Raw genomic sequence first — 57,671 nt, 5'->3', positions numbered from 1 at the left:
TCAGCTGACGGTCAACAGTAGCTAAAACACCAATGCCAACGCCTAGAAGCTTTTCCTTAGGGACGCCTTTCTCTTGGCACATATCATTGATTGCCATTGTCATAAAATCCATTACCATTTGCGGCTCACTATAATCATCAATTCGCAAACGTCGGAAACACTTCACCTCTAGTTTTAAATCAAGTAAAATAATTTTAGCAAAAAGATGACTAATTTCTGCCCCAATAATATACCGAAGTTCTGGATTAATTCGATATACTTTTGGCTTCCGTCCCCCACTAGAGAGTCCAACCTCACTGTCATCAATCAAATTCTTCTCAACTAACTCATCTAATAAACGGACAACTGTCCCGTGTTTGTACCCAGTGGCCTCTTTTAATGCACTAATATCACTGGTTCCCATCTGTCTGATAAGTCGATAAAGCTCTTTGACTTTCAGGTCTTTTGCACTGGTTAAATTAATAAATTCTTCTAGCATTTTTTAGCCATCCTTTATCTTCAATTAATCACGACAGGAAATCATATGACTTTCCACTTCTTACTCATCATAACTTATTTCCATAAAAGTTAAAAGTATTAAAAAATAAACTTCTGGCTATCGTAAAAAATAATTTCTCCTAATTCGTTATTTTATTAACCATCCCTACAATCTCTCTCACTCTCAAATTTGCGCTATCCCAATTCTTCTCTCATATATTTTTAACTGTTCATTGTTTGGATAAGCTTTCTTCGTCTCAACAAACTTATTTTTTTTATACAGGTAATTCGCTTGACTATTTTTATCATGGCACGCTAGTTTTATCAAATTAACAGTTCCTAAAGGAAACGTTTTAATAAATTTGAGAACTTCTTCAAAAGCTCTCTTCCCATACCCTTTGCCTTGATAACTTATATCAATTATAAACGCATCGATAAAATAACTATCCTCCAAAAAAAAATGCGGCTCAGTCTTTGCAGGCATAAACACAATTTTAGTAAATCCTATAATTTTTTTATCAAGGCTTATCCCTAAACAAGCGTCAGGATACCCAGACTTTAAATTAACATATCCCTGAGATAAGAATAGTGCTACTGACGGCACGTAGCTTTCTTGTTCGTTACTTATTTTTATATTGACTGTTTCCCAAAAGTTATCCCATGTAATTTCAACTAATTCAATCATCACTCATCCTCATCTTTTTTTCACTTAATTGGCTAACATATCTACTCGCAATACACTAACTTTAAGTAATAATAACTAATAAGTCAATCCAGCGTAAAAAAATAACCTAGTGAACATCCCTTTTTCTAGCTAGTCATAAGTCACTCGAAGTACTGCCTTACGCCTATTAGCTATGTCTCTCATCAATCGATAGAAAAATCAAGAGCCTAAAAGGAGTGATTTAGATGCTTTTACAAAAATAAAAATATGTAATAATAAACAAAAACTATCATTTAACAAAACATTCTCAATAAAGTTTGTGTAGCCCAGCTGAAATAACATATCATTAGTCATTTTATCTCTTTTCTCGCAGTTAGTTAGCATAAAGTGATGCTGCATATTTACAAGCAGCTCCATTCAAAAACTTTTCTATATCAAAAAATTGAGTACTATCTCCATAAAATAAACCTTCTCTTCTTTGTCCATATGGATTAGAATCTAACAAGAAGCACTCACTTTTCTATTGTTGATTTTCCACAATAATACTAACTAATCCCTTCCCAGAAAGAAAAGGCTTGCACAATACCATAAAGTCTCGTATAATTCAAAATTGAACCGGTTCAATTTTCGTTTAAAAAGGAGACTACTATGAAAACTATTGACAAAGTATCAGAAAAATTACTTCCTGTTGTTTCAAAAATTAATGATCAACGACATTTATTGGCTATTCGTGATAGTTTTATTATGACAATGCCACTAGTTATGGCGGCCTCATTCATGATTTTGCTTAATGCCTTAATTTTTTCAAACACGACTATTCAAAAAGTGGTGGATCTTAGTTTTATGTCAGATTTGGCTGTCATTGTAAACAATGGAACAATGGGCATTCTATCACTTATTGTTTGCTATAACATTGGCGTAAACTTAGCTAACTATTACATCAAAAACAAGCTAATTAAGGACCCTTCATTTAGCTCAGTTCATGCTGGTATTCTAAGCTTAGCAACCATGTTCATCTTAATGCCAGTAAATAGTGTGGTCACTCTTGCAGATGGCAAAACTACCGAAATAGGTGGCGTCTATTTACAAAGCTTAACTTCTTCAGCCGGACTTGCAACAGCGATGATTTGTGGTCTTTTAAGCACAGAACTATTTGTGCGATTGACTAAATTTAAAAAGTTAAAGATCAAAATGCCCGATGGCGTTCCACCAGCAGTCGCGACCTCTTTTAATTCTTTAGTTCCCGAAGTTATTGTTATTTTAACCTTTGGTATTTTTGTTTTCGCTCTTGATAAACTTGCTGGACTCAATTTCCCTGAGCTAATCAACTTGATTATTCAAACACCATTAAAAGGTTTTGTATTATCAGTTCCTGGTATTTTACTTCTACAATTTTTCTCTGATTTCCTTTGGGTATTTGGTATGCACGGTTCTAGTATTTTAGCACCTATCAGACAAGCACCATTACTTCAAGCGATTGAAGAAAACATGGCTGCCTTCGGACAAGGTAAAGACATCCCTAATATTATTACAGAGCCTTTTGTGAATGCATTCGGCTTGATAGGTGGAGGGGGTTGTATTTTACCACTAATAATTGCCATCATTTGGGCTTCTAAAAGAAGTGATCAACGTCAAATTGCAAAACTTGGTTTAACAACCAGCTTCTTTAATATTACTGAACCTGTGATGTTTGGTTTACCAGTTGTAATGAACCCATTATTTATGATTCCGTGTGCGCTTATTCCTTCAATTAACTTAATTATTGCTTATTTCGCAACAAGTATTGGATTAATAGGAAAAACTGTTGCAGCGGCGCCATGGATTACGCCACCCGTTATCCAATCATTTATTTCAACTGGTGGTAATGCAATGGCTGCTGTACTGACCGTATTTCTTATTATTCTAGATGTTTTTCTATTCTTACCATTTGTAATAGCAAGTAACAAGGCAGCAATACTGAAAGGGGAATAAAAAAAATTGACGAATCATCCATATAAAAATCCATATCTAACCATTCGACAACGGACAGAGGACCTACTTTCTCGAATGAATACTCAAGAAAAAATAGCCCAAGTAAATCAACACCTCTACGGCTGGGAATGTTATACATCGACTACTGATGGGATCACATTAACAGAGAAATTTAAAGAACATGTAAAATGGGGCGGTGGCTTGGGAGCCTTATATGGTCTTTTCCGAGCTGATCCTTGGTCAAAAGTTGATTTTAGTAATGGAACACCTTTGGAAGATTGTTGGAAAGTTGCAAATAACGTACAAAAATATGTTATTGAACAATCAAGATGGGGCATTCCAGCTTTATTTGTAGAAGAGTGTCCCCATGGTCACCAAGGTTTGGAGGGCATTTCCTATCCGACAAACCTTGGGCGTGGCAATTCTTTCAATTCAGATTTAATAAAAAAAAGTAGTCAATTGATGGCAAAAGAACTTGCTTATAAAGGAATTCACCTAGCATTAGTCTCAACCTTAGATTTGGCAAAAGATCCACGTTGGGGACGATCAGAAGAGTGTTTTGGTGAAGATCCTATTCTGGCAGCAAAAATGAGTGAAGCTGTAATTAGTGGCTTTCAAGGCAATATAATTAACCAAGAGACAAACTTTTTAGATCAAAATGTCTTTGAAATTAATAAAAAACCAGAAGAAATCGGTGTCGTGTTAAAGCATTGTATCGGACAAGGCGAAGCCTTAGGTGGGCATAATTCTGGAACGGTCACAATCGGTCCAAGAGAATTTTCAGATATCTACTTGCCACTGCTTAGGAGTGTTAAGAATGCTGTAGGACTTATGGCTGCGTACAATGATATTGATGGTGTTCCTTGCCATATGAATAAGCAGCTATTTAATGTTTTATTACGCAAGGAAAATAATTATCAAGGCCTTATAATGGCAGATGGTATAGCTCTAGATCGTTTGACTGATGTCTTTGATTCAACATCCAAAGCAGCGGCAGCAGCGCTTTCTGCTGGCATCGACTTAAGTTTATGGGATGAAACATACACTAAAATCACCGACAGTCTTAAAGAGAACTTAGTTAGTGAGGACATACTGGACCAAGCAGTGTTTAGAGTACTATCGATCAAATTTTTATTAGGTCTTTTTGAAAATCCCTATATTTCAGATCCAAAAGAAATGCTTCAAAATGTCATTGATGACTCTAAAAAAATGAATTTAACAGTTGCTGAAGAAAGTATGACTTTGGTAAAAAATGAGAATATTTTGCCCTTACAGGATACCTATAAAAAGATTTCAGTAATTGGGCCAAACGCAGATGACTTATATAATTTATTGGGCGATTATACGGCTCCACAAAATAAGACTCTATTAAATCAAACAATCTATAGGAAGTTAAAAACCGAATTAAAACATGCAGATGTTCAATTTGCCCAAGGTTGTGAGGTTCGTAATAGCGAGAATCAACAACCACTTCTCGACGAGGCCGTAGACTTAGCAAAAGAATCCGAACTCATTATTACGGTCTTAGGCGGATCTAGTGCTCGAAATTTTGATATGGCATTTTTAAGAAATGGCGCAGTCTCATCAAAAGGAATTAACATGGATTCCGGTGAAAATGTAGATGTTGCCTCTCTTTCTCTTGGTGGTATGCAGTTAACGCTATTACGAAAACTAAAAGAGTTGAACAAACCGATTATTACTATAATGGTTCAGGGGCGTCCCTATGATATTTCTGAAGTCGAAGAGCTCTCTAACGCTGTTTTAGTAGCATGGTTCCCTGGGCAAGAAGGTGCTGAGGCAATCACTAATACACTAGTTGGGAAAAATAATCCCAGTGGAAAATTAAGTATTTCTTACGCTAGAAACAGTCAACAATTACCTGTCTATTACTATCAAAGAGATGCTAGCAAACAAGACGATTACTATGATGAAAGCGGAGCACCCTTGCATCCGTTTGGTAGTGGTCTAAGCTATACTAAATTTGCCTATCGTGATTTATCTATAAAACAATCAATTGACAGTATCGTTGTATCTGTTAAAGTTAAAAATATAGGTAAATTTACTGGAAAAGAAGCACTATTACTTTTTGTCAGATTAAAAGGCGGCTCTGTTATTCAGCGGAATAAATTATTAAAAGCGTTCTGTAAAGAAACGCTTGATGCTGGCGAAGAAAAGGAAGTTTCTTTTATACTATCAACCGAAGATTTTACCTATATGGATGTTGACTACCAGCTAAGAAAAGCTGATAGTGCAACTATTATACTTGATACTTGTGAAAAAGAACTATCATTGACTATATAGGAGTGGAATAAAATGTCATCAATTAGAGAAGTAGCGAAATTAGCTGGAGTATCCGTTGGTAGTGTTTCACGTTATCTAAATGGACAACGTTTAAAAGAATCTAATATGCAAAAGATTTCAAATGCCATAGAAGCTCTTGACTATAAAGAGAATATCATTGCCAAGGGATTGAAAAACAACCAAAGTTTTTCTATTGGTTTATTAATGAGTAGTATTTCAAGTCGTTTTGGTGCTGAGGTTGTTTCGAGCATTTCAGAAATTATGGAGTCCAATGGATATAGTATACTGCTTAGCGGATACAATGGTGACCCAACTCTAATTGATAAAAAGATTAACTATTTAATGAATCACTCTGTAGATGGCTTAATTGTGTTTTTAGCTGATGAAGAATGGACAGGGATGGAAAAACTTGCCCAATTAACAATCCCTGTCATCTCTATCAATAGTCCAAATCAGTTAGACAATGTCGATACAATCTTAACAAATGATCAAGCTTGTGTAAAAGAGGTTATAACGGAGATCATCTCTCATGGTCATAAAAAAATCGGTGTGATTGCTGCCCCACAAACTGATTATGTGGCTCAAGAGCGGCTAGCAGGAGTAAAAAAAGCTACAGAATATTTAACAGATATAGACGTTGAAGTAATTATTGGCGACTACTCTCGCTTAAGCGGCTATCAAGCAACTGAGAAACTTTTATCTCAGGGAGTGACAGCTCTTTTTGTAAGCAATTATAATATGGCGCTCGGGTCAATAGAGTGTCTCAATCAAAAAGGGCTAGTTCTTGGGAAAGATATATTATTTAGTAATTACGACTATTATGATGAACTCAATGTCACTCAATCTTCTCGAATAACTATTCAACCACCCACAGAAGAAATAGGACAGGTTTGCGCTGAGATATTACTGAAACGAATGAAAAATGAAAGTGTGTCCGAGGGCAAAACTGTTATTGTGAATAATCGACGAACTAAGTTAAATTAAGAATTAAATGCAAAACAAGTGAAGTTTGGGATGTTTGCTTCCCCCTCCACTTGTTTTTTTATAACTATCTGCAAACCTACACCCAGCCGCTTAAATAATAGATGCCTATTACCACAATAACACCTGATGTTTTAAGAAGAGTGATACCAAATATATCCTTATAGGCCTGCTTATGAGTTAATCCTGTCACAGATAATAAGGTAATAATCGCACCATTATGAGGCAATGTGTCCATTCCACCAGAAGCCATCGCAACAACGCGATGCATCACTTCCAAAGGAATTCCCGCATTATTAGCATTTTGAATAAATTTATCCCCCATAGCACTCAAGGCGATACTCATCCCACCAGAGGCAGAACCTGTGATGCCTGCTAAGACGTTTGTACTGACCGCACCATTGACTAACGGGTTAGTAAACGCTGTTCCAAGTCCAGTCTGAATTAATGCAAAGCCCGGTAGCGTCGCAATAATTCCACCAAAACCATATTCCGACCCTGTATTCATAGCAGCCAGTAAAGCACCACCAATGCTTTGATTTACGCCCTCTTTGATCTCTTTTATAATTCTTGGATTATACAGTATTGTTGCGATAATACCTAATAATAGTGCTAGAATAACAGACCAAACCCCCAGAACATTCCCAATTTCAATCACGCCAAATTGTTCTAAGCCAACAGCGGAAAAATCAAAACCATTTGGATACCACTTTGGTAATAAGCTCGTGAAACCTTTATTCGCTACACCTACCAGTACCAAAGGGATAAAGGCAGCAACCCGTCGTCCAGTTGATTCAGACATAACCTCATCTGCTGATTGAATGCCCTTAGCTTTTTCAGCTTCATTGCGCTCACTGTCAAAATAACCTTCACCTTTCTTTTTATACGTCTTTACGCGCCATTCTAGATAAAGCATGCCAACTGTTAAGACATAGAGGGAACCAATCAATCCTAAAATTGGGGCGGCATATAACGTCGTGTTAAAGTAGGTCGTGGGAATGACGTTTTGAATTTGAGGGGTACCTGGTAAAGCATCCATTGTAAATGAGATAGCTCCCAAGGTAATAGTTCCCGGAATTAAACGCTTTGGAATATCTGCTACCATAAACAGTTTTTTGGCAAATGGATACACTGCAAAAGAAACAACAAATAAACTGACACCACTATAAGTTAAGATGGCACACAATAGCACAATTGTTAAGATCGTGCGCTTTGCGCCAATAACTTTGATTAACGTATTAGCAATTGATTCAGCTACACCAGTCATTTCCACTAACTTACCAAAAATTGCTCCCAGTAAAAATACTGGGAAGTAATTTTTAATAAATTCAACCATCTTTACCATAAAAATATTGGAAAAGAATGGAAGAATTTGCGCGGGTGAAATAAGGGCAACTGCCAACAGAGCACAAAGAGGGGCAAAAATAATCACCGAATGACCTTTGTACGCTGCAAACATTAGTAAACCGAGGGCTAATAAAATAATTAGAATCTCCATGTTCTTTTCACCTCAATTAGTTTAGTACATCGCTGTAACCATCTTCTTACGAGTATAAAAATTAACTCCATCTTTACCATTAGCATGTAAATCACCATAAAATGATTTTTTGTAACCAGAGAATGGGAAGAACGCCATTGGCGCAGGTACGCCTAGATTGATCCCAAGCATGCCTGAATCCATTTTGGTTCTAAATGTACGAACTGCTGCGGCACTGTCGGTATATAGACCAGCTCCGTTAGCAAAGTCTGACTTATTAGCCACCTCAATCCCCTCTTCAAGTGAGTCTACTCGAACAACGGATAGAACTGGTGCAAAAATCTCATCATTCCAAATCTTCATACCCGGCTTCACGTTATCAAAGATGGTGCCACCTAAAAAATATCCCTTTCCTTTCGTCGCCTTGTCTTGTCGTCCATCTCGTACAAGTGTCGCGCCTTCTGCAATACCACTTTCAATGTAGCCAATCGTTTTTTCTTTGTGAGCTTCACGAATCACAGGTCCCAGGAATACATCCTTATCTAAGCCATTCCCTACAATCATCTCATCTGCTGCAAGTTTCAAGCGCTCAACTAGCTCATCTGCAATCTCACCAACTGCTACCACAACAGCCGCAGCCATGCATCGCTCGCCAGCGGATCCAAAGGCTGCCGCTGTAATGTTTTTAACTGTTAAATCCATATCAGCATCTGGCATTACGATCGAGTGATTTTTTGCACCAGCTAAGGCTTGAACACGCTTGTCATGAGCCGCCGCCGTGTGGTACACATACTCGGCAACAGGTTGTGATCCCACAAAAGAAACAGCTTTTATTTTTTCATGTGTTAAAATGCCATTTACAACATCGTGAGCACCGTGAACAATATTAAAAACACCTGCTGGAAAACCCGCTTCTTCAATCAATTCAGCTAAACGATTAGCTAACAAAGGGGTTCTTTCCGAGGGTTTCAAGATAAAGGTATTTCCTGTTGCAATAGCCAACGGGAACATCCAACAAGGGACCATCATCGGAAAGTTGAACGGCGTAATCCCACCGACAACACCAATTGGGTAACGATACATAGCCGACTCAACTCCATTGGCAATATCTGGTAATAATTCGCCCATCATTAAACTTGGTGCCCCCGCCGCAAATTCCACATTTTCAATACCACGTTGAACTTCACCTTTGGCCTCAGATAGACTTTTGCCATTTTCCTTTGTAATAATTTCCGCTAATTCATCCCAGTGCGCCACCAATAATTGTTGGTATTTAAACAATAAGCGTGCACGGCGAGGAACTGGCGTATTACTCCACTCCTCAAACGCATTATCTGCAGCTTCAACAGCTGTTTCAAAATCTGCTTGATTCGAGAGTGGGACACGTGCCATCACTTCTCCTGTGGCGGGATTTGGTACCTCTTGTGTGTCAGTTGCAGTTGCAGCAACCCATTGACCATTAATATAATTTTTAACAATTTCTACCATGTTATGTCGTCTCCTTTAATTTTTATCTTTAGTTTGAAAAATCATAGTCGTAACATATTTTATATAGTTTCACGATTTCAGCATGTGTTGGAACACGAGGATTATTGCCTGGACTACCACTTGCAAGAGCATCTGTTGCCATTTTATCAATTGCAGCTTCAAACGCTTCCCGCTCTATACCCCATCCAGCTAAATTGGGAATCTCTAAATCAGCACATAGCTCTTTAACTGTCTTAATCAATTCTTCTGTTAATTCTGTTTCTGATTTGCCGGCAGTATTCTCCAAAATTAATAAGGCTAATTCCGCTAAATCTGTCATTGCTGCTTCCTTGGTAAACTCTAAAATGGCTGGTAGTAGCATCGCATTGGACACGCCATGTGGAACGTGGAATAACGCCCCTACTGGACGACTCATCCCATGAACCAAAGTAACCGAAGCGTTTGAAAATGCTACCCCTGCTTCTAAAGCCGCTATGGATAATTTCTCCCGTGCCGCAACATCATCACCGTGATTATAAACATGTTTAAGATTTTGAATAATGGTTTGAATCGCACTTTTTGAAAAAATTCGTGTCATCGGTTGCGCTTTTTTAGAAATATACGACTCCATAGCATGACATAGGGCGTCAATTCCCGTGGCAGCAGTCACATGTTTGGGTGCGGACATTGTCAACAATGGATCAACAATCGCTACTTTTGGTAAAAAGGCGTGTTGCTTAATCATCATTTTTATATCTGCCGTTGTATTCGTAATAACCGTAACATCCGTTGCTTCTGAACCAGTTCCTGCAGTAGTTGGAATAGCGATCAAGGGAATTGGCAAGACCTTTGCCAGAGTTTTCCCACCCATATAGTCACCAATATAACCACCGTTTGTTGCAACTACAGAGACAGCTTTAGCCGTATCAATACAGCTTCCCCCACCAATTGTCACTATCACATCAGCACTGAATTTTTGACAAATTTCTAACGCATCGGCAACGAAGGTATCCGTCGGCTCAGTATTGGCATCTAAATAAAAGGCACTTTCAATCCCATGAGCCTCTAACAACGTAACACATTGCTCTACATAACCTATTTTTTCCATAATTCGATCACTGACAATTAGGGCTTTTTTGCCAAACCTAGCTGTGATTTCGCCCAATTGCTTTAAAGAGTCTGCACCGTAGATAACGTGATTCGGCATTTCAAAAGTTGAAACATTAGTCATTTGATTTTCCTCCTATATACATATGTGACTCATTGCCACTCTATAATTGATCAAATTAAACTCTGCAGAGATTTACTTGTCATACTCTTAGAAGCAATTAGCGTGCCAACTTTTAACCCCCACTTACTAAAGGCTTTTTAGTTAGATACAGACTAATCAAAAATAAAAAAGCGTCCAATTTCTGGACACTTTCCAAATCATACGCCCAACTTTCGGACATTTTCTAAGCAAGTTGGTACTTCTTTATTTTTTCATATAGCGTTGAGCGGGAAATAGCTAATTTTTTTGCCGTCGCAGTTTTATTACCTTGAAATTGACTGAGTGCCTTAGCAATCGTTTCTTTTTCTTGCTGCTCAATCTGACTTAGCTGAACGTGCACTAATAGCTCTCCATTAGCCCTCTGTTCTGACATTATTCTACTAGGCAAATCTTTTACCTCTATAATTTGACCACTTGTTAAAGCAACTGCCGCCTCACAAAAGTTCAACAGCTCCCTAACATTACCTGGCCAAGAATAGCTAGTTAAAATCTGTAAAGCCGCGCTTGAAAGCTGCTTTTCCGTCACGCCTGCATACTCTGAAAATTTACGTATTCCCTTAACTAAAAATAATTCGATATCTTCTTGTCGTTCCTTCAAATCCGGCAGGTATAAGGGAATGACGTGAATACGGTAATACAAATCCTCACGGAATTTCCCCTCCTTGACTAGCTGTTCCAAATTTCGATGTGTAGCAGTGATGATTCGAACATTGACTTGCTTCTCTTCCGTAGAACCAACCCGTTCAATAGTTCGCTCTTGCAACACTCTTAATATTTTAGCTTGTAAGGTAAATGGCATATCACCAATTTCATCTAAAAAAATCGTACCGTCTTGTGCTAATTCAAACTTCCCTAATTTTCCACCACGCTTTGCATCTGTAAAGGCTCCTTCTTCATAACCGAATAACTCTGACTCCAACAAATTTTCAGGAATGGCCGAACAATTGACCGACACAAACTTCCCCTTAGAAAAAGCACTCATATCATGAATTGCTTTAGCAAAAACTTCTTTTCCAGTGCCGCTATTCCCACGAATCATCACATTAGACGCACAGGCAGCTGCCTTAACAGCTCGCTCTTTTGCAACCATCATTAAGGTCGATGTGCCTGTAATATTTTTTAGAATACTTTCCTGCTCTTTCTCTATATGCTGAGGCCCCACTAAATTTCGTTGTTTTTTGAGATTTAATCGCTGATAGATTTCTTGCATTTCAGAAATATTTTTAAAAACTAACATGCCAATCGCACCAACAACTTCCTGTTTTTTTACAATTGGAATCCGATGGACAACTAAGTCAAAACCCGCAATCCGTTGAACATAGCCCCGTTCCTCAATACCTGTTTTAGCTATGATGTGAAGTCGTGTATTTTCAATAACATCCACAACACGTCTCCCTAAAAGCTCCTCACGAGAGCGACTAATCAGACGACAATAAGTATCATTAATTTCTTGAATATAGCCTTGACCATTTACAACAACAATCCCCTCATACGCTGAATTTAGAACTAATTTTAGCGTTTCAGCATAATCTACTTGTTCTTTGATTCTATCAAGTCGTGAAGCGTTAGCACGAATAATATCTGTCCGAGTCATAATTCCAACTAAGAGACCTTTTTCGTTCACAACAGGTAAACAGCCCCCTTCTAATTGTGACGCTTCATCAATAGAAGCTTGAGGGCTGATAGTCTCACAGTCTTTCATCATGATTTCAGAAACAGGCAACGTAAAAACATCAGAATTAGAAATAAAATTCATAATCACTGTTTTAGAAATTAACCCTAAAAAATGTTGATTATCATCCACAACCGGAATACCAAAGATCGTATGATTATCTAAAATATCAATTGCTTGACTTACTAAAGCATTATCGCTAACAAAAATTACCTCTTTAGTCATCCAATTTGAAACAGGTTCGCTTCTTTTAAACGCTTCCATTTTTGTCATTTCCAAATTAAGCTCCTCCTTCTATATCGTGGCCACTCACACCTATATACAACTACTGCTTTTAGTGTCATTGGTTTCATCCTAACATAATAAGTTAGAGAATTGAATAGGAAAGAATGTGCCGATTGGTTAAATACAATGACAGAAAGTAAACAGTCCTTGTCGCTAGATCGGAAGAATCACGTAACACGCTTTTCGATATTAAAACTAGTGATAAAAATGGCCGATTATTTTTTCTCTTTTTAACAATAGAAGAAAGTTTCATCTAATCTAGAGCAAAAAAATACCCACTCAATTGAGTGGGTTAAAACACTGATAAATCAATGTTAATTTAATTATTTAGCTAATGCATCTTTAGCTTGGTCAGCTAATGCAGCAAATGCAGGAGCGTCGCTAATAGCTAATTCTGATAACATTTTGCGGTTGATGTCGATTTCAGCTAATTTCAAACCGTGCATCATTTTGCTGTAGCTTAAGCCGTTCATACGAGCAGCTGCATTGATACGTGCAATCCATAATTTACGGAAATCACGTTTCTTTTGACGACGATCTCTATAAGCATAGCTATAAGATTTCATCACTTGTTCTTTTGCTGTTTTGAATAATGTATGTTTTGAGCCGTAATAGCCTTTCGCTAACTTAAGCACCTTTTTACGACGTTGACGGGTTGTTGAACCACCTTTAACACGTGCCATGATAAATTCCTCCTTGAGTTCTGTTCATCATTTCGGAGTCTTCCTACGAAATGTTCTAATTGTAACGTTGTCTCACGTTAAAGCGAGAATCGATTTCAAATCTAACTACTATTTCAAGTAAGCTAACATTTGGCGTACGCGTTTGTAATCGCCTTTTGAAACCATGCTTGGTCGACGTAATTGACGACGTTGTTTCTTAGTTTTTCCGTGGAAACGGTGACTTGTAAATGCGCGGTATCGTTTTAATCCGCCACCACCTGTACGTTTGACACGTTTAGCTAGTCCGCGGTGTGTTTTTTGTTTTGGCATCTTAATTTCCTCCTCAGATCATCTTACTTATTACTTACTTTCGTTTTTTGGTGCTAACATTAGAAACATGCTTCTACCATCCATTTTTGGACGTTGCTCGATATCTGCGATATCTTTTGTTTCATCTGCAAATCTCATTAAGACATCCTGACCAATTTGTTTATGAGTAATTGCCCGGCCTCTGAAGCGGATTGACGCTTTAACTTTGTCACCTTTTTCAAGAAACTTACGTGCATGACGCAATTTTGTATTAAAATCGTTATCGTCAATTGTTGGACTTAATCTTACCTCTTTAACACTGATCACTTTTTGATTCTTGCGAGCTTCACGAGTTTTCTTTTGTTGCTCAAAACGATGCTTTCCGTAGTCCATAATACGAGCTACTGGTGGTTTAGCCGTCGGCGCAACCACTACTAAATCCAATTGAGCATCTTCGGCAATTTTCAACGCTTCCGCCTTAGATTTAACACCTAATTGTTCGCCTGTTTCTGAGATTAATCGTAGTTCACGTGCACGAATACCGTCGTTTACCATCATATCCTTTGCTATGGTCATTCACCTCTCTGTATGTATTACGAGTATTAAGACAGAAAAAAGAGTCTTTGTTTTCAAAGACCCCGCAAAATTTTTCAAAAAAATAGCCTAGCTACTTTCACAAAAATATCTGGCCCAGAGACATCGTCTGCTAAGGCGAGAAGCGGGTGCTTCTGCTTAATTCTCAACTTCACTAGTATAGCAAGTTTCATACTCGCTGTCAAATTATTTTTCAGCCGTTTTATAATAGCTCATAATAAAACGACTACTCTCGCCACTAAAAATCGATTGCACTTAGTCGTTCATTTATCTCGGCTAAAGAAGAATGACCTAACTCACCGCTCATTCGTGAATCTTCTAGTGGTGCATCATTAACTGTTTTTACACAATAGGATAAAAAGGCCATCGCCGAGCTCTTTTCAAACACTTCCTCAAGTAGAATTTTATGAATCCAGTCGTCACCAAAATCATAAATATAGGTTAATTTTTCTAAATATTTTTCAGGTAATTCTCTTAGTAGAACTTGCTCATTACTTAGTTCACCGTATTGAGTTCGAAAAAGATGTAAGTGCTCATCTTCCCACTCAAAAAGAGCCTGAATAACATGATGGAATGTCTCGAGCGTACTATTGCTAGGTACAATAACTCTACGCCAAATAGGCGGTTTAAATCCCTCTAGATCAATTCTAAATTGAAAATAGCTAACTTCTGGTTCTACTGATATTTTTTGTACTCTTGGCATTTGAATCACATTATTTTTCATTTTATTTTTAGCAACAGGTTCCGGTACATCTTGATTTAAAAATAAATCTTCGATCATCCCTGAGAAATCCATATCATTTGAGTCCGCCGACTTGGCCAACTTCTTAAAAAAGGTAAACATATTCACTTGGAAAAATAATAACATGTCAACATACTCATCCTTTGTTAAAACCTTCTCTGTATATAAAAAGTTGTAATACGATAATAAAGACACATAAATTTCTGAACCAAAATCCGGCTGTAATGAAAAGACCTCAGGAAAGATATCTAACAGAACACTTTTGATCACTTGCTTTTGCGTAAAATTAATAGTCTTACCATTACTAATATCAAACAAAATTTCATTTAAACTACAAACAACTTCTCGATGACAATCCTCATCTAAAATCATTAGCTCATCAATCACTCGATTTAGTTTTGTTTTAAAATATTTTTGCTCAAAACGCTTCAATTCGTTACCATTCATCATTTCCCCACCCGTCTCTCTCTAATGACTTCAGTATAGCACTTAAAAAACGTTAGCAATAGTCACTTTTACGAAAAAATAAGATATTCCCAAACTTATGCCCTACTATGATAAACTTATCTTATTAGCTCGAAACGAGGTGTGTAAATGAAAAAAATGAAGAAACCAATCCAACCCAAAATATCCGTTAACCACTTGGATCCTTTTTCAGGCTTTCTGGAAAATGATGAATTAATTATTAACAAACTAATTACCGAAGAAGATTTCTCCTATCAAGAGGCCTCTGCTGCAGGATTTCAAGGGTGTCTAATCACTAAAACAAACTTCAGTGGTTGCCAACTACAAGGTTTCGAAACTCAAGACATTGTATTCGAACATTGCGATTTTTCAAACGCCGTTATCATCGGTGGCTCTTTCCATCGAGTCCTCTTTAAAAACTGTAAATTAACGGGAACGAATTTTGCTGAATCCTTGCTTAAAGATTGTCAATTTATTGAATGTGTTAATGATTTTTCCTCCTATAGCTATGGTAGTTTAAAAATAGTTAGCTTTGAAAACTCTTCCCTCAAAGATAGTGATTTCCATGAAGTAAAATGGCAACATCTGCAAATTACGACTTGCAATTTAAGTGGCTCTAGTTGGTTTAATACTGAACTAACAAGCCTTAACTTTGCTAGCTGTTACTTTGACAAAATTGCGCTGTCCCAAGAGCTATTAAAAGGACTAACCGTTAACCAAGAACAGGCCTTAACCATCGCCTTAAGCCTTGGTTTAATCATAGACGAACCTCTTTAACGAAAAAAGCAACAAGTGTGAGAATTTACACACTTGTTGCTTTTTCAGTTAAGGACATGTATTTACATATTAGCGATTAATAAGTCAGCAAAACCAGAACACCTTACTTTTTCCGCACCATCCATCAAACGGGCAAAATCATAAGTAACGGTTTTATTCTCAATGGTCTTCTCAAGAGAGTTTACAATTAAATCAGCCGCTTCTTGCCAACCAATGTGCTCTAACATCAACGTTCCCGATAAAATCACTGAAGAAGGGTTCACCTTATCCTGTCCAGCATATTTCGGTGCCGTTCCATGAGTTGCTTCAAAAATAGCATGACCTGTTTGATAATTAATATTAGCGCCTGGTGCAATCCCGATTCCACCAACTTGAGCAGCCAGAGCATCCGAAATATAGTCGCCATTCAAGTTCATTGTAGCAACAACATCAAATTCATCTGGACGAGTCAAAATTTGTTGCAGAAAGATATCCGCAATTGACTCCTTAATGATTATTTTCCCAGCTTTCTCTGCTGCAGATTGCGCCTCATTAGCAGCCTCAATCCCTAACTCGTCTTTCAAGCGATCATACTGATTCCAAGTAAACACTTGCTCACCAAACTCGCGCTCGGCCAACTCATAGCCCCAATTTTTAAAAGCCCCTTCTGTATACTTCATGATATTTCCCTTATGAACCAATGTGACCGTTGCCTTATCATGAACAATTGCGTACTCAATTGCTGAGCGAACCAGACGTTCCGTGCCTTCTTTTGACACTGGCTTAACCCCAATACCACTCGTTTCTGGAAAACGAATACTCGTAACCCCGAGCTCATTTTGTAAAAATTGAATAAGCTTAGTTGCCTCTGCACTCCCTTCAGCAAATTCGATACCAGCATAAATATCTTCTGTATTTTCTCTAAAAATTACCATATCCGTTTTTTCAGGATGTTTAACTGGTGAAGGCACCCCTGTAAAATAACGAACTGGACGCAGACACACATAAAGATCCAATTCTTGCCGTAACGCCACATTCAATGAACGAATCCCACCACCAATCGGCGTTGTTAAAGGCCCCTTAATGCCGATCAGATACTCAGAAATAGTATCCAGTGTTTCCTTAGGCAACCATTCCCCAGTAGCTTCAAAGGCTTTCTCTCCAGCCAATACTTCTAGCCACTCAACCTGTCGTTGTCCGCCATACGCTTTTTCAATAGCAGCATCAAATACTCGTTGAGCTGCTTGCCAAATATCTGGTCCAATCCCATCTCCTTCAATAAAAGGAATAACAGGTGTATCTGGTGTTACAACCTTGCCATCTACCATCGTAATTTTACTTTCTGTCACTTAAACAACCTCCCGAGTCTCTTGTCGTTCTTCAATAGGTACATAAATCAATCCTAGTTCTCCCACATAATTAGAACGTGGACGAATTAACCGACTATTATTTTTTTGTTCATAGGTATGAGCTAACCATCCCGATACTCGACTCATCGCAAATATCATTGTAAAGAGATCCGAATCAATCCCCAAACAGTGATAAACTGTAGCCGAATAAAAATCCACATTGGGAATTAATCCTTTTTTTTCGCGAATAAAGGTTTCTACCTCAACTGAGATAGTGTACCACTTCTCTTTCTCTGTTCCAGCTGTCAGCTCTTTTGCCATAGTTTTCAAATATTTTTGACGAGGATCAACTGTCGTATAGACTCGATGACCAAATCCCATTATCTTTTCTTTCGAATCCAATTTCCCTTGTAGGTACTCTTCTGTGTCACCATGCTCATCAATGGCTTTCAGCATCTCAAAAACACGCTCATTAGCTCCACCATGAAGAGAGCCTTTAAGAGTCCCAATTGCTGTCGTAATGGTAGAATACACATCCGTTAAGGTTGAAGCGCAAACCCGCGCCGCGAATGTCGATGCATTCAGTTCATGATCCGCATGAAGAACTAACGCCCTATCCAATATTTTAATCTCAGTTTCTGTCGGCTCATGACCATCTAACATATACAAAAAATTAGCAGTGAAAGATAAATCACTACGAGGATGAATCGGATCAAGCCCTTGGCGTAGACGTGAAAAAGCTGCCACAATAGTAGGCATTTTTGCTTGCAATTTAATATTTTGAGCATAAGTACTTTCATTATCTGTTAACTCGGCATCCTTATCAAAAACGCCTAGTAATGAAACTGTACTTCGTAAAACACTCATCGGATGTAAATTTTCCCGACATTGAATTCTTAAACATGTTTCAACCGCCGCACCAATTTCCATATTACTTCTTAAATCAACAGAAAAATCAGTCAGTTCCGTTACCGTCGGCAAACGCAAATGCCAAAGTAAAAAAATCACTTCTTCAAACGAGGCCTCATTATCAACCAATTCCTTAATTGTATAACCAGCATAGGACAACGTTTCATCAATGATAGAACTTATCCTAGTCTCACAAGCAATTGTCCCTTCTAATCCCTCTTTGACTTCCATACGCTACCTCCTTCTTCTAAATAAATCCGAATACATTACGATGTTCGGATAAAGCTCTATCATTATCAGCCTCTTTTATGCTACTACATAAAAGAGGCTGATATAAAGCAGACTGCTATCTTAACTAAACTAATAACCGCTCTTCATTTTTATTGTGTCGCTTGTAACTTCTTGCGAATGACCATCGGTAAGATCCCTTGGTGTTTGTAATACCTAATATCTGCCTCAGCATCAAAACGAACAATCGCTTTAAACTCCGTTATAGTCCCATCATCACTAGTTGCCCGAACTGTCACTAGCTCTTTGATTCCTGCCTCTTTTGGTAGTTCTATCGCAATAGTTTCTGATCCAGTGAGCCCTAGACTATCCGCATCTTCACCTGACTGAAACTGCAAAGGCAAGATCCCCATCATTACCAGATTAGAACGATGAATTCGCTCATAACTCTTGGCAATCACCGCTTTTACGCCGAGTAATCGAGCACCTTTTGCTGCCCAATCACGAGACGATCCCATGCCGTAATCGTTTCCCGCTAAAATAACTGAACCAGTTTTATCCGCTTGGTATCCCATCGCCGCTTCATAAATCGATTGAACTTCCCCAGTCGGCCAATACGTTGTATAACCACCTTCTGTTCCTGCTGCAATTTGATTTCTAATCCTAATATTGCCAAAGGTCCCTCGCATCATCACCTCATGATTACCACGCCGTGAACCATAGGAATTAAAATCTTTTGGCGCTACACCCTGCTCTTGCAAATAACTTCCCGCTGGCGATCGCATAGCAATCGCTCCTGCTGGCGAAATATGGTCCGTCGTCACAGAATCACCAAATTTCGCTAAAACTCGTAAATCGGCCAAATCATCTAATTCGCCAGCTAATTCACTCATCTCTTCAAAAAACGGCGGATTAGCAATATATGTTGAATTAGGTTGCCAATTATAGCTCGCTTCAGTTGTCGTTTCAATGTCATTCCATTCCTCATTTGAACTAAAAACACCGGCATAGTACTCTTTGAAAAGCTCTGGGGTAACAAACTTCTTAATATAAGCCTTAACCTCATCATCTTCTGGCCAGATATCCTTCAGAAATACTGGTTGACCATCTTTACCTATCCCTAAAGGTTCGTTGACCAAATCAACCATTATATTACCAGCTAAAGCATATGCTACAACCAAAGGAGGCGAAGCCAAATAGTTAGCTTTAACTAATGGATGAATCCGCCCTTCAAAGTTACGATTACCACTTAAAACAGACCCAACTAATAAATCATTTTCCGTAATGGCATCCGAAATCTCTTGTTTAAAAGGTCCTGAATTTCCGATACAGGTCGTACAACCGTAACCAACGACATCAAAGCCTAACTTGGCTAAATCTGGCAACAAACCAGCATCCGCTAGATAGCCTGTCACAACCTTGGAGCCTGGCGCTAAAGAAGTCTTAACTGTTGGCTTAACAGTCAGTCCTAATTTAACTGCATTTCGTGCTAATAACCCCGCCGATAACATCACGAAAGGATTAGACGTATTAGTACAACTGGTGATTGCCGCAATAGTTACATCTCCTGTGCCAAGATCTGTTTCCTTCCCCTCAATAGTCAGCGACACACGCTTATCTAACTCCGTACTCGCTAAGCCAAAGCCTTGATTCCCTTCTGGCGCTACAACAGCTGCTTTAAAACTTTCTTTCATTTCTGACAAAGGTATCAAGTCTTGCGGGCGTTTTGGCCCTGCCAAATTGGACTCTACTTCACTTAAATCTAACTCGATAACAGTCGTATAATCCGCCTCAAGTTCTATATTATAAAATAAATCATTAGCTTTTAAGTAAGCTTCGGTTAAACTAATTAGCTCTGGTGAACGACCTGTTAAACTCATGTAGTTTAGGGTTTCTTGGTCCACCGGAAAAAAGCCACAGGTAGCACCATATTCTGGCGCCATATTAGCAATTGTTGCACGATCGGCCAAAGTCAATTCTTGAATTCCTTCGCCAAAAAATTCGACGAACTTCCCTACTACTTTCGCTTCCCGTAACACCTGTGTGACTTTTAAAGCCAAATCTGTCGCAGTTGCTCCCAATTGTAAATGGTTAGTTAACCGTACACCAATCACTTCTGGCGTTGGAAAATACGACGGCTCTCCCAACATACTAGCCTCAGCCTCAATACCACCAACACCCCAACCAAGAACTCCTAATCCATTAATCATGGTTGTATGCGAGTCTGTCCCAACCAAACTATCTGGATAAAGTTGTGTTCCCTCTGCTGTTTCTTTTGTTAATACAACATCAGACAAATATTCAATGTTCACCTGATGAACAATACCAGTAGCCGGTGGCACTACTCGGTAGTTATCGAAGGCGTGTTGTGCCCATTTCAAAAATTCATAACGTTCATTGTTACGTTCAAACTCTATTTTCATGTTAGCTTCCAACGCTTCTGGACTGCCGTAACGATCCACCTGAACAGAGTGATCAATAACCAGATCGACAGGAATTTCAGGGTTAATCTGTTCTGCTTTTCCTCCAAGCTTAACCACTGCTTCTCTCATCGAGGCCAAATCAACGACTGCTGGAACACCTGTAAAATCTTGCAGAATAACTCGTGATGGCTTAAAAGGAATCTCCCCCTCACTCTGACTTGGATTCCAGTTTGCCAATGATCGAATGTGCTCTTCTGTAATGTCAATCTGATCTTCCTGACGCAGTAATGACTCCAACAAAATCCGGATAGTGTAAGGGATCTTGTCTAAAGCGATGCCTAGCTCCTCAGCAACCGTTGCTAAATGGAAATAAGTGTAGGGCTGTTGATTAATGATAATCCCCTTTTGACTTTTTTCACGAAATGTTTTCATTTCTTCTCACCACTCCTTTCAAAATTTAAGCACTCCTCCTGATATTGGAGTCTAATAGAATTAGTATACACTTTTTATTTCTAATTGTAAATTAATGGTTTTCTCATCTTTTTCATTAAACACTCATAAACAAAAAAAGTAGCAAAAGTTTTTCAACTTCGCTACTTTTTTGACATTTTCTTACTTTTCTATTCAAAAAGGGACTGTGACATAAGTCACGCCCCATTTTTGATTCACATATATTGCGCGATAAACGCGTTCCAAAAAGTCTGCTCTCTTGATCTATCGCCTATTTAGTTTCGCCAGTTTTTTCGTCTTTCAACATCGCTTTGCGAGAGGCGTTTACACGGCCCATTTTATCAATTTCAGTTACTTTAACTAAAACTTCATCGCCTAGTTTAACTACATCTTCGACATTATTAACACGTTCATTAGCTAATTGAGAAATATGCACTAATGCATCTTTACCTTTAATTAGGTTAACAAATGCCCCAAATTTTTCAACACGGACAACTTTCCCTAAGTAAACTTCGCCAACAACAACTTCTTTTGTTAATTCTTCAATGATTGAGATAGCTTTCTTAATCATCGCCGCATCTGCAGACGCAATACTGACATTACCATCTTGATCGATATCAATTTTAACACCTGTTTCATCGATGATCCCATTGATTGTGTCGCCACCTTTACCAATAACATCTTTGATTTTTTCAGGTTTGATTTGAATCATTTCAATCTTCGGAGCGTATTGACTTAATTCTTCGCGAGGCTCTGCAATTGTAGCCGTTAAGACATCTAAGATCTCCATCCGCGCTTTTTTAGCTTGCGTCAATGCTTCTGTTAAGATTTGTTCAGTGATACCTTCGATTTTAATATCCATTTGTAAAGCAGTAATCCCATCTTTTGTACCAGCAACCTTAAAGTCCATATCACCTAAATGGTCTTCTAACCCTTGAATATCGGTTAAAATAGTATAGTTATCGCCATCCATAACAAGTCCCATTGCAATCCCAGCAACTGGAGCTTTAATTGGCACACCAGCATCCATTAAAGCTAAAATACCACCACAGATACTTGCTTGAGAAGACGAACCGTTAGATTCAAGTACTTCTGATACTACTCGAATCATATACGGGAAATCCTCTTCCGACGGAATAACTTGCGCCATCGCTCTTTCACCTAAGGCACCATGACCAATTTCACGACGACCAGGGCCACGTGATGGACCCGTAGATCCCACTGAGAATTGTGGGAAATTATAATGATGAATAAATCGTTTGCTCTCTTCAATTCCTAAGCCATCAATAATTTGATGCTCACCCAGAGGCGCTAGCGTCACAACTGATAAAGCTTGAGTTTGACCACGAGTAAACAAACCAGATCCATGAACACGCGGTAAAATTCCTACCTCGCCTTCTAAAGGACGAATTTCATCCACTTTACGACCATCAGGACGCACCTTATCAATGGTGATTAAACGACGAACTTCGTTTTTCTCCATGTCTTCTAAAATTTGGCGTACTTCTTTTAATTTTTTAGCCGAGTCTGCCTCATTAGCTAATTTTTCTTCATATAGTGCATAAATTTCAGCCTTAAGCGCTTCAATGTTCTCTTCACGCGCTAATTTTTCTTCCGTTTGAATCGCAGCAATCATCTGATTTTTGTACGCAGCATTGATTTCTGTTTCCAACTCTTCAGAAACTTGTAGCAAAATGATTTCCATTTTTTCTTTGCCGATTTCAGCGGCAATTTTCTCTTGGAAAGCCACTAATTCTTTAACTGCCGCATGACCAAATAACAGCGCACCAAGCATGTCTTCCTCTGATACTTCTTTCGCACCACTCTCAACCATGTTGATCGCATCTTTTGTACCAGCAACAGTTAATTCAATATCAGATAATTCTGCTTGCTCAACCGTTGGATTTAGCACATACTCACCATTCACGCGACCAACGTTAACTCCTGCAATTGGGCCGTTAAATGGGATGTCTGAAATTGACAATGCTAATGAAGACCCAAGCATTGCAGACATTTCTGGCGTGCAATCCTGTTCAACACTCATCACGACGTTAGTAATTTGGACATCATTACGGAACCCTTCCGCAAACATCGGGCGGATAGGACGGTCAATTAGGCGAGCTGTTAAAGTCGCACGTTCACTTGGACGTGCCTCACGCTTGATAAATCCACCTGGAATTTTACCAACCGCATACATTTTTTCATCATAGTTAACTGTTAGTGGAAAAAAATCCACATCTTTCGGCGCTTTTGAACCAACAGCAGCACTTAATACAACCGTGTCTCCATAACGTACTAATACTGAGCCATTTGCTTGCTTAGCTAAATGACCAACTTCAACTGATAGCGGACGTCCGCCCCAGTCCATTGAGAATACTTTTTTTTCTGAACTCATCTTTTGCTCCTTTTCTTTTCGAAAAGCGTGAGTGGGCTACTAAACAAATGTCAACACCCAACAACGGCTTTGTTGACAGCTCTCATTTGCATAGTAGTATCACTAAACACGATTTCGAAAATTTGATTTTTTACATAAATACTAAAAGAAAGCAAGATCCATAACGAACCTCACTTTCTTAATTATGTCCGATTTGATTAACGACGTAATCCTAGACGTTGGATTAATTCGCGGTAACGAGCGACATCGTTGTTACGTAGGTAAGCTAACAAATTACGACGGTGTCCAACTTTTTTCATTAGTCCACGATAAGAATGGTGATCTTTTTTGTGAACCTTAGAATGCTCATTTAAGTGATTAATTTCAGCAGTTAATACCGCAATTTGCACTTCTGGAGAACCAGTATCTCCTTCATGACGAGCATACTCTTTAATGATTTCGTTTTTCATTTCTTTTGACATTGCCATCTTTTCCACCTCTTTCTGATAAATTCGTCCCATAACTGAGTAGGCCGTAGGTGACTCGACTAACCAAGTAATAGGCGGTACAATCTATTAATCGTACAGTATTACTTTACATGAATCGGATAATAAAAGCAAGCAGTTTCTACCTCTCTTTTACGGAAAATCACTAATAGCTAATCTATCTTTTTCCGTTCCCCATGTGGTATAATGTAGTGATGAAAACGCACAAGGAGTGAGAGTTTAATGATTACAATGGACAATATCATTCGTGAAGGTCATCCTACTTTACGAAAAATTGCCGATGACATCACCCTTCCTCTAACAGAAGAAGAACGTGAACTCGGTAATGAGATGTTAACTTTTTTAAAAAATAGTCAAGATCCTGAAATTGCTGAAAAATATGATTTAAGAGGTGGAGTAGGCTTAGCCGCGCCACAATTAGATGTATCAAAACGCCTGATTGCGTTGCATGTACCTAGCACTGATCCAGATGTATCAGCCCCATCATTAAGTACTGTTATGGTGAACCCTAAAATCATCAGTCATTCGGTTCAAGATGCATGCTTAAAAGACGGTGAAGGCTGCCTATCTGTTGACCGTGATGTGCCTGGTTATGTTGTTCGCCACTTAAGAATTACGGTTTCCTACTTTGATATGGATGGGATTCAACATAAAATTAAACTAAAAAACTACGAAGCAATCGTTCTTCAACATGAAATCGACCATATAAACGGGGTTATGTTCTTCGATCATATTAACGAAGCCAATCCTTATGCAGTTAAAAACGACGTAGTCATCATTGAATAAACGAGTAAAAAAGTGTTTTGGTTTAATCCAAAACACTTTTTTATCAAATCAGCTTTAATTTCTTGGCTGCGTGCCAAATACCGTGGTCATCATGACTTTTAGTCACAAAATTCGCGTACCCTTTGACGTAATCAGTCGCATTTGCCATTACAACCCCTGTACCAGCAAATTGAACCATCTCAATATCATTTTCGCCATCACCAAACACGATAACATCCTCTGACGAAAAACCTTCCTTCTCTGCTATTAATTGCAAAGTGACTGCCTTAGAACTGTTACTCGGCACAGCATCCATCGCAGCGTCTCCCCAGCGAGTAAAACGAAGCGATTCAAATTCCCCTCGAAACATCCGCTCTTCTTCTCTATCACAAAAAAGAATAGCCTGATAAATTGCTTCTTCTGCCTCGATATCAAAATCGTAAGAAGGCCTATTTTTATTAAAAGCTTCTTGCATCTCCGCATTACGCTCATGAATAAACGGTCCCTGTTGCTTCACCTCATGCATTGTCTGATACAGCAAATCAATTCGCTTCTCATTTGCTAAGTTGACCAATTCTTTCAGCTCACCCTTATCCAGCGGATTACTGTGAATCTGCTGATGGTCTAAAAACGCATAGCCACCATTACATAATAAATAGTTTGATAAACCAACCTGTTCTATCACCTCTTTAGCAGTTGCTAAGCTACGTCCTGTCGCTATTGTTACCAGATGACCAGCCTCTTTCAAGGCTTCTATTACTTCTTGAGTGCTATCTAACACCTCATGCTGAGAAGTCAATAATGTGCCATCAATATCAAACGCAATTAATTTTCTTGTCAAAAAACTTCCCCCTTAATTCAAATGCTTTGATGCCTCACGTACTGCTAAAGGGCTCAGTTGATGCTTAGCCAAAAACGCTTTAACCCAATTAGGGTCTGTTTTACTATACTGGCGCAGAGTCCAACCAATCGCTTTTTGAATAAAAAATTCATCCGTCTCCCGATCTTTTAAAATCGCCTTTTCTACCAACATTAAATCTGTGTTTTCCTTCTGCATCAATTGCAAATTGATTGCCACACGCCGCATCCAAAAATCCTCACTACTGTGGAAATGATGATAAATTTCTTGTAACTCCTCTGGAAATAATTTAATCCGTAAACCAAATACTTTACGCCATGCATCCACACTGTCCCACCACGCTTTTTGCGAGACGTATTCTGCCAGTTCACTCATCTCAGTCTTGCTAAAGCGGCTAACGTTAGTAACAGCTAAATCAATCGCTATGTATTGATACTCACGCTCAGGTAACCCATAATAATCACTGATTGCTGACATAACTTCCGAGGTAGGTACTTTTTTACTTTCTTTCATTACTTCTTTACAAGCAGCTTTCCTTTGTGGCGCTTGTAATCCTAAAAAAGGATAACGATTTTTCATATAAGCAGCCATCTGCTCTTGATTATCGAGATTAACTGGCAAAGTAATTAATTCCATCTAAAATCATCCTCTCTACCTATTATATATGCCTAAAGTAAGCCACTAAATACTTGCATCACTAAAGGAGCAACAAATACTGTCACTAATCCAGTCACACCAATCGCTAGACCAGACATTGCGCCCTCAACTTGGCCTAATTCCATCGCTTTTGATGTACCAATCGCATGAGCAGAGGTCCCTAAAGCAATACCTTTAGCCACAGGTTCTTCTATTTTGCTCCATTTTAGCACAGTTGGCCCAAACATTGCGCCAATAATCCCCGTGATAATTACCACAATAATCGTCACTGTTGTAATCCCACCCATTTTGGCTGAAATCTCAATGGCAATTGCCGTTGTCACTGATTTAGGTAATATAGATGCCATCAACTCTTGATTGTAATGAAAAAGAACAGATAAACAAGCAGTCGTCAATGTGCTAACCACTGTTCCTGCAATAATCCCCACTAAAATAGACCGAGCATGATGTTTTAGTAAATGAAACGATTGATATAATGGAATCGCCAGTGCTACCGTCGCTGGTGCGATTAACATATTAAGCATTCCGCCCCCAACGTAATAGTCCTCATAAGTAATCCCTGTCATTTTCAAAAAGAAAATAACTACAATAATCGAAATAATTAAGGGATTTAAGATTGGTAGCTTGAATCTAACTGCCAAACGGCGGGCAGCGAGAAAAACAGTAATAGATAGAATCAGCCCAAATAAAGGATTACTCGTCAATTCTTGTAACATGTCCAGCTTCCTCCTCTTCATCTAATTCAACCAAATCACCTTCAAATTTTCGCTTAACCGCTTGAACGATACGTCCTACTACTACCATCGTTAAAAGTGTCACAATAAATGTTGCTAATAGAAGCGTCCACCACGTATCACGTATCACTGGGAAAAAGACCATAATCCCCACACCTGCTGGCAAAAATAGAATACTTAAATTATCTAATAAAAAAACACCTACAGTCTCGACATCATCCACTTTAACTACCTTAAAATACAAAGCAGCGAATAATAGTAACATCCCAATCACGCTACCTGGCACAGGCAAATGAAACATTTTTGATACAATCTCACCTGCATAGGTAAAACTTATTATTAATAGAAACTGTTTAAATAACTTCATTTGACGATTCCTCCAAACTCTTCCCATCCATTATATAGCAGAACCCTCATAATAAAAATGAAAATATCATTATTTTTCACTTTTATTTCATTATTTTAATTAAGGCATTTTTTATAAAAAATACGGCTAACTCATTCTAAAAATCATCAGCTTAGTAATTCAAGCTACTGATAATCCCTTGACCTAACCTATCATTATGAGGTATACTAGACTTTGTGTAAAATAAGCAGCTAGAAGATAAGTAACTCGTCAACAGTTTAACGCCCTATTGGGTTCAATTGCGTAACCACGGCTGCAAGGGGTGAAGATTGAAGGTTGAACTGAACGAATACTAAATTTTCAGAAATTATTTTACTCCAAAAAAACCATTATTGGAGGAATTTTAAATGTCACGTTATACTGGACCAAGTTGGAAAGTTTCACGTCGCCTAGGTATTTCATTATCAGGTACTGGTAAAGAATTAGCTCGTCGTCCTTATGCACCAGGTCAACACGGACCTAACAGCCGCGGAAAGAAATCTGAATACGGCTTACAAATGGCTGAGAAACAAAAATTACGTAACATGTACGGCATGAACGAACGTCAATTCGTTAATACATTTATTAAAGCTGGTAAAATCAAAGAAGGTAAACACGGTGTTAACTTCATGATCTTACTAGAGCAACGCTTAGATAACGTTGTTTACCAATTAGGGTTAGCGACTACTCGTCGTCAATCTCGCCAATTAGTAAACCATGGCCATATCTTAGTTGATGGCAAACGTGTAGATATCCCTTCATACCATGTTGAAGTTGGTCAAGTGATTTCTGTTCGTGAAAAATCTAAAAACTTAGTCATCGTTAAAGGAGCAGTTGAATCTGCTTTGGGCCGTCCTGGCTACATCACTTTCGATGAAGAAAAATTAGAAGGTGGCTTAAGCCGCTTACCTGAACGTGAAGAGCTAACTCAAGAAGTTGATGAAGCTTACATCGTTGAATTCTACAACAAAAAACTATAAGATCTGTTCTTACGAATCTATCAAACATCTTTTCTCATTTTTGGGAAAAGATGTTTTTTTGTAAAAAAATAAGCAGTCTGACGACTGCTCATCTTCATTTCCCCAATTTAACTGTTTCTTTATAGGTCATCCCCGAATCCAAGGTTACCTGTAGTACAATTATTTGATTTTTAACAGTGTAAGAAACATTTCCAATATTATAATAGTACTCACCTGTTAAGAGGTTTCCCTCTTCATAACGTTTCTTCACCCTTGCCAATGTCATCGCTTCTAACGTTTTCCCCTGATAAAAATGTTTCGTTTGCTGATATAAACGCATCTCATTGCGATAGCTCTTTAACTTCTGACTAAACACCAAAGTAAAAATTAATAGCAACACCAAAACAGAAGGGAGTATCCCCCCTGCCCACTTATTTTGCCTGCCACTGAGGGAAAATCGCTTGATATTCTTTTTTATCACTAAAAACCACATTCATACTAACCCCCATATCCCCATCAGTATAAATAACACTCTCAACATTTTCTAAAAGTAACTCTGTTCCGCCCGCTTTTCGCTTACGAATTTTCTTCTGTTTATGGTCAATCATAATAACCTGATTACTAGCCAGCTCTGTAAATAAAAGAGTGCCATTCTCACTCCTGATAAATTCCCATTCTCGAGAAACATTCTCCATATTCATAACAAATAAATGCCACCCAAGAGACGAATCTAATCCCTTACGTTGATTAGCAGTTAATGCCCCTTCTATTTGTATCAACCAACTAAATGACAGTAAAATCAATGCCATAATCAGTAGAGAAACTAGACACTCAATTAGAGTAAAGCCACCATGCCAACTACTACTTATCCGTCTGCGAAAGTAGTTCAATCTCAACTACCTCCCCCTCCAACTCTAAGATGATTTTAGTCAATTCCCCTTTAATAAACTGTCCTTTCGCCGAAATTATTTGGCCGTAGCTCCGCTTATCAATAAAGTCCACTCGCCCGTTAAGGTAATAACTCATAGCCAGTTCATTGGCGTAGCGATAAACTTCCATCTTTTTTCGATTCTCTTGCTTTTTCATTTCAACAAAAATCATCAAAGGGATCAATTGTAACAGAATCATTGATACCACCGCTAATGCTAAAATGCTTTCAAATAAGACATATCCCCTATATTTTCCCCGTTTTAATCGTATATCGACCACTTCCTATCTGATAAACATACTCAACAAATCGCGTATTATTCAGTTCAAAACGAAATGTATGGGCTTGCTTGACATTACCTGTTCGGCCTGAAAAACTTAAGCTTGTTTGTCTCTGCACACTAATCCCTTTTGGTACTATAACCGTTTCATTTAACCTCATACCATTTTCTTGAAAAAACTCAAACTCAATCAACCGAGTTTTTTCTTTACTCAATACTCGCGTTTCTTTTTGATAGACAATGGCTGATTGTTGGGTTTGGATTAAGCGCTGCTCAAATTCTTCAAAAAAGGCTTGATAACTCACTCGCTCTTGCCATTTCATCACTTGAAGCATAGGCAAACTAACCACAATTGTCACAATCAACAACACCAAAAGCGACTCAATTAAAGTAAACCCCTGATAACGCTCACTTCGATCTAAGATTTTGTTCTTCCTCATAACCTAACTTCGCTTTGGCTTCCGTTACTTGTTTCCCAGTTAAATATTTCTTTTCTTTCAATAAATTAAGTGTAATTTTTCCTCCTACCGCTACTTCTTCATTCAATTCATACATTTCAACTTGAGTCTCAACCACTTTTGCAAATGCCACATTCCCATCTTTTTTAATTTGGGTACTCTTTCCTGCTAAACTTGGGACAAACAACAACACCAAAACAGCAATAACAAGCAACACAACTAACATTTCTACTAAAGTAAAGCCTGCATATTTCTTTTTCTTCTTTATCATAAACTATCTCCCATCTCCTCATAAATTGGTAATAATAAGGCGCCATAGACCGCCACAATTAATAACGCTACAAAAATGAAAATCAACGGCTGTAACCATGCCATTAATCGTTCAATTTTTCGCGATAATTGCTCCCAAAGACGATTACTATAAATAATTAATTCATCTCCCAGCTTTCCTTTGGCCTCCCCTTGTTGGATAATTCCTGACAATTCTTGCAGAAAAAAAGGCCAACGACCAACCTGTATATGAATCGCATTTCCTCCCTTCAATTCTCGACTCAATTGATTAGCCACTTCTCCCATTAATCTAGTGCTATCCTCTCCTCTCATGATAGTCAAAATTTGCTTCATCTCTAAGCCTAAATTCAATAATTTACCTAACTCCCCAGCAAAAAATGACGTATAGTAATAGCGAAAAAGTCGACCAAAAATCGGTAGTCTCATTAAAAAAGTACTTCGACTAATAGCCGATCTACGCTTAAAATAGAACCTAATTCCAGTAAACATCGCCCCTCCTAACACAAGTAGCCCCAATACAATCGTTGGACCATACTCAATAACAAGAAAGCCAACATTAGTCGATGAATCTTTGTCGCTATAAGTCCCCAGTTGTGGTAATAATAACCACTTCATCATTAAAATAACACCTAGTAAAAATATCACTAACATCAAAGGATAAGCTAGCACCTTAACACCTTGTTGTCGTTGTTTCTCACGATCACTTAGTTGCCTCCCAATCTGAATTAGCGTCCCACTTAAATCACCGTGAACCTCTGCTAGACGTAATTGTGTGACATAAGCATTTGGAAAATGTAATTCTTTAAAGCTTTGATATAACAAATTTCCTTTAGCTAATCGATGTTCAATTAGCTGAACTGACGGTCGCTCTTTTGGCACTATCTGCCCCATAAAACGCAAGCTTTCTTGCAATGTAAAGCCATTAACTAATAAATCGCCTAACAATAACACAAATTCGCGTTTACGTTGATTTGATAATTTGATAGCCCTTTCAGCTTTCTTTTTCATAGGTTTCTTGCGAAATATAGCCCAAAACCCACGCTTTTTGAAGGCTTTTTTGCCACGTTTTTGAGACATTGCGTGGCCATCTTCCCTTTTCCGCGAAAATGACATCAAACATCACCCCACTTCCACCACTTTGACAATAGGGTGAACAACCGCCCACACAATACGGGCAAACCATCGGCAATAATCGCTGATAAACAATCCCTTTTAAGCACTGTCTCATCTCCTCCTTAGCCACTCCCAACTCTAGTAAACGTGGTACAATACTTTCTTTATTTAATCCATGAATAGTAGAAAAAATAGTATGACCAGTCAGGGCTCCACGTATTACTGCCTGAGCAGTTTCATGGTCACGAATCTCACCGACAATCAAAATATCTGGGCGATGACGCAAACACACCTTAACTAACTTCTCATAGCTGAGCTTTATTTTTTTATTCACCTGCAGTTGCAAAAAGTCTGAATCCTTAATTTCAACTGGATCCTCAATTGTAATAATCTGTTTATTCTGTGTCCCCAATTGCTTTGCCAACCGATACATCGAGGTTGTCTTACCTGAACCTGTCGAGCCTGAAAATAAAAATAAACCAGTTTTTTTGACAGCTTCTTCAATCACCGGTAAGTCTCTTGGAAAAAAGACAACATACTCTTTTTCACTTGTAAAATCATGCAAGAGGCGGATGACAAGACTTTCTCTATTTTGAAAATCCCCAACAGTTGAAAAACGTAGTCGTCTTACTTTCGACAAAACAACCTTACTCCCCGCCCCAACCTGACTGCGCCGTTTTTCAGCCACATCCATATCTGCCATATACTTAAAATACAGAATTAGTTTTTCACCATTTTCCTGAGATAATTTTCCATAATTGACTTTGCCATGATGATGCCGAAATGCAACATCATATCCTACCTCAATTGGAAATATATAAATATCACTGGCCTTATGACTAAATCCAACACCCAATAAGCGCTTGCCATACCTACTAATATTCATGCCTCTCACCTCTCTTTAATCTATTTCGATAAAAAAACACTTTTTTGTTAAATTTTAAAAAAAAAGAACCGATTCTCCCGTATGGACAATCGGTTACTCTTATTAATCTGTCATTAAATCAGCAATTTTATCTGGAATCATCACCACATTTGTTTGTAACAAGGCCTCACCGTACTCGGGATCGATACACGCATCCCAGTATTTTAGATGCTGCTTATCCACATCAAATTCTGACTCAGTAACGCTTATCTCATCTTCACCTTGAACTGAAAACCAGTAAAGATAGGTAACGCCTGCAATCGTTTCTTGAAAAATAGCTTCCACGTACATCTTCTCTTGTTCTAAAGTAAGCAAAACCTCTGATAGATGTTGCTCCAAAAAAGCCATCCATTCATCGACTAATGCTTCTTTATCAGGTAACACACGATAACGACTCAATTCTGTTGTTGCCATCCTTTATTCCTACATTTCTGCCGAAGTAAATACATTTGAAACATCGTCGTCATCTTCCAATGCGTCAATCAATCTTTGTATTTTTTCAGCCGTCTCTTCGTCCACCTCAATCAATGTTTGCGGCACCATTGTTAACTCAGCCTGAGCTAACTGATATCCTTCCGCAGTCAAAGCATCCCGAACACTTGGAAATTCACTTGGCTCAGTGTAAATCTCAAAAACCTCAGCTGAAGTTTCTAACTCTTCTCCGCCGGCCTCCAAAACACTCATCATCATAGTGTCTTCATCGACATCTAAGCCCTCACGGTCAATGGCAATGTACCCTTTACGGTCAAACATATAATTAACAGAGCCCGTTTCACCCAGTGAACCACCATTTTTATTAAACGCTACTCGTACATTTGTCGCAGTTCGATTACGGTTATCTGTTAATGTGTAAACTAAGATAGCGACCCCTTCTGGCCCATACCCTTCATAAATAACCTCATCATAATTTTCACCTTCACCAGCAGCGCTCGCTTTCTTTATAGCCCGCTGAATATTATCATTTGGCATATTTGCCGCTTTAGCCTTATCAAGAACCATCCTTAAAGACGGGTTTGAGTCTGGATCAGGCCCACCACTTTTTGCTGCCATATACAATTCTCGAGACAACTTTTGAAAAATCTTGCCACGCTTTGCATCCTGAGCATTTTTTCTACCTTGAATATTCTTCCACTTAGAATGTCCTGCCATTCCTTACACCCTCTTTCACTTAATGTAGGCTACGCCTATTAGTACCTCTTCTATTTTAACAAAGATGCAGACTTACGGCAAAGGCTTTCAGTCTGTCATAAAAAAAGAACGCTAGGCATCGCCTACCGCTTCTTTTTTCTTTTTTTGAACTGACTGATCGCTATCACGATCAAACAACAAACAATTGCCGTTAAAGCTCCCATGCTATCTAACATCACATCTTGAAACAATGGTGTCCGACCACCTGTCAACATTTGATGAAATTCATCCAAACCAGCATACCCTGTTGCCGCTAACCAGCTCACTAAAGCCGTAATACCACTATTTTTTATCCGTGGCTGTAAGCCCAAAAACCATGAACCACCAAGAATAAAATAGGTCCCAAAATGAGCGCCCTTACGAATAAAAAACTCAACAAAGCCAAAATAACCGCTCTCCTTAATGCTTACCGGGCTATCTGCATAACTAAAGCTAATCTTACTTAAGCTTTCTTTAAAGGGCTGATTCTTTAATAATTTTTCCAATAAGGACAATTGAGACTGCTGCTCATAGGTTTGAGATGAGCTAATAAAAAGGACAATCATCATCACAATTGCCACCCCTATATAGATATTACCATTTTTAAACTGTTTACTTTTTGCCACATCCATCATCTCCTTGCCCTCTTTAATCCTACAAAAAATTCGAATAATTAGCAATTGATTTCTGCTTATTCTTTTCCCATTATGACTTTTTTAGCTTATAATAGGAAGTAATTTGAAAGGAGCGACATTTATGACGAACTATTCACTTACTTGGGATTTAGACTCAATTTTTCCTGGCGGCAGCAGTTCACCTGAACTACAAGCCCGTTTAGATTTATTAAAAGACCAAATCACTGCTTATGGCACTAATGTAACGGATTGGGAGCCCGAAAAAGATTCCCCTGCCTTTAATTTATTTACAAAATTAATTGCTGAATCAGATACCATTCAAAAAGGATTCTCCGAAACAAGCAGCTTTATTAATGCTATCCAATCGGCTGATGTCCACGATAAAAAAACCAATACATTATTTGGTATCCTACACACATTAGGTACAAATTTTAGCAATGCCGAATTAATTTTTGTAAAAAAACTTACTGCTATTTCAGATGACCAATGGGCACTACTGCTTCAAACTGACCTAGCTCAAAAACAAGGCGTCACTTTTAATTTGGAGGAAACGCGCCGTGAAGGTAAAAAACTTCTGAGTGAAGCCGAAGAAAATATCATTAACCACCTATCCGTTGATGGTTTCAATGCTTGGAGTTCTCATTATGACACTATTGTCGGATCAATTGAGATTACTTATAATGGGGAGAAGCTCTCAGCTGGCCAAGCTTTTAATAAAATGATGGGCGATCCTGATGCAGCAGTTCGCAAGGAGTTATTCGACCTTTGGGAAGCTACTTGGGCTGAGAAAGCGCCTATCTTTGCTGACACTCTTAATCATTTAGATGGATTCCGAATCACTAATAATCAGCTGCATGGCATTGAAGATCACTTAGAAAAACCGCTTCAGTACAACCGAATGAAAAAGGAAACATTAGATGCTATGTGGGGTGCGATCGGTGATAATAAGTCATTCTTTACTGAATTCTTAACGCGAAAAGCACAGCTATTCGGCAAAGAAAAAATGGAATGGCAAGATCAAGATGCGCCTATTATTTTAGGCAATCTAAAAGAGAAACGCTACTCATTTGACGAAGCTGCCGCCTTTATTATCCAAAATTTTGAAAAATTCAGTCCAAAAATGGCAACGTTCGCTAAAAAAGCTTTTGAAAATAGTTGGATCGAAGCTGAAGACCGTCCAGGAAAACGACCAGGTGGCTATTGTACAGGTCTAGGTGAAAGCCAAGAATCACGTATTTTCATGACTTATGGTGAGTCAATTAATGAGGTTGCTACATTAGCTCATGAATTAGGTCATGCCTTCCATTCAGAAGTGATGTGGGACATGCCATTGATGAGCCAAGATTACGCTATGAACGTCGCTGAAACAGCCAGTACCTTTGCTGAATTGATTGTTGCAGATGCTACTCTAAAGGAAGCTGAAACTAAAGAAGAAAAAATTAATTTATTAGATACTAAGCTGCAAAATGCTACTGCTATGTTTATGAATATCCACGCGCGTTTTATTTTTGAAAATAATTTCTATCGTGCGCGTAAAGACAATGTGTTAACTGATGAAGACATTACTAACTTGATGCTTGATGCTCAAAAGGAATCATATCAAGATTCTCTAGCGTCTTACCATCCCCATTTTTGGGCAAGTAAACTACATTTCTTTATTGATGATGTGCCATTTTATAACTTCCCATATACATTCGGCTACTTATTTAGTAACGGAATTTATGCCTTTGCCCAAAAATCAGAGGGGAATTTCGAAGATAAGTACATCGCCTTATTACGAGACACAGCGTCAATGACAACTGAAGAATTAGCCATGAAACACTTAAATGTTGACCTAACAAAACCTGATTTTTGGCAAGCGGGTATCGACATTGTCAAACAAGATATTGCTGAATTTATGGCATTAACAGACGACTATATTTAAAAAGAGGCTGAAGCAAAAAGTGGTATGCACTTTTGCTTCAGCCTCTCATTTTTTCGACTATCCTGTAATCAAGCCAGCTCTCTCTCTTAGTTAATTAATTCCTTTAAATCCAATGTCCTTTCGATAATGATACTCAGCTAAATCAAGTTTAGCAAGTTCATCATAAATAGACTTCTGAGCTTCGGCAATCGTTTGGCCTTTACCGACCATAATAAAAACTCGACCACCTGCCGAAACTAGCTTACCCTCTACTTCAGCAACGCCAGAATAATAACAATCATTTTGACACTGAGCTAAGTCTGGCAAAGAAAGTCCTTTCGGATAAGCTTCTGGATACCCTTTTGCTGTCACCATTACCCCTAGATGAATGGCTGTTTCATCCCAAGTAATTGCAGGCTCATCATCAGCTAAGATAGCTGTAATCACCTCCGCCAAGTCACTTGTCATGTGTGCCAACAACACTTGTGTTTCAGGATCACCCATCCGCGCGTTAAATTCTATCACCTTTGGACCAGTAGCTGTCGCAATTAGCCCCGCATATAAAACGCCTGTATAGTCATAACCATCCTGTTTTAAGCCAGCAATAGTTGGCTTTACAATCGTCTCTATCGCTATGTCAATGCAAGCCTGACTAATTTGCGGAACAGGGCAATAAGCCCCCATCCCACCTGTATTTAACCCTTTATCACCATCGAAAACCCGTTTGTGATCCTGCGCAATCTCAAGAGGATAAACACGACCATGGTGCACAAAAGCTAGCAATGAAAATTCTTCTCCCACCAAGAACTCTTCAATCACAACACGTTGTGAGCTTGCTCCAAAACGGCTCTCTACCAAGAGCTCCTGTAGCGCCTGACAGGCTTCTTCAACTGTCTCAGGAATGATAACACCTTTTCCCTCTGCTAGCCCATCAGCTTTTAATACCAAAGGCATTCCCTTCATCTCCACATAAGCAACTGCTGCTTCAACCTCATCAAAAACTTGATAATCTGCTGTCGGAATATCATAGCGTGACATCAACTTTTTAGCAAACTCTTTTGATCCTTCAATTTGTGCACAAGCTTTATTCGGACCAAGGATACTTAACCCCGCCGCCTGAAACTCGTCAACAATTCCTGCAACTAAGGGCTGTTCTGGTCCTACAAACGTCCACTCAACTTGTTGTTCCTTAGCAAAGTCAATCAAGCCTTGATGATCACCCTGTTCAATTGCCACAAGTTGAATCCCATCTCGAGACATTCCTGGATTTCCTGGCGCACAAAATACGTGGCTTACTAAAGGGCTTGCTGCTAATTTTTTACTGATGGCATGTTCGCGACCACCACTGCCAATTACTAACAGTTTCATGACATTATCCTTTCTTACTACTGTTTAATCGTCTCTCAGCTATCACACATTTACTCACTGGCTAATGCTTAAAGTGGCGTACACCTGTAAATACCATAGCAATTCCCAACTCGTTAGCTTTATCAATTGATTGCTGATCTTTGATACTCCCACCTGGTTGAATAATTGCACGAATGCCATGCTCGGCCGCATAAGTCACACAATCATCCATTGGGAAAAACGCATCACTTGCTATGACAGCTTCACTAAGGAGCTCCCCACTAGCTTCAGCCTGCTCTATCGCAATTTTTACTGAACCAATTCGATTCATCTGCCCTGCACCAACTCCCAAGGTTTGATCCTTCTTTGCAATCACAATGGCATTACTCTTGACGTGCTTCACAACATGCCAAGCAAACTCTAAAGCCTTTATCTCATCTGATGTTGGCGGCGTATCCGTCACAACCTGCCAGCCTTCAATTTCCTCCTTCAGAGTATCTCCTTCTTGAATAAGTAAGCCCCCCATAACTGAAGTCAACTCTAGCTTAGCTGTTTCCTTCGCGGTATTGGCTGTAAATCCAACTGTCATTAAACGGATATTCTTCTTTTTACTCAAAATTGCTAACGCCTCTTCAGTAAAGCTCGGAGCAATAATTATTTCTAAAAATAACTCACTCATCTTTTCAGCAGTCGCAACGTCAACTTCACGATTTAAAGCAATAATCCCTCCAAAAATTGATGTAGAATCGGCCTCATAGGCATGCATATACGCCTCTAAAATGGTTTTCCCTAACCCCACACCACACGGATTCATGTGCTTAACTGCAACAACAGCAGGCTCGCTAAACTCACTGACAATTCTCAAAGCTGCATCTGCATCATGAATATTATTATAAGATAATTCCTTACCATGGAGTTGCTTAGCTTCTGCAATAGAATAGGCAGTCGGCAACACCTCTGCATAAAAACTAGCTTGTTGATGACCATTCTCACCATAACGCAACCCTTGTTTTTTCTCATAAGTCATCGTTAGTTTTTCTGGATAAATGTCCCCAACCTCAGCGGTTAGATAAGCTGCAATAAGACTATCGTAAGCTGCCGTGTGACGGAAAACTTTAGCAGCTAATCGTTTACGTGTCTCTGCTGTCGTTGTTCCATTCGCTCGAATTTCCTCTAATACACTCGGATAATCAGTCGGATCAACTATAACTGCCACTGAAGCAAAGTTTTTTGCCCCACTTCGTAGCATGCTTGGTCCGCCGATATCAATTTGTTCCACGGCTTCCGCCAGAGTGGTTTCTGGCTTAACAATTGTTTCTTTAAAAGGGTAAAGATTGACCACAACGAAATCAATCCACTGAATATCATGTTCCTTCACTGCTTCAATATGGCTCGTTAAATCTCGTCTACCAAGTAAGCCACCATGAATCTTTGGATGTAGAGTTTTGACACGTCCATCCAGCATTTCCGGAAAACCTGTCACCTCTTCAATTCCAATAGTAGGAATGCCACAATCCGTTAAAAAACTTTTCGTCCCACCAGTTGAAATAATCTCCACACCTGCCTCAACTAATCCTTTAGCTAAGCTTTCAACACCTGTTTTATCAGAAACACTAATCAATGCTCTTTTCATTGTAACGTCCTTTCTTTTTCCCTTTATTAACCTTAATTATTACTATTTTTTCATTGGGATAATGCAGATAATACCTCAATATAGAGACGATGCTCAACTTGATGAATACGCGACTCTAAACTTGCAAGGTCATCCTCAGCTAAGACTGGCACCTTTTCCTGAGCAATAATCGGACCTGTATCGACTCCTTCATCGATGTAATGAATCGTCACACCTGTCTCTTTAACACCTGCTTCAAAGGCATCCCGAATCCCGTGAAGCCCAGGGAAATCTGGTAGTAATGACGGGTGAATATTGATGATTTGATTAGGAAATGCGGCTAAAAGCCCTTGACCAATCAACCGCATATAGCCAGCCAATACCACAAACTCGATGTCATGCGCTCTCAATTCTTCCAACAAGGCCACTTCATACTGCTCACGATTAGCAAATGCTTTTGGTGAAAAGCTAACGACTGGAATCTGATACTTTTTAGCGCGTTCAATCACATAAGCCTGAGGTTGATCGCAAAATAATAAGCCAACTTCAAGTTCTAATTGACCTGTCGCCACTGCCCCAACAATTGCTTCAAAATTACTTCCATTTCCTGAAGCAAAAATCGCTATTTTCATACAGATTCTCCACTTACAAATCTAACTGCCTGTTTATCATCTGATACAACCTGCCCCATAATATAACTGGTTTCACCTTTTTCAGACAATTCTTTTTGAACCTCTGACACCTTCGCTGGATTAACGGCTAAAACCATGCCAATTCCCATATTAAAAATCTCATACATCTCTCGATATGTCAGTGCGCCAACACTACCAAGTACGTCAAAAATAGGTAAGACAGGCCAGGTGCCTTCACTAATTTCTACTCCTAAGCCAGTCGGCAACATCCGTGGTACATTTTCCACAAAGCCACCACCAGTAATATGAGCGATCCCATTAACAAGCTGTTTTTGAATCAGCGGCTTCAGGCTCTCAACATAAATTTTAGTTGGTTTCAATAATTCTTCTCCAAGAGTTATTTCTCCTAAGGCATCAAATTGACTATCATAGCAATAATCATGGTCTTTAAAAAAGAGCTTCCGAACCAATGAATAGCCATTAGAATGAATACCACTTGAGGCAAGGCCTATCAAAATATCGCCGGCTTTGACATTATTTGCTTGAATTAGTTGAGCTTTTTCAGCCATGCCAACAGTAAAACCAGCTACATCATAATGAGCCGTGTGATACATATCAGGCATCTCAGCTGTTTCACCACCGATTAAAGCAGCTCCCGCTTGCACACACCCCTCAGCAATTCCTGCAACGATCTCTTCCACTATCGCTGGCTCTACTTTGCTTGTCGCAATATAATCTAAAAAAAATAACGGAAGAGCGCCTTGAGCAATAATATCATTGACACACATAGCCACACAGTCGATGCCAATCGTTTGATGCTTGCCTTGTTCAATCGCAATCAGTAACTTTGTTCCTACGCCATCTGTTCCTGATACTAAAACTGGCTCTTTCACACTCATTGCAGATAAATCAAAAGCACCACCAAACCCACCAACTTCCCCCAGTGTTTCTGGTCGTTGTGTTCGATCAATATGCTTTTTCATGCGCTTAACGCTCTCATATCCTGCTGTTACGTCAACTCCTGCTTTGCCATATGCATTCATTTGGTTTCTCCTCCGCTCGTATCATGATGAGCATCAATATACGCAGTTAACTCTGCGACATTTTCAGCTGATTGAATAGACGCTAGGTATTCCTCTTCATAATCGTAGAGAGGTGTCGGATAATCACCTGTAAAATAAGACAGGCATAACCCTCCATCTTCATAGTCTGGATAAGGTTTACCGATTCCTTCCACCAAACCATCCACACTCAAATACCCTAGTGAATCTGCGCCAATTAACTCACAAATCTGATCAATTGAATAATTAGCACCAATCAGCTCCTCTCGAGTTCTGATATCAATCCCGTAATAACAGGGATTGATTAATGGCGGCGAAGCAACTCGAACATGAACTTCCTTAGCATTAGCCTCTCGCAATAATTGCACAATCCGCTTAACCGTTGTTCCTCGTACAATAGAATCGTCAATAATCACCACTCGCTTGCCTTCTACCACACCTCGAACCGCGGATAATTTCATCCTAACACCTTGCTCACGCAGTTCTTGTGACGGCTGAATAAAAGTCCGCGCGACGTAACGATTTTTTATCAATCCTAATTCATATGGTAAGCCAGCTTCCTCAGCATAGCCAATTGCCGCTGAAATACTCGAATCTGGAACACCTGTTACTACATCCGCTTCAACAAACGCTTCTTGAGCTAATTTTTTACCGCATCGTTTCCGAGCCGAATGAACATTTATCCCCGCAATATCTGAATCAGGTCGTGCAAAATAAATGTATTCCATACTACAAATGGCTGGTCGAATCTCATTAGTAAAGCGACTAATATGTAGGCCATCATCATTAATTACCACTAATTCTCCCGGCTGAACATCTTGAATAAACTCCGCGCCAACCGTATCAAAGGCACAGGTCTCAGAGGCAACGACATAAGACTCGTTAATTTTACCAATGGATAAGGGTCGAAAGCCATTTGGGTCAAGCGCGGCATAAAGAGCATCCTCGGTTAAAAGTAAATAGGCAAACCCACCCTTGACCTGCTGTAAAGCTGCTCTTAGATTCTCTACAAAACTTCCTTTCCCCGCTCGTTTTAGTAAATGAGCAAGCGCTTCTGTATCAGAGGAAGTTTGAAAAATAGCGCCTCCCTCCTCTAATTCTTTTCGTAGACTCCGCGCATTCGTTAAATTGCCATTGTGTGCCAAACCAAAGGAATCTTCTTGAAAATGAAATAAAAAGGGCTGGACATTGGCTAAATCCTTGTTACCAGACGTTGCATAGCGAACATGCCCAACGGCTGCTTTACCTGTTAACTCCTGTAGCTCATTAGCAGAAAAAACTTCTGCTAATAACCCTAAACCACGGTGCCCTTTTAAAGACTTGCCATCTGTCGCGACAATCCCCGCACCTTCTTGCCCACGATGCTGCAAACTATGTAAACCATAGTAGGTAATATCGGCCGCTAAAGGATTATTCCAGATACCAAATAATCCACACTCTTCATTTAAGCTTTTGATTTCATTAAACACGGAATAGCTCCTTCCCATAAGCCCTTCAACTCAGTGACATCCGCCACGATATGTCCGTCCTTAGTCGTAATTTCTAAAGTAGGCTCTGCTTGAACCTTACCAATTAACTGACCTGATTCGCCAACTAAACTTTCAAACTCCTCCTGATCGGCAGGTCTAACCGTCACTAAGAAACGTGACTGACTTTCAGCAAATAATTCTGCATTAGTTAACGCAACTGTTGTCGCTCCTAACTCACACTCAAAAGTAGCTTCGGCCAACGCAACCGCTAAACCTCCCTCAGCTAGATCATGAGCACTCGCAATCAGCGCTTTTTGGATGCCCTCTAAAACAAGGTCTTGATGTTTTTTCTCTTGCACCAAATCTAGGGGCTCTAACGAACCAAAAATCTTTCCTGTTAGCATTTTTTGCAATTCACTGCCATGATACTCTGGACGAGTTTCGCCAATCACATAAATCAAATCTTCAGCGTCTTTAAATCCTTGTGTGGTTACATGGTTAAGATCACTAATCAAGCCCACCATGCCGATCACTGGTGTTGGGTAAACTGCCTGCCCGTTTGTTTCATTATATAATGAAACATTTCCAGAAATAACGGGTGTCTCAAGCGCCAGACAAGCCGCTGAAATTCCATCAGCTGAGGTCCATAATTCCCAGAAGCCCTCTTCTTTATCAGGACTACCGTAATTTAAACAATCTGTAATCGCCAAAGGTTGCCCACCGCTACACACAATATTGCGAGCGGCTTCTGCTACCGCAATCTGACCGCCAACTTCTGGATTCAAATATAGATAACGTCCATTACAGTCCATCGTTAAGGCTAACCCTTTATTTGTTCCTTTAATCCGCACAACCGCCGCATCACTGCCGGGCTTAACAACTGTATTCGTTTTAACTTGCGAATCATAAGTCTCGTAAAAAGCTTTCTTCGATGCGATTGTCGGCTGTTGCAACAACTGCTTTAAGGTAGCCGTTGGATTCGTTACATCTGGTAAATAAGTCGACATTTCAGCAAATGCTTGAATCCTAGCTGGTTCTCTGTATGCTTTATGATACGTTGGCGCCTCTTCTGCCAAAGCATCCACCGGCAAATCTGCCACTAATTGTCCTTGATGAAACAATTTGTACTGCCCGTCAGATGTCACATGACCAATGACAACAGCATCTAATCCATACCCTTCAAATAACTCTTTGACTTGTGCTTCCGCACCTTTAGTCACACATAATAGCATCCGTTCTTGCGATTCAGATAGCATCATTTCATAAGGCGTCATTTCTGTTTCACGTTGCGGAACATCATCAAGATTAAGATGTAACCCACTTCCCGCTTTTGAAGCCATCTCTGAGCTAGAAGAAACTAACCCTGCTGCTCCCATATCTTGAATCCCAACCAAAATATCAGCATGATTGCGGATCAGCTCTAAACACGCATCCATCAACAATTTTTCCATAAACGGATCGCCAACCTGAACGGCAGAACGCTGGCTTTCCTCTTCATCGCTAAACTCCTCTGAAGCAAAAGTTGCACCATGAATTCCATCACGTCCCGTTTTTGCTCCTACATACATAATTGGATTGCCTTCACCTTTGGCCTGTCCTTTTTGAATATCTGCGTGATCAATCAATCCCACGCACATCGCATTTACCAAAGGATTCCCCTCATAACACGGATCAAATGCAACCTCACCGCCCACAGTTGGAATACCGATGCAATTACCATAAAAAGAAATTCCTGCTACGACTTCTTCAGCAATGTAACGTGTGCGAGAATTGGTTAATTCGCCAAAACGCAGAGAATCTAAGATAGCGATTGGCTCGGCTCCCATACTAAAAATATCCCGAATAATCCCACCTACACCCGTTGCTGCCCCTTGAAACGGCTCAATCGCCGATGGATGATTATGACTCTCTGCCTTAAAAACAACCGCCTGATTATCACCAATGTCAACAATCCCAGCGCCCTCACCAGGCCCTTGCAACACCTGTGAACCAGATGTTGGAAATTTCTTTAGCACCACTTTTGAATTTTTATACGAACAATGCTCGCTCCACATGACAGAGAAAAGCCCTGTTTCTGTGTAATTAGGCATGCGCCCTAAAATGTCCTCTTCAATTAAACGATACTCGTCATCTGTTAAGCCCCACTCGGCATAAATTTTCTGATCCTTAACATCTTGGGGAGTTGGTTCTAGCTTCATGTTATACGGTCACCTTTCCTAAATAATTAATAATAGATTGGAAAAACTTAACACCATCTGTGGAACCTAAAAGTTCCTCCATTCCGCGCTCTGGATGAGGCATCATCCCAAGGACGTTACCAGCCTTATTAGTAATCCCAGCAATGTTAGCAAGACTACCATTAGGATTAGTCTGACGATAAATAAAAATAATTTGATTATTAGCTTTTAACTCAGCCAACGTTTCCTCATCGCAGTAATAATTTCCCTCACCATGAGCAATAGGTAATGAAATTTCTTCCCCCTCAGCATAAGCATTCGTGAAGATTGTTTGGTTTGTCACAACTGTTAAGGGAGCTGATTGACAAATAAATTTGAGCTGCTTATTAGGCTTAAGCGCTCCTGGTAGCAAACCAGCTTCAACTAAAATTTGAAACCCATTACAGGTACCAAAAACAGGTTTTCCACTTTCAGCAAACGCAATAATCGCTGGCATGATATTAGCAAAACGGGCAATCGCCCCACAACGCAAATAATCCCCATATGAAAAGCCCCCTGGTAGTAAGACAACATCAAACCCAGTTAAGCTGTGTTCATGATGAGACACAAACTCCACACTCGCCCCCATAACTTCTTTGACAGCATGAAAAATATCCTTATCACAATTTGACCCGGGAAAAGTAATCACAGCGAATTTCACGATTAATTAACCTCCTTGATCTCATAGCGATACGATTCAAGCACTTCATTAGCTAATAATTGTTGGCACAGTTCTTCCACAACCTCTACCACTGGTCGTTCACTTTTTTCAATCTTTAAGTCAAAGTACTTACCAATCCGAACATCTGCTACTTCCTGAAATTCTAAGCGGTGAATCGCGTTCTTAACAGCCTCTCCTTGAGGGTCTAAAATTGATTCTTTATACGTGACAAACACTTCTACTTGATACATGCTTCTTTCGCCTACTTTCATCATTTTAGTTACTTACTTCACTAATTTCTTTGTTAATCTAGCCAATACTTCCTCATACACACCAATCAAATCACCCGTTTCTTTCCGGTAAACATCTTTATCTAAAGACTTGCCCGTCTCTATCTCCCATAAACGGCAAGTATCCGGGGTAATTTCATCTGCTAATAATATATCGCCATTCGTTGTGATTCCATACTCCACTTTAAAATCAACTAATGTTAAACCAATTCCTTTAAAAAGTGGTAAAAGAACCTCATTCAGTTTCAATGTTTGAGCTTTAATTTCTGCGATTTGTTCCGCAGAAGCTAGGCCAAGCACTTCAATATGAGCCTCATTCATCATTGGATCATCTAATGCATCGTTTTTATAGTAAAACTCAATAAGAGGTTGCGACAAGATAGTCCCCTCTTCAGCATTAAATTTTTTAACAAAACTACCAGTTGCCACATTTCGCAGCACAACCTCTAAAGGAATCATCTCAACCTTTTTAACCAATTGTTCCGTTGCTGACAACTGCTTTAAAAAGTGATTGCCAATGCCGTGTTCTGACAAATACTCAAAAATTAGGCTAGTAATTTGATTATTCAACTGCCCCTTTCCTAGTATCTGATCTTTTCGCAGTCCGTTCAAAGCTGTTGCTTGATCAAGATAAACAACGTGTAATACATCTGACTCTGAAGTTTGATATAATTCTTTCGCTTTTCCACTATAGACTAACTGTCCTTTGCTCACTTCTACTGGTCCCTCCATTAAAAAACGAACGTTCGAAACTAAATAAAAAGAAACGTACGCTATTTATTTGTTGCATTTATCTTAACAAGTATCATCTTTAAAGTCAAAGTAAATTCCACACTTTATGATAACTTTTTAACATATAGTTCGTGTTTAAACCTTAAAAATCAAAAAATGAATTTAAAAATACCGAAAAAAGATAAATAAGCGAAACATCAACCCGCTAAAGAAATACCATCAGCTACCTCGCTTTTGCTAACTTTAGTAAATTAGATGAACCATCTAGGAAACAAAAACGACCTTTTAAGCTAAAACGCTCCCTCACTGCTCACTTTTTGATAAAGTAATAGCAGGTGATCATTTATTAATTTTTTTACAAGATAAGGAGTCTTATATTATGCAGAAAAAAAGAAGAACTATTTTTTTCAGTGTCAGTTACGGTATCCCACTGCTATCATTCATTTTTATGTTTATAGGCTATCAACGTAAGGTTGATTTAAGTGCTTTTGCTGGCATGTTTATGTATTTACCTGCAATGGCAGTCATGTTAGGAGTCTTAATGACCCGTCGCAATCAATTAATTCCCATACGCTTTTTTATCGGGCATATCGCCATCTCAATTATCATGATTTTTGTTGCCGTCCTCAGTGTCTTTTTTCCTAACGATAGTTGGGCAATTGCTAGCCAAATCATTAGCATGGCTGGTTCACTACTAGTTTCTATTCTACTTTTCACTGAAAAAAAGAATAAACGATTAGCCTATGGTCTAAGAGGAGGCCACTGGAAACTTTCATTAGGCTTGACCGGTCTATTTGTTGCTTTATATATGGTAAGAATGGTGGTTGTCTTTGCTATCAGTGGCCAACTTTCTTGGTTGATTAACCGCTTTACAGATATTGAGACTTGGAGTGCTATAGCCATTACATTGGTGATGTATCTAATTAACTGGATCATGTATTTTGGCGAAGAATATGGTTGGCGCTATTACTTACAGCCACTTTTACAAAAACGCTTTGGAACATTTAAAGGCGTGTTAGTTTTAGGTCTTATTTGGGGTCTTTGGCACGCTCCCCTCAATTTCTTTTTCTACGCTAAACCAGAAATCGGGATTTTTAGTTTATTAGGACAAATTATGACTTGTATAGGACTAGGACTATTCTTCGCTTATTGCTATATGAAGACGCAAAACATTTGGTTAGTCACTTTTTTACATTTTCTAAACAATAATCTAGCGCCATTATTTGGCGACACTACTGCTTCTCAAACAAGCTTTTCTAATGGTGAAATCGTTTCAAGCACCTTGTTGATGACTGGTTTTACACTCATCTTCTTTTCAGTTGTCGCTCTATCTAAAGTATTTAAACAACCCTCTCAGCTACCAACCTTAGACGAACGCTTACTAATAAGCCAGCAACTAGAAGAAGCGTAGCAAAAAAAGCGAAGATTGACTCTCATTCGAGATTCTCGTCTTCGCTATTTGCTTATTTCCAGATACCTAACTCACTGATTTCTGCTATTGTATTCTCACAATCAACCGTTAACACGGTCATATGCCCCATCTTACGATTCTCCTTAGCCTCCACTTTACCATATAAATGGACATGCCACTCAGGTTTTTGAAGCATCGCTTGACAGACAGGCTCAACATGCTGCCCCAAAATATTAACCATCACCACCGACTGCAACAGCTTAACTTCTGGTAACGGTCGTTGGCAAATACTCAAAATATGAAGATCATACTGAGAAAAATCGCAAGCCTCAATTGAATAATGTCCCGAATTATGAGGCCGAGGAGCTAATTCATTGATGTATATTTCCTCGCCAATAAAAAATTCAATTCCTAATAAACCGCAAAGATTAAGTTTTTCAGCTAATGTCTTAGCCAACTCTTGTATCTCTTGCTGAACAGCTTCGGGCACACGGGCAGGGACAATTGATTGATGCAAGATATTCTCTCTATGATCGTTTTCTGCTACAGGAAAAACAGCAATTTCCCCGGCTAAATTGCGACTCACCATGACAGACACTTCTTTTTCAAATGAAAGCCACTTTTCAAGGACACATGTCCCGCTTTTTAACAATTGACTAGCGCTAGCAACATCCTCGACCGATTTTACCACTGCTTGCCCATGACCGTCGTAGCCACCACGAATCGTCTTCAATACACAAGGATAGCCGATTGTTGCAATGGCTCTATCCAACTCCTCGACTCGTTCCACAATCTCATAAGCAGCGACTGGAAAATCATGTTGACTTAAGAAATTCTTTTCTAATTGGCGATTTTGAGTCACACGCAATACTTCGATCCCTTGAGGTATAAACACCTGCTCATGGACGCTATCCAAGGCATCCGCATCAATATTTTCAAACTCATAGGTCAGCACATCACACAGCTCGGCCATCTCCTTTAGAGCGGTTTTATCCGCATACTCTCCTACAATTTGCCAATTCGCTACTTGACCAGCAGGACAATCTAGCTGGGGATCTAAAATCCCTACAAAATAACCCATTGACTGAGCAGAGAATGCGAGCATTCGACCTAATTGCCCCCCACCAATAATACCAATTGTTTGTCCCGGTAAAATCGCCTTAAAGTAATTCATCGTTTGCCTCCAATACCTGTTCCATTCGTTCCTGACGTTTGTCCACTAATCTCTCGCGCAATGATTCATCATGTATCGCCAAAATTTGAGAGGCTAACAATCCTGCATTAGTTGCTCCCGCTTCACCAATCGCCACCGTAGCAACTGGTACACCAGCAGGCATTTGCACAATTGATAATAATGAGTCTAACCCATTCAATGTTCGGGATTTGATTGGCACACCAATAACAGGTAAAATCGTTTTAGCCGCCACCATTCCCGGTAAATGAGCCGCACCACCAGCACCCGCAATAATCACCTCGACACCACGAGCCTGAGCCTTATCCGCAAAATCAAACATAAAATCAGGCGTCCGATGAGCCGAAACAACCAATTTCTCATATGTAACCCCATACTCTTCTAATACCTGACACGTGAGCCTCATCGTATCCCAATCCGACGTACTCCCCATGATGACTGACACCTTAACAGACATTAATACTGACCTCCTAAATGAAAACTCCATTCAAATTTACTCCTAGTTTAACAAGTGGATTGGTATCCGTCAACTTTTTAACGAACATTTCCGTTTCAAAACCAATAAAAGTTCGATTTTAAAGAGAGGGAATTATCATAAATACTATTTCTAATTTTTATGTTAAACTAGCAGTAACAATTTATCTAGACGATGCAGCAAGGAGACTTGACATGAAAAAAATTTTATTAGTTGAAGATGACCTTGATTTACATTTCATTATCTGTAAATTTTTAATGACGTACGAGTACACCGTTCAAAGCGCCTATTCTGGGGACAGCGCTTATGATTTAATCAAGCACAATCAGTATGATTTAATTCTTCTAGATTTAATGCTACCTGGAAAAACTGGTGAAGAATTACTAACGGCTATTCGCTCTAACTCTCAGACACCAGTCATCATCCTCTCCTCTAAAGCTGCAGTAACGGACCGAGTCTGGTCCTTACAACAGGGTGCGGACGATTATTTGACAAAACCCTTTGAAAAAGATGAACTTTTGGCACGCGTTGAGGCCGTTTTGAGACGGACTATCGGGCATTCTGACAACCAGATACTTCATTATAAGAATTGGGAGCTTAATCCAACCTCTCGTCAATTCTCAGTTAAACAGCAATTGATTGAACTGACAAGTAAAGAATTTGATCTACTCTATTTACTAATGAAGGAACCCACTAAAGTTTTTACAAAAGCTGAACTTTTTCAGAAAGCGTGGCAAGAATCTTATCTAGTTGAAGAGAATTCTTTAAACGTTCACATTAGTAACTTGCGAAAAAAAATCAAACAAGTTGATTCAGAGGACTGTATAGAAACGGTTTGGGGAATTGGCTTCAAGCTTATTTAAACAACTTTAATCTTTCTTTATACTTAGCAAAAGTCTTCTTAAGACTTTATCATTTATACTGTCACTAAAGAAAGGGGATTTCATTATGGAAATAATTATTTCACTCAAACAAGTATCAAAAAAATATCGTGGAGAACAAGCTCTCTCAGCGACTGATTTCACCTTAAAAAAAGGGGTAATTTATGGTTTAGTTGGACAAAATGGTGCTGGAAAAAGCACTCTTTTACGTCTGATAGCAGGTCAATCAAAGGCCACCTCTGGAGACATTCGTCTTTTTGACACCGCTAATTTAACCTCCGCTCGTAAACGAATTGGCTGCTTAATTGAGCATCCAGCTTTTTTTCCTAATCTAAGTGGTAGAGAAAATTTAAATTATTACCGAATCCAACGAGGAATTACTGATAAAGAACGAGTTGCAGAGGTCCTTCACGATTTAGGTCTCGATCCTTACGCAGACAAAGATTTTCAATATTATTCGGTAGGCAATCAACAACGGTTAGGTATTGCTTTAGCCCTGTTAAGTAGCCCTGATCTTCTAATTTTGGATGAGCCGATTAATGGTCTAGATCCATTCGGCATTGCCGAGATTAGACGCTTACTGCTTGAACTTAATCAAAAGAAACATCTGACCATTCTATTATCAAGCCATATCTTACCTGAATTGGAGCATTTGATCAATCAGGTTGGCTTCTTACATCAAGGTCGCTTAATTGAGGAACTAACGATGGGTGAACTTCAAAAAAAATGTCAAGGACATATTGAACTAACTGTCAATCAGCCTGAAAAAGCTCTCGCCCTCCTTGAAGAAACCTTAGATATAACTACTTATCAATTATTGCCTGATAAATCCATTCAAATTTTTGAAAAACCCAAATGGATTCCTCTCATTATTAAAGCCTTAAATGTAGAGGATATTCAAATTTTAAGTATTGTTGAAAAAAGTCAAAATCTTGAGGAATATTTTATCAATTTAATTGGAGGTGAAGAGCATGCTTAACTACTTAAAAAGTGAAGGATTCCGTTTAAGTAAAACTCGGAGTACCTATTTAATTGGCCTAGTTATCTTGATAGCGCCGTTGCTTGCCATAGCTGCTTCTTATTTTTATGGAACAGTGGATGCTAATTTTCTATACAATAACACTGCCTTTTTCTTTCGTTTCACTCGATTGGCACTCGGTAGTATTCCGTTATTTATTCCGTTTATTGCTAATACCATTTTTGCGAATGTCCAACGTTATGGTACCTTTAAAAATGATATTAGTTATGGCATTAGCCGAAAAACGATTTATTTTAGTAAGTTCATCATAACCTCCTTGGTTTCATTTGTTATAGGGTTACTCGTTATTGCTGTTTTTACAGGCGCTATTTTATTACTGCTAACACGAAATGGAAACGTTGAGGGACCTAATTTTGCAAAAGCGGTCTTTGCTGCAACGCCATTGTTATTATCCTGTCTAGCAGTTAATAACATGATGGTCTTTGCCTGTGATAAAATTGAAAATAGCTACTTAGGCTACTTTCTAATTATTGTAATCATTCCGACCTTACTCGGATATTTAGCCAAACTTCTTCCCATAATTAATAACTTGAGCGGTCTCTTTGTCTATGTCCGAATTAACGACAATTATTGGCAGCAGCCTCAAGATATCTTAATCAATTGGCTTTATTTTGTCGCTTACTTTATTATCAGTAGTTTCATCGGTTTACAGCTATTTGCAAAACAAGAAATTTAATCATGAGGAGTGATGAAATCATGGGTTATCTAATCTTAGCCACCCTTTTGTTAGCTTTATTTTTGCTTGGTCGATACGTGCTACTTCTTAGAGATATTAGGCAATTAAAAGAACAGCTACAAAGAATTAATCATCACTCCCAAACAAATCAATTATTAACTAGCCCTCATCAGTTAAAAGAACTATCAGGGCTTATTCAAGAAATCAACAAAGAAATTCTCTTAAAAACCCATACCATTGAACACTTAGAGCAGCGAGAACGTCAGGTCAAAGAACAGTTTACCAATATCTCTCATGATTTAAGGACCCCTCTGGCCTCTTTATTAGGTTATCTAACCTTACTTGAAGAGGAGACAACCCCAGAGGAACAACAACGCTATCGTCTGCTCATTCATGATAAAGCAAGACAACTCCAAGAATTAATCGAAACCTATTATGACTTTGCTAAGGTCACCTCACTTGACGTACCACTGGTTATGACGTCTATTGATCTTACTACATTCTTGCCGCAATTATTAGCCACTTATTACGATCACTTTAACCAGCAGCAGATTTTGCCTGAAATTTCTTTACCTGTCACCCCTTGGCTTGTTTTAGCTGATGAACACGCCTTGCAGCGTGTCTTTGTTAATCTAATTCAAAATTGCCTCAAATATGGGGAGCACTCACTTAAAATCCACTACGAGCTAAACGCTACTACTCAAAAATTAATAATTCAAAATCAGCTAATGGAGCCTAACGCCTTAGATATAGAGCAAGTTTTCACTCGCCTCTATACAGCAGATAAAACTCGAAATAATCGCTCTACTGGGTTAGGTTTAACAGTGGTTAAACAGCTTTTAGAGCAAATGGGGCATCATGTCGAAGCTTCTTTAGAAAATGAGTGGTTTACGATTACGATCACTTGGCAATAATCAGAGAGTAAAAACAGTTCTTTTGTTTATCCCTGTTCTATCTAGTATAATCGCGTTAATAATGACTTAAACAAAAAGGAGCAGACAGATGAATATTTTAATTATTGGAGCAAATGGAAACATTGGCAAACTATTGATAAAAACGTTAGCTAAGGTGCCAGATTATCACGTCTTTGGTATGATTCGCAAAGAAGAACAAGCTAACCTAATTAAAGATCTAGGTGGACTTCCTATTATTGCAGATTTGGAAAATGATTTCAGTCATGCGTATCAATCAATAGATGCAGTGATCTTTACAGCTGGCTCTGGCGGTCATACTGGACCTGAAAAAACCATCGCAATTGACCAAGAGGCTGCTATTCACGCCATCAGGTTAGCAGAAGAAAAAGGAATCGATCGTTTTATCATGATTAGTACTGTTGGTGCAGGTCAGCCAGAAAAAGGCCCGACTTCACTCACTCTTTATCTAACTGCCAAGGGGGCTGCTGATGACGTATTAATAAAATCAGCTCTTGATTATACGATAATACGTCCGACGACCTTGACTAATGAGCTACCAACTAATAAACTGGCTGACGTTGAGGCTTTGGGCGGTTCAACTATTTCACGTAGCGATGTGGCGGCTTTTACGAAAGCAGTTCTCCCTCTTGAAAAAAGTTATAGCCAGATTTATACCATAAAAAATGGCGAAACTACTATCGAAGATTACCTCAATAGTTAATTTGTTACTCTTAACCATTTCGACCAACTATTAAGTTTTCTTAACGTTTTTCCTAAATGAAGTGAATAACTAGGTTTTATTTCGTATGGTAAGTATAAGGGGATAAAAAGCTAATGGCTTAATTGTTTAAGTTCCCCTCTGACCTTACTTTATAATAGCAACAGACACGTAAAAAAAACCAATGAGTGATGATTTCACGCATTGATGCTCTCGTTCTATTATCATCTGAAAACACACTCAATATGTCGTTTTTTTATGCATGATGCTATCACGCATCATTTTGGGTTTCTACTTTTCAAACATGACACGAACATCTAATTCTACCTTAAAGAAAGTCAGGTAAATCAGCATCATTTCGTCTCTTAACAGAACATAGCCATTTGTGAAAAAACAGCAATGAGTGATGATTTCACGCATTGACACTCTCGTTCTATTATCATCTGAAAACACACTCAATATGTCGTTATTTTATGCATGATGCTATCACGCATCATTTTGGGTTTCTACTTTTCAAACATTACACGAGCATTTAATTCTACCTTAAAGAAAGTCAGATAAATTAGTAACATTTTACCTCTTAACAGAACATAAGTATTTGTGAAAATACAGCAATGAGTGATGGTTTCACGCATTGATGCTCTCGTTCTACTATCATCTGAAAACACACTCAATATGTCGTTATTTTATGCATGATACTATCACGCATCATTTTGGGTTTCTACTTTTCAAACATTACATGATCAGTTAGTTCTTCCTTAAAGAAAGTCAGATAAATTAGTAACATTTTACCTCTTAACAGAACATAGCTATTTGTAAAAAAACAGCAACGAGTGATGATTTCACGCATTGACCCTCTCGTTCTATTATCATCTGAAAACACACTCAATATGTCGTTATTTTATGCATGATGCTATCACGCATCATTTTGGTTTTCTACTTTTCAAACATTACAAGAGCATCTAGTTTCACCTTAAAGAAAGTCAGATAATCTAACAGAAGCTACCCGTTCACGAAAAAATTGCTTTGAGTAATGATTTGACATATTGACCTTCACCTTGCCCTATTAATTATTTATAATCGATTAATTCATAAGAGCTTTTTTATAAAAAAAAAATGAACCGCATCAAATCAGTATTCTTAGTGAATAGATTTAATGCGGTTCATATTATCTTAACTCATCGTACTCTTTTAAAAATGAATCGGTAATCCTTGTGCTAGTTCTGCTGTATCCATGATTGCTTCGGACAACGTAGGATGACCATGGATAGTCAGTGATAGGTCTTCAATTGTCAAACTAGACTCAATAGCAACACTGATTTCGGTAATTAAATCGCTGGCATTCACCCCAACAATTTGACCACCAATAATCGTTTGATCGTCTTCATCTATCACTAATCGAATAAACCCATCCGTTTGATTTAGAGACAAGGCTCGCCCGTTAGCTTGAAGTGGAAATTGATACGACTTCGCTTTAATTGTTTGTTCCTTCGCTTCTTTAATCGTCAGGCCCGTACTAGCAAGCTCTGGATCAGTAAAGCAAATTGCTGGCATTGCTCGGTAGTCCTTTTGACTCTTCTCACCGGCTATCACTTCGGCTGCTACTTTTGCATCATAGCTAGCTTTATGAGCAAGAGCTAAGCCTTCAATCACATCACCAATAGCAAAAATATGAGAATTAGCACTACGGTATTGTTGGTCAACTGAAATCAAGCCGCGTTTATCAACGGTCACTCCCGCTTTATCCAAGTTTAATTGATCCGTATTAGGCTTTCTACCGACCGTCACCATCACATAATCGGCTTCAATAGTAGCCGTTTTACCTGCGGATTCATACGTCACTGCCACATAATCGTCTTTAGTTACAGCTTCTTTCGCAATTGCATTTGTCACAACAACGATTCCTTTTTTCTTAAAGGAACGCTCAACCGCTGTTACCATGTCTTTTTCATAACTCGGCAATAACCGATTAGAGCCTTCTAAAATCGTGACCTGACTCCCTAAATCAGCGTAGGCACCTCCTAATTCTGAGCCAATCACCCCTCCCCCAACAATGACTAATCTTTTTGGGATTTCAGGTAAATTTAAACCGCCAGTTGAATCAAGAACACGCTTACCAAACGGAAATCCTTTAATCTCAATTGGGCGACTTCCAGTTGCAATAATTGCTTCTTTGAACTCATAGTGTGTTACTTCTTTTTCAGTTTCTACCTTAACCGCTTTACTTGAAGTAAATGATGCCTTACCACGAATAATCGTTACCTGATTCTTTTTCAACAACATCTCAATTCCAGAGGTCAGTGTTTTAACCACCGTTTCATTTTTCCACTTCTGGGTTTGAGTAAAATCAAGCTCGGCTCCAGCAACTGTTAACCCCAAGAACTGTGAAGTCTGACTTTCTTGATAGCGATGTCCCGCTGTAATCAAGGCTTTTGATGGGATACATCCGACATTCAGGCAGACACCACCAATCTCATCCTTTTCAACAATCGTCACACTTTTTCCTAATTGCGCAGCTCGAATTGCTGCCACATACCCACCAGGACCTGAGCCGATAACCAAGGTATCAATTTGTTGATTTGTCACTCGTATTCACAACCTTCCTGCTTATTAACTGACTTACACCAATAACTTATACGGATTTTCTAATAGGCCAACTAATACGGATAAAAAGTTTGCCACTGGTGCTCCGTCAATCGCTCGGTGATCAAAGGAAAGACTGAGTGTCAGGCTTGGACGCATCTCTACCTGCCCATTTTGTCCAGCATACGGCGCATCAAACAGGCTACTAACGCCTAATATAGCCACTTCTGGCGCATTAATAACAGGATTAAAGTGTCTTACTGCCCCTTGCCCTAACGAACTAATCGTAAAGGTACCGCCTGCTAATTGCTCACCTGTCAACTTACCAGTACGTGCTTGAGTCACCGCCTGCTTAACTTCTGTTGTCAGCTCAGATAGGCCTAATAAATCCGCATTCCTAATCACAGGGACCACTAAACCGTCATCCAATGCTACGGCAACCCCCATATTAACCCGACTAAACTCGTGAATACCGTCTGTCAAAGCTTGAGCATTTAAGCGTGGGAATTGTTTAAGCGCAACAGTCGTTGCTTTAATCAAAATCTCAGTGTAGCTGACTCGGTGCTCTGTTCGTTCTTCAATAACCGGCAATAGTTGCTGACGTAGGCGAATCACTTCAGTCATATCAACTTGAGCATCCATGGTGACGTGTGGAATAGTTGTCTTACTTGCTGACATTGCATCAGCAATCGCTTTGCGCATCCCTCTCCAAGGGACAACCGTTTCCTCATTAACCAGAACTGTTCCCTGATTCACTACTGGTTGATATGCTTGAACATCACTAACATGAACACGGCCATTTGTTCCACTACCGCTAACAAGATGCAAGTCAATTCCTTTTTCCCTCGCCAATTTTCGTGCAGCTGGTGTTGCCCTAACCTTCCCATCAGCCTTTACCTCTACCTGTGTCGTAGCAACTTCAACCGCCATAGTGGAAGGTTCTTCCGTTGCTTCAGACGTTTTTTCTTCTTCCTCCGCCAAAACTGGCGCCTGATCTGGAACCTCTTCGCCTTGTTCGCCTATATAAGCAACCACCGAATTAATCGGCGCACTATCATCCACATCATAATAGCGTTTCAGTAAAACACCTTCCTCGTAGGCTTCTACTTCAATCGCAATTTTATCTGTCATAACCTCAAAGACGGCTTCGCCAACCTCTACAGAATCGCCTTCTTCTTTAAACCATTGAGTAATACTGCCCTCTGCCATAGTTGAACTAAGCTTTGGCATTAGTACTTCATGAGCCATTTTATAACCTCCTCGTATAATAAGGTTATCAGATTTATTCTGATAGTTCCTTTTCATCCCCATAAGGGGTATGATTATTTCGTACAGATAGAGGTCGTAGTATTCCTCCTTGAAGTTTTGTCT

The 57,671-nt window shown here is 39.1% G+C and carries 56 protein-coding genes (1 of these 56 running past the window's edge); 13 read left to right on the top strand and 43 right to left on the bottom strand.

Annotated elements, in window-relative coordinates; all coding sequences use genetic code 11:
- Together AC5KOD_RS14795 and AC5KOD_RS14790 are read right to left on the bottom strand one after the other, a co-directional pair.
- Window positions 1–478 carry the beginning of an ROK family protein gene (locus tag AC5KOD_RS14795; RefSeq protein WP_496915338.1) on the bottom strand. It extends 740 nt beyond the left edge of the window, so only the first 478 of its 1,218 coding nucleotides appear in the window; it begins with the start codon at window positions 476–478; its stop codon lies beyond the left edge, outside the window.
- A gap of 183 nt (window positions 479–661) precedes the next feature.
- Window positions 662–1,162, bottom strand: coding sequence for a GNAT family N-acetyltransferase (locus AC5KOD_RS14790; protein ID WP_496915337.1), 501 nt, complete (start codon window positions 1,160–1,162; stop codon window positions 662–664).
- A 627-nt stretch (window positions 1,163–1,789) separates the two neighbouring features.
- On the opposite strand from AC5KOD_RS14790, the gene AC5KOD_RS14785 reads away from it, so the two are divergent.
- Genes AC5KOD_RS14785 through AC5KOD_RS14775 form a run of 3 tightly spaced genes read left to right on the top strand, consistent with a single transcriptional unit; the run spans window position 1,790 to window position 6,397 of the window.
- Entirely contained in the window at window positions 1,790–3,112 is a 1,323-nt protein-coding gene (locus AC5KOD_RS14785; RefSeq protein ID WP_496915336.1) for a PTS sugar transporter subunit IIC, read from the top strand.
- Window positions 3,113–3,118: 6 nt separating this feature from the next.
- The gene (locus tag AC5KOD_RS14780) at window positions 3,119–5,413 is read left to right on the top strand and encodes a glycoside hydrolase family 3 N-terminal domain-containing protein (RefSeq protein WP_496915335.1); all 2,295 of its coding nucleotides are present in this window, start codon (window positions 3,119–3,121) and stop codon (window positions 5,411–5,413) included.
- Window positions 5,414–5,425: 12 nt separating this feature from the next.
- Window positions 5,426–6,397 carry a LacI family DNA-binding transcriptional regulator gene (locus AC5KOD_RS14775; RefSeq protein WP_496915334.1) on the top strand — a complete coding sequence of 324 codons (972 nt, stop codon included), beginning with the start codon at window positions 5,426–5,428 and terminating at the stop codon, window positions 6,395–6,397.
- 76 nt (window positions 6,398–6,473) lie between these two features.
- Here AC5KOD_RS14775 and AC5KOD_RS14770 read toward each other — a convergent pair whose 3' ends face one another.
- From AC5KOD_RS14770 to AC5KOD_RS14735, 8 genes are all read right to left on the bottom strand, one after another.
- Window positions 6,474–7,892, bottom strand: coding sequence for a GntP family permease (locus AC5KOD_RS14770; protein WP_496915333.1), 1,419 nt, complete (start codon window positions 7,890–7,892; stop codon window positions 6,474–6,476).
- A 21-nt stretch (window positions 7,893–7,913) separates the two neighbouring features.
- Window positions 7,914–9,359, bottom strand: coding sequence for a CoA-acylating methylmalonate-semialdehyde dehydrogenase (locus AC5KOD_RS14765; protein WP_496915332.1), 1,446 nt, complete (start codon window positions 9,357–9,359; stop codon window positions 7,914–7,916).
- Window positions 9,360–9,387: 28 nt separating this feature from the next.
- Complete coding sequence (locus tag AC5KOD_RS14760) at window positions 9,388–10,569, bottom strand: iron-containing alcohol dehydrogenase (RefSeq protein ID WP_496915331.1); 1,182 nt, start codon at window positions 10,567–10,569, stop codon at window positions 9,388–9,390.
- A 223-nt stretch (window positions 10,570–10,792) separates the two neighbouring features.
- Window positions 10,793–12,553 (bottom strand): sigma 54-interacting transcriptional regulator, encoded by a 1,761-nt coding sequence (locus AC5KOD_RS14755; RefSeq protein WP_496915352.1) that lies wholly within the window; start codon window positions 12,551–12,553, stop codon window positions 10,793–10,795.
- A gap of 335 nt (window positions 12,554–12,888) precedes the next feature.
- On the bottom strand, window positions 12,889–13,248 hold the full coding sequence (gene rplT / locus AC5KOD_RS14750) for a 50S ribosomal protein L20 (RefSeq protein WP_496915330.1): 360 nt from the start codon (window positions 13,246–13,248) through the stop codon (window positions 12,889–12,891).
- Between the two features lie 108 nt (window positions 13,249–13,356).
- Entirely contained in the window at window positions 13,357–13,557 is a 201-nt protein-coding gene (gene rpmI / locus AC5KOD_RS14745; RefSeq protein ID WP_209531305.1) for a 50S ribosomal protein L35, read from the bottom strand.
- Between the two features lie 30 nt (window positions 13,558–13,587).
- Complete coding sequence (infC, locus tag AC5KOD_RS14740) at window positions 13,588–14,112, bottom strand: translation initiation factor IF-3 (protein WP_496915329.1); 525 nt, start codon at window positions 14,110–14,112, stop codon at window positions 13,588–13,590.
- Window positions 14,113–14,368: 256 nt separating this feature from the next.
- A complete protein-coding gene (locus tag AC5KOD_RS14735; protein ID WP_496915328.1) occupies window positions 14,369–15,319 on the bottom strand; it encodes a plasmid pRiA4b ORF-3 family protein in 951 nt (316 codons plus the stop codon).
- Window positions 15,320–15,466: 147 nt separating this feature from the next.
- Here AC5KOD_RS14735 and AC5KOD_RS14730 point away from each other — a divergent pair, with 147 nt between their 5' ends.
- Entirely contained in the window at window positions 15,467–16,114 is a 648-nt protein-coding gene (locus AC5KOD_RS14730; protein ID WP_496915327.1) for a pentapeptide repeat-containing protein, read from the top strand.
- A 62-nt stretch (window positions 16,115–16,176) separates the two neighbouring features.
- Here the strand turns inward: AC5KOD_RS14730 and icd are convergent, their stop codons facing one another.
- The 5 genes from icd to rpsO form a co-directional block, all read right to left on the bottom strand.
- Window positions 16,177–17,442 (bottom strand): NADP-dependent isocitrate dehydrogenase, encoded by a 1,266-nt coding sequence (gene icd, locus AC5KOD_RS14725; RefSeq protein ID WP_496915326.1) that lies wholly within the window; start codon window positions 17,440–17,442, stop codon window positions 16,177–16,179.
- A complete protein-coding gene (locus AC5KOD_RS14720; RefSeq protein WP_496915325.1) occupies window positions 17,443–18,582 on the bottom strand; it encodes a citrate synthase in 1,140 nt (379 codons plus the stop codon).
- 149 nt (window positions 18,583–18,731) lie between these two features.
- Window positions 18,732–21,434, bottom strand: a complete 2,703-nt coding sequence (gene acnA / locus AC5KOD_RS14715) for an aconitate hydratase AcnA (protein WP_496915324.1) — start codon at window positions 21,432–21,434, stop codon at window positions 18,732–18,734.
- Between the two features lie 289 nt (window positions 21,435–21,723).
- Window positions 21,724–23,847, bottom strand: coding sequence for a polyribonucleotide nucleotidyltransferase (gene pnp / locus AC5KOD_RS14710; protein ID WP_496915323.1), 2,124 nt, complete (start codon window positions 23,845–23,847; stop codon window positions 21,724–21,726).
- A gap of 197 nt (window positions 23,848–24,044) precedes the next feature.
- The gene (gene rpsO / locus AC5KOD_RS14705) at window positions 24,045–24,314 is read right to left on the bottom strand and encodes a 30S ribosomal protein S15 (protein ID WP_496915322.1); all 270 of its coding nucleotides are present in this window, start codon (window positions 24,312–24,314) and stop codon (window positions 24,045–24,047) included.
- Window positions 24,315–24,554: 240 nt separating this feature from the next.
- On the opposite strand from rpsO, the gene def reads away from it, so the two are divergent.
- Entirely contained in the window at window positions 24,555–25,118 is a 564-nt protein-coding gene (gene def, locus AC5KOD_RS14700; RefSeq protein ID WP_496915321.1) for a peptide deformylase, read from the top strand.
- A 43-nt stretch (window positions 25,119–25,161) separates the two neighbouring features.
- Here def and AC5KOD_RS14695 read toward each other — a convergent pair whose 3' ends face one another.
- Genes AC5KOD_RS14695 through AC5KOD_RS14680 form a run of 4 tightly spaced genes read right to left on the bottom strand, consistent with a single transcriptional unit; the run spans window position 25,162 to window position 27,714 of the window.
- Window positions 25,162–25,938 carry an HAD family hydrolase gene (locus AC5KOD_RS14695; RefSeq protein ID WP_496915320.1) on the bottom strand — a complete coding sequence of 259 codons (777 nt, stop codon included), beginning with the start codon at window positions 25,936–25,938 and terminating at the stop codon, window positions 25,162–25,164.
- A gap of 12 nt (window positions 25,939–25,950) precedes the next feature.
- Window positions 25,951–26,592 (bottom strand): DNA alkylation repair protein, encoded by a 642-nt coding sequence (locus tag AC5KOD_RS14690; protein WP_496915319.1) that lies wholly within the window; start codon window positions 26,590–26,592, stop codon window positions 25,951–25,953.
- A gap of 32 nt (window positions 26,593–26,624) precedes the next feature.
- Complete coding sequence (locus tag AC5KOD_RS14685; RefSeq protein WP_496915318.1) at window positions 26,625–27,329, bottom strand: LrgB family protein; 705 nt, start codon at window positions 27,327–27,329, stop codon at window positions 26,625–26,627.
- The gene (locus AC5KOD_RS14680) at window positions 27,307–27,714 is read right to left on the bottom strand and encodes a CidA/LrgA family protein (protein ID WP_496915317.1); all 408 of its coding nucleotides are present in this window, start codon (window positions 27,712–27,714) and stop codon (window positions 27,307–27,309) included. The genes AC5KOD_RS14685 and AC5KOD_RS14680 overlap by 23 nt, the downstream gene beginning before the upstream one ends.
- Window positions 27,715–28,100: 386 nt before the next feature.
- Here AC5KOD_RS14680 and rpsD point away from each other — a divergent pair, with 386 nt between their 5' ends.
- Window positions 28,101–28,712, top strand: coding sequence for a 30S ribosomal protein S4 (gene rpsD / locus AC5KOD_RS14675; protein ID WP_496915316.1), 612 nt, complete (start codon window positions 28,101–28,103; stop codon window positions 28,710–28,712).
- Window positions 28,713–28,806: 94 nt separating this feature from the next.
- Here the strand turns inward: rpsD and comGG are convergent, their stop codons facing one another.
- From comGG to AC5KOD_RS14625, 10 genes are all read right to left on the bottom strand, one after another.
- Complete coding sequence (comGG, locus tag AC5KOD_RS14670; RefSeq protein ID WP_496915315.1) at window positions 28,807–29,184, bottom strand: competence type IV pilus minor pilin ComGG; 378 nt, start codon at window positions 29,182–29,184, stop codon at window positions 28,807–28,809.
- On the bottom strand, window positions 29,123–29,581 hold the full coding sequence (gene comGF, locus AC5KOD_RS14665; protein WP_496915314.1) for a competence type IV pilus minor pilin ComGF: 459 nt from the start codon (window positions 29,579–29,581) through the stop codon (window positions 29,123–29,125). Before comGF ends, comGG begins: the two co-directional genes overlap by 62 nt.
- Window positions 29,553–29,819, bottom strand: coding sequence for a hypothetical protein (locus tag AC5KOD_RS14660; RefSeq protein ID WP_496915313.1), 267 nt, complete (start codon window positions 29,817–29,819; stop codon window positions 29,553–29,555). The genes comGF and AC5KOD_RS14660 overlap by 29 nt, the downstream gene beginning before the upstream one ends.
- Window positions 29,820–29,865: 46 nt before the next feature.
- Window positions 29,866–30,339, bottom strand: a complete 474-nt coding sequence (gene comGD, locus AC5KOD_RS14655) for a competence type IV pilus minor pilin ComGD (protein WP_496915312.1) — start codon at window positions 30,337–30,339, stop codon at window positions 29,866–29,868.
- Complete coding sequence (gene comGC, locus AC5KOD_RS14650; RefSeq protein WP_496915311.1) at window positions 30,308–30,628, bottom strand: competence type IV pilus major pilin ComGC; 321 nt, start codon at window positions 30,626–30,628, stop codon at window positions 30,308–30,310. The genes comGD and comGC overlap by 32 nt, the downstream gene beginning before the upstream one ends.
- Complete coding sequence (gene comGB, locus AC5KOD_RS14645) at window positions 30,625–31,725, bottom strand: competence type IV pilus assembly protein ComGB (RefSeq protein WP_496915310.1); 1,101 nt, start codon at window positions 31,723–31,725, stop codon at window positions 30,625–30,627. Before comGB ends, comGC begins: the two co-directional genes overlap by 4 nt.
- Complete coding sequence (gene comGA / locus AC5KOD_RS14640; RefSeq protein ID WP_496915309.1) at window positions 31,640–32,647, bottom strand: competence type IV pilus ATPase ComGA; 1,008 nt, start codon at window positions 32,645–32,647, stop codon at window positions 31,640–31,642. The genes comGB and comGA overlap by 86 nt, the downstream gene beginning before the upstream one ends.
- A gap of 102 nt (window positions 32,648–32,749) precedes the next feature.
- On the bottom strand, window positions 32,750–33,100 hold the full coding sequence (locus AC5KOD_RS14635; protein ID WP_496915308.1) for a DUF6176 family protein: 351 nt from the start codon (window positions 33,098–33,100) through the stop codon (window positions 32,750–32,752).
- Window positions 33,101–33,109: 9 nt separating this feature from the next.
- Window positions 33,110–33,835, bottom strand: coding sequence for a YebC/PmpR family DNA-binding transcriptional regulator (locus AC5KOD_RS14630; RefSeq protein WP_496915307.1), 726 nt, complete (start codon window positions 33,833–33,835; stop codon window positions 33,110–33,112).
- A gap of 122 nt (window positions 33,836–33,957) precedes the next feature.
- The gene (locus tag AC5KOD_RS14625; protein ID WP_496915351.1) at window positions 33,958–34,422 is read right to left on the bottom strand and encodes a VanZ family protein; all 465 of its coding nucleotides are present in this window, start codon (window positions 34,420–34,422) and stop codon (window positions 33,958–33,960) included.
- A 187-nt stretch (window positions 34,423–34,609) separates the two neighbouring features.
- Here AC5KOD_RS14625 and AC5KOD_RS14620 point away from each other — a divergent pair, with 187 nt between their 5' ends.
- Window positions 34,610–36,412 (top strand): M3 family oligoendopeptidase, encoded by a 1,803-nt coding sequence (locus tag AC5KOD_RS14620; protein WP_496915306.1) that lies wholly within the window; start codon window positions 34,610–34,612, stop codon window positions 36,410–36,412.
- 90 nt (window positions 36,413–36,502) lie between these two features.
- Here the strand turns inward: AC5KOD_RS14620 and purD are convergent, their stop codons facing one another.
- The 9 genes from purD to purC all read right to left on the bottom strand — a co-directional run bounded on the left by purD (window position 36,503) and on the right by purC (window position 46,393).
- On the bottom strand, window positions 36,503–37,759 hold the full coding sequence (gene purD / locus AC5KOD_RS14615) for a phosphoribosylamine--glycine ligase (RefSeq protein ID WP_496915305.1): 1,257 nt from the start codon (window positions 37,757–37,759) through the stop codon (window positions 36,503–36,505).
- Window positions 37,760–37,820: 61 nt separating this feature from the next.
- The gene (gene purH / locus AC5KOD_RS14610) at window positions 37,821–39,371 is read right to left on the bottom strand and encodes a bifunctional phosphoribosylaminoimidazolecarboxamide formyltransferase/IMP cyclohydrolase (RefSeq protein WP_496915304.1); all 1,551 of its coding nucleotides are present in this window, start codon (window positions 39,369–39,371) and stop codon (window positions 37,821–37,823) included.
- A 50-nt stretch (window positions 39,372–39,421) separates the two neighbouring features.
- Window positions 39,422–39,982 (bottom strand): phosphoribosylglycinamide formyltransferase, encoded by a 561-nt coding sequence (gene purN, locus AC5KOD_RS14605; RefSeq protein ID WP_496915303.1) that lies wholly within the window; start codon window positions 39,980–39,982, stop codon window positions 39,422–39,424.
- Window positions 39,979–41,025: a phosphoribosylformylglycinamidine cyclo-ligase gene (gene purM, locus AC5KOD_RS14600; RefSeq protein WP_496915302.1), complete on the bottom strand. Its 1,047-nt coding sequence runs from the start codon at window positions 41,023–41,025 to the stop codon at window positions 39,979–39,981. The genes purN and purM overlap by 4 nt, the downstream gene beginning before the upstream one ends.
- Window positions 41,022–42,512, bottom strand: coding sequence for an amidophosphoribosyltransferase (gene purF / locus AC5KOD_RS14595; protein WP_496915301.1), 1,491 nt, complete (start codon window positions 42,510–42,512; stop codon window positions 41,022–41,024). Before purF ends, purM begins: the two co-directional genes overlap by 4 nt.
- Window positions 42,488–44,710: a phosphoribosylformylglycinamidine synthase subunit PurL gene (gene purL / locus AC5KOD_RS14590; protein ID WP_496915300.1), complete on the bottom strand. Its 2,223-nt coding sequence runs from the start codon at window positions 44,708–44,710 to the stop codon at window positions 42,488–42,490. The genes purF and purL overlap by 25 nt, the downstream gene beginning before the upstream one ends.
- A 1-nt stretch (window position 44,711) precedes the next feature.
- Window positions 44,712–45,389 carry a phosphoribosylformylglycinamidine synthase subunit PurQ gene (gene purQ / locus AC5KOD_RS14585; protein ID WP_496915299.1) on the bottom strand — a complete coding sequence of 226 codons (678 nt, stop codon included), beginning with the start codon at window positions 45,387–45,389 and terminating at the stop codon, window positions 44,712–44,714.
- 2 nt (window positions 45,390–45,391) lie between these two features.
- Window positions 45,392–45,640, bottom strand: coding sequence for a phosphoribosylformylglycinamidine synthase subunit PurS (gene purS, locus AC5KOD_RS14580; protein WP_496915350.1), 249 nt, complete (start codon window positions 45,638–45,640; stop codon window positions 45,392–45,394).
- Between the two features lie 33 nt (window positions 45,641–45,673).
- A complete protein-coding gene (purC, locus tag AC5KOD_RS14575) occupies window positions 45,674–46,393 on the bottom strand; it encodes a phosphoribosylaminoimidazolesuccinocarboxamide synthase (protein ID WP_496915298.1) in 720 nt (239 codons plus the stop codon).
- 397 nt (window positions 46,394–46,790) lie between these two features.
- Between purC and AC5KOD_RS14570 the strand changes: the two genes are divergently transcribed.
- Complete coding sequence (locus tag AC5KOD_RS14570) at window positions 46,791–47,822, top strand: CPBP family intramembrane glutamic endopeptidase (RefSeq protein WP_496915297.1); 1,032 nt, start codon at window positions 46,791–46,793, stop codon at window positions 47,820–47,822.
- A 52-nt stretch (window positions 47,823–47,874) separates the two neighbouring features.
- On the opposite strand, the gene purK is transcribed toward AC5KOD_RS14570, so the two are convergent.
- Both purK and purE read right to left on the bottom strand, forming a co-directional pair.
- Window positions 47,875–48,996: a 5-(carboxyamino)imidazole ribonucleotide synthase gene (gene purK, locus AC5KOD_RS14565; protein ID WP_496915296.1), complete on the bottom strand. Its 1,122-nt coding sequence runs from the start codon at window positions 48,994–48,996 to the stop codon at window positions 47,875–47,877.
- Window positions 48,983–49,471: a 5-(carboxyamino)imidazole ribonucleotide mutase gene (gene purE / locus AC5KOD_RS14560; protein WP_496915295.1), complete on the bottom strand. Its 489-nt coding sequence runs from the start codon at window positions 49,469–49,471 to the stop codon at window positions 48,983–48,985. The genes purK and purE overlap by 14 nt, the downstream gene beginning before the upstream one ends.
- A gap of 212 nt (window positions 49,472–49,683) precedes the next feature.
- Here purE and AC5KOD_RS14555 point away from each other — a divergent pair, with 212 nt between their 5' ends.
- The 5 genes from AC5KOD_RS14555 to AC5KOD_RS14535 all read left to right on the top strand — a co-directional run bounded on the left by AC5KOD_RS14555 (window position 49,684) and on the right by AC5KOD_RS14535 (window position 53,720).
- Entirely contained in the window at window positions 49,684–50,352 is a 669-nt protein-coding gene (locus AC5KOD_RS14555) for a response regulator transcription factor (RefSeq protein WP_496915294.1), read from the top strand.
- 85 nt (window positions 50,353–50,437) lie between these two features.
- Window positions 50,438–51,349, top strand: a complete 912-nt coding sequence (locus tag AC5KOD_RS14550; protein WP_496915293.1) for an ABC transporter ATP-binding protein — start codon at window positions 50,438–50,440, stop codon at window positions 51,347–51,349.
- Complete coding sequence (locus AC5KOD_RS14545) at window positions 51,342–52,085, top strand: ABC transporter permease (protein ID WP_496915292.1); 744 nt, start codon at window positions 51,342–51,344, stop codon at window positions 52,083–52,085. The genes AC5KOD_RS14550 and AC5KOD_RS14545 overlap by 8 nt, the downstream gene beginning before the upstream one ends.
- A gap of 20 nt (window positions 52,086–52,105) precedes the next feature.
- Window positions 52,106–52,999, top strand: coding sequence for a sensor histidine kinase (locus AC5KOD_RS14540; RefSeq protein ID WP_496915291.1), 894 nt, complete (start codon window positions 52,106–52,108; stop codon window positions 52,997–52,999).
- An 88-nt stretch (window positions 53,000–53,087) separates the two neighbouring features.
- Window positions 53,088–53,720 carry an SDR family oxidoreductase gene (locus AC5KOD_RS14535; RefSeq protein WP_496915290.1) on the top strand — a complete coding sequence of 211 codons (633 nt, stop codon included), beginning with the start codon at window positions 53,088–53,090 and terminating at the stop codon, window positions 53,718–53,720.
- Window positions 53,721–54,008: 288 nt separating this feature from the next.
- On the opposite strand, the gene AC5KOD_RS14530 is transcribed toward AC5KOD_RS14535, so the two are convergent.
- The 3 genes from AC5KOD_RS14530 to AC5KOD_RS14520 all read right to left on the bottom strand — a co-directional run bounded on the left by AC5KOD_RS14530 (window position 54,009) and on the right by AC5KOD_RS14520 (window position 57,548).
- Window positions 54,009–54,137, bottom strand: coding sequence for a hypothetical protein (locus AC5KOD_RS14530; protein WP_496915289.1), 129 nt, complete (start codon window positions 54,135–54,137; stop codon window positions 54,009–54,011).
- Window positions 54,138–54,908: 771 nt separating this feature from the next.
- Complete coding sequence (lpdA, locus tag AC5KOD_RS14525; protein ID WP_496915288.1) at window positions 54,909–56,303, bottom strand: dihydrolipoyl dehydrogenase; 1,395 nt, start codon at window positions 56,301–56,303, stop codon at window positions 54,909–54,911.
- A 33-nt stretch (window positions 56,304–56,336) separates the two neighbouring features.
- Window positions 56,337–57,548, bottom strand: coding sequence for a dihydrolipoamide acetyltransferase family protein (locus AC5KOD_RS14520; RefSeq protein ID WP_496915287.1), 1,212 nt, complete (start codon window positions 57,546–57,548; stop codon window positions 56,337–56,339).
- Between the last annotated feature and the right edge of the window lie 123 nt (window positions 57,549–57,671).

Source organism: Vagococcus sp. WN80Y, assembly GCF_059621045.1.
The sequence above is the reverse complement of the archived record's forward strand: the minus strand, read 5'-3'. Positions and strand labels throughout refer to the sequence as shown.

Coding starts and splice junctions, on each gene's coding strand:
- purL (WP_496915300.1), bottom strand. CDS start 44,710: ATGAAGCTAGAACCAACTCCCCAAGATGTTAAGGATCAGAAAATTTAT.
- purM (WP_496915302.1), bottom strand. CDS start 41,025: ATGAATGCATATGGCAAAGCAGGAGTTGACGTAACAGCAGGATATGAG.
- AC5KOD_RS14625 (WP_496915351.1), bottom strand. CDS start 34,422: ATGATGATTGTCCTTTTTATTAGCTCATCTCAAACCTATGAGCAGCAG.
- AC5KOD_RS14785 (WP_496915336.1), top strand. CDS start 1,790: ATGAAAACTATTGACAAAGTATCAGAAAAATTACTTCCTGTTGTTTCA.
- def (WP_496915321.1), top strand. CDS start 24,555: ATGATTACAATGGACAATATCATTCGTGAAGGTCATCCTACTTTACGA.
- AC5KOD_RS14775 (WP_496915334.1), top strand. CDS start 5,426: ATGTCATCAATTAGAGAAGTAGCGAAATTAGCTGGAGTATCCGTTGGT.
- AC5KOD_RS14685 (WP_496915318.1), bottom strand. CDS start 27,329: ATGTTACAAGAATTGACGAGTAATCCTTTATTTGGGCTGATTCTATCT.
- AC5KOD_RS14765 (WP_496915332.1), bottom strand. CDS start 9,359: ATGGTAGAAATTGTTAAAAATTATATTAATGGTCAATGGGTTGCTGCA.
- AC5KOD_RS14570 (WP_496915297.1), top strand. CDS start 46,791: ATGCAGAAAAAAAGAAGAACTATTTTTTTCAGTGTCAGTTACGGTATC.
- AC5KOD_RS14790 (WP_496915337.1), bottom strand. CDS start 1,162: ATGATTGAATTAGTTGAAATTACATGGGATAACTTTTGGGAAACAGTC.
- AC5KOD_RS14755 (WP_496915352.1), bottom strand. CDS start 12,553: ATGACAAAAATGGAAGCGTTTAAAAGAAGCGAACCTGTTTCAAATTGG.
- purE (WP_496915295.1), bottom strand. CDS start 49,471: ATGTCTGTTAAGGTGTCAGTCATCATGGGGAGTACGTCGGATTGGGAT.
- rpsD (WP_496915316.1), top strand. CDS start 28,101: ATGTCACGTTATACTGGACCAAGTTGGAAAGTTTCACGTCGCCTAGGT.
- AC5KOD_RS14535 (WP_496915290.1), top strand. CDS start 53,088: ATGAATATTTTAATTATTGGAGCAAATGGAAACATTGGCAAACTATTG.
- AC5KOD_RS14520 (WP_496915287.1), bottom strand. CDS start 57,548: ATGGCTCATGAAGTACTAATGCCAAAGCTTAGTTCAACTATGGCAGAG.
- purK (WP_496915296.1), bottom strand. CDS start 48,996: ATGAATTACTTTAAGGCGATTTTACCGGGACAAACAATTGGTATTATT.
- AC5KOD_RS14550 (WP_496915293.1), top strand. CDS start 50,438: ATGGAAATAATTATTTCACTCAAACAAGTATCAAAAAAATATCGTGGA.
- AC5KOD_RS14545 (WP_496915292.1), top strand. CDS start 51,342: ATGCTTAACTACTTAAAAAGTGAAGGATTCCGTTTAAGTAAAACTCGG.
- AC5KOD_RS14630 (WP_496915307.1), bottom strand. CDS start 33,835: ATGGCAGGACATTCTAAGTGGAAGAATATTCAAGGTAGAAAAAATGCT.
- infC (WP_496915329.1), bottom strand. CDS start 14,112: ATGACCATAGCAAAGGATATGATGGTAAACGACGGTATTCGTGCACGT.
- comGG (WP_496915315.1), bottom strand. CDS start 29,184: ATGTGGTTTTTAGTGATAAAAAAGAATATCAAGCGATTTTCCCTCAGT.
- AC5KOD_RS14770 (WP_496915333.1), bottom strand. CDS start 7,892: ATGGAGATTCTAATTATTTTATTAGCCCTCGGTTTACTAATGTTTGCA.
- comGC (WP_496915311.1), bottom strand. CDS start 30,628: ATGATAAAGAAGAAAAAGAAATATGCAGGCTTTACTTTAGTAGAAATG.
- AC5KOD_RS14730 (WP_496915327.1), top strand. CDS start 15,467: ATGAAAAAAATGAAGAAACCAATCCAACCCAAAATATCCGTTAACCAC.
- comGD (WP_496915312.1), bottom strand. CDS start 30,339: ATGAGGAAGAACAAAATCTTAGATCGAAGTGAGCGTTATCAGGGGTTT.
- rpsO (WP_496915322.1), bottom strand. CDS start 24,314: ATGGCAATGTCAAAAGAAATGAAAAACGAAATCATTAAAGAGTATGCT.
- acnA (WP_496915324.1), bottom strand. CDS start 21,434: ATGAAAACATTTCGTGAAAAAAGTCAAAAGGGGATTATCATTAATCAA.
- purN (WP_496915303.1), bottom strand. CDS start 39,982: ATGAAAATAGCGATTTTTGCTTCAGGAAATGGAAGTAATTTTGAAGCA.
- AC5KOD_RS14530 (WP_496915289.1), bottom strand. CDS start 54,137: ATGCGTGAAATCATCACTCATTGCTGTTTTTTCACAAATGGCTATGTT.
- purD (WP_496915305.1), bottom strand. CDS start 37,759: ATGAAACTGTTAGTAATTGGCAGTGGTGGTCGCGAACATGCCATCAGT.
- AC5KOD_RS14635 (WP_496915308.1), bottom strand. CDS start 33,100: ATGGCAACAACAGAATTGAGTCGTTATCGTGTGTTACCTGATAAAGAA.
- AC5KOD_RS14660 (WP_496915313.1), bottom strand. CDS start 29,819: ATGATTCTGTTACAATTGATCCCTTTGATGATTTTTGTTGAAATGAAA.
- AC5KOD_RS14690 (WP_496915319.1), bottom strand. CDS start 26,592: ATGGAATTAATTACTTTGCCAGTTAATCTCGATAATCAAGAGCAGATG.
- purS (WP_496915350.1), bottom strand. CDS start 45,640: ATGTATCAAGTAGAAGTGTTTGTCACGTATAAAGAATCAATTTTAGAC.
- AC5KOD_RS14540 (WP_496915291.1), top strand. CDS start 52,106: ATGGGTTATCTAATCTTAGCCACCCTTTTGTTAGCTTTATTTTTGCTT.
- AC5KOD_RS14620 (WP_496915306.1), top strand. CDS start 34,610: ATGACGAACTATTCACTTACTTGGGATTTAGACTCAATTTTTCCTGGC.
- AC5KOD_RS14720 (WP_496915325.1), bottom strand. CDS start 18,582: ATGGAAGTCAAAGAGGGATTAGAAGGGACAATTGCTTGTGAGACTAGG.
- rpmI (WP_209531305.1), bottom strand. CDS start 13,557: ATGCCAAAACAAAAAACACACCGCGGACTAGCTAAACGTGTCAAACGT.
- purH (WP_496915304.1), bottom strand. CDS start 39,371: ATGAAAAGAGCATTGATTAGTGTTTCTGATAAAACAGGTGTTGAAAGC.
- AC5KOD_RS14735 (WP_496915328.1), bottom strand. CDS start 15,319: ATGAATGGTAACGAATTGAAGCGTTTTGAGCAAAAATATTTTAAAACA.
- AC5KOD_RS14555 (WP_496915294.1), top strand. CDS start 49,684: ATGAAAAAAATTTTATTAGTTGAAGATGACCTTGATTTACATTTCATT.
- AC5KOD_RS14680 (WP_496915317.1), bottom strand. CDS start 27,714: ATGAAGTTATTTAAACAGTTTCTATTAATAATAAGTTTTACCTATGCA.
- pnp (WP_496915323.1), bottom strand. CDS start 23,847: ATGAGTTCAGAAAAAAAAGTATTCTCAATGGACTGGGGCGGACGTCCG.
- comGB (WP_496915310.1), bottom strand. CDS start 31,725: ATGTCTCAAAAACGTGGCAAAAAAGCCTTCAAAAAGCGTGGGTTTTGG.
- comGA (WP_496915309.1), bottom strand. CDS start 32,647: ATGAATATTAGTAGGTATGGCAAGCGCTTATTGGGTGTTGGATTTAGT.
- AC5KOD_RS14760 (WP_496915331.1), bottom strand. CDS start 10,569: ATGACTAATGTTTCAACTTTTGAAATGCCGAATCACGTTATCTACGGT.
- rplT (WP_496915330.1), bottom strand. CDS start 13,248: ATGGCACGTGTTAAAGGTGGTTCAACAACCCGTCAACGTCGTAAAAAG.